We start from the raw sequence: 56,902 nt of genomic DNA on the forward strand, positions 1-56,902 counted from the left end.
TTTACACTACGTTCTCAACCGTCAAAAATCAGAAATTTGATGGGATGATTATTACCGGTGCTCCAATTGAGCTCCTTGATTTTGATCAAGTGAAATATTGGACCGAATTAACGGAAATTATGGAATGGACCAATAAAAATGTAACCTCAACATTACATATTTGCTGGGGAGCACAGGCTTCGCTTTACTACCATTACGAAATAGGTAAATATGAGCTGCAGCGAAAATGTTCCGGTATATATGCGCATCAAATTTTCGAACAAAATGATATTTTACTTCGCGGTTTTGACGATCATTTTTTCGCTCCCCATTCACGCTATACGGATGTATCAATTGAAGCGATCTTGAATAACCCGGAATTAAAATTATTGGCCGCTTCAGAGGATGCTGGTGCGTTATTAATTGCTTCTCGAAATCGGAAACATGTAATGATAACGGGGCATTTGGAATATGAATCAGATTCACTTGCACAGGAATATGAAAGAGATTTGAATAAAGGCTTGGAGATTCATATGCCGCAAAATTACTTTCCAAATAACGATCCTGCACAAAAGCCAATTAATCGCTGGCGATCCCACGGCCACCTGTTCTTTTCCAACTGGCTCAATTATTATGTATATCAGGAAACACCCTATTCTTGGGTGGAAAAATAAGGATCGGAACCTCTCCGATGCTTTTTTTTGTTTTCCTTCCCTTTTTGTTTATTCCTCATCCAATAAAGGAATAATAAAAGAGAAAAGGGGGATTTCAAATGGAAACTATCGAAGGTGTTCATCGAAACCATTTTGGGGGAATCATTAGCTTTGTCACTTCTGATGGTCGGATCATTTCTTATCGAAAGGCATTACTAGAGGCAGAAAATGGCTGTATCCAAGGTGTTCAGTCTATTGAGGATTCAGACGGGAATCTTTCGTTATCGCCAGAAACCGACCAATCCTTTGACCATTATCCAAATTTATTTTAAAAACACCTAGCATTCCGCTAGGTGCTTCTTTTTATTTCTATACTTGTTCCTGTTCGTTTTGTTTTTGAATTTCTTTCAATTCTTCAATCCGGCTCTCGTCTTCTTCAAAAAACTGAACAAGGTCACCAATACGATCAATGGAATCCCAGCTTAAATGATGCTCAATGCCTTCTACATCATGATAAATATTCTCATCTTTTACACCGATAATTTTTAAAAACTGCTCTAACAAATCATGTCTAAAGACTAGGCGCTTGCCAATCTTTTTACCTTTAGATGTTAACACAAGACCGCGATATTTCTCATATACTAAATATTCATCTTTATCCAGTTTTTGAACCATTTTCGTTACTGAGGAGGGATGTACTGACAGGGCTTCGGCAATATCTGACACCCGTGCGTATCCTTTTTCTTCAATCAAAATATATATTTGTTCGATATAATCTTCCATACTTGGTGTTGGCATCCCGTACCCTCCATTGTCCTTCATCACTTAAAACCAATTTTGCGGCGCTCCGCCCCATATCCCTACAAAGTTTACTATAGAAAAAATGGAGTGACAAGGCTGTTTATCACTGTGAACATATCTTACCTGGAATTATTTCGCTGCTCATCCGCAAATAAAAATCTGATTCTCAGTTCCTGTTCATCAAGAAAAAGCCTTGCATTAAAGGTTTTGTCCTTGTTTGTAAATCCTTCAATTACCTCTGTTTTTCCTTCTGTGAGGAGCAGTTTTAAATTTTTCTGGGTAATATTTTTTCCAAGAATTTTTTTTGAAATCGTGAAATTACATTGATTCTTTTGGTAATTGGAACAACCATAGAAGCTTCCTTTGTCGACGATTGACCCGTCGCATTTTTTACATGGTCCCAGTTTTGTATAAGACTGTCTCTTTGTTTTTTGCCTGCTGGGCGCAAAATTTTCGCGGACATCCTCCGAAAAAGACCAATTAGCAGCTTGACCAATACTTGAAGAAATTAAATGGATGACCATCTTTTGGGTTTGCTCCATGAATTGCTTTGGTGCCGCAGACCCCTCAGATATTTCTTTCAATTTCTGCTCCCACTTCGCGGTCATTTCTGGTGAAGCAAGAATTTCTTGACCAATTGCCCCAATCAATATCTTTGCCTTTGCTGTCGCATACACTAAATTTTTACTGACATCAATGTATAAACGGTCCTTCAGCATCGTGATAATACCTGCCCTTGTTGCCTCCGTTCCCAGTCCTTCAGTCCTTGTCAATATTTTCTCGAGCTCTTTATCATCAATATGCTTGCCTGCTGTTTTCATTAACGTTATCAGCTGACCCTCGGTATAGCGCTTTGGCGGCTGTGTCTGACTTTCTTTGACCTCTACCTTTTCCGTCTGCCCTTGCTCCCCTTTTGTAAGCAAAGGGAGCGCCGGTTCATCTTCCCGGTCCTTTGAAATCAGTACCTTTCTCCAGCCTTCTTCGATTTGCACCTTACCTTTTGAGATAAATGCAGCTCGTCCATCAACTAATGTAGTAACAGTTGTATATTCGGCAATCGCCTTATTGTAATGAGCGGCTATTAAACTAGTTACCACCAAATCATAAATGATTCGCTCGTCAGGGCTTAGTCTTTCAACATTCGGAATTTGTTCAGTTGGGATAATCGCATAGTGGTCGGTCACTTTTTTTTCATTTACATATCGTTTGTTATCCGCAACCTGATCAAATGGCAACGGAAAGAAGTTTTGATAATCTTTAATCTGACTTAATTTGTTTAAAATCTCCGGGAATGTATTCGCTTCTTCCTTTGTTACATAGCGTGAGTCCGAACGCGGGTAGGAGACGTTTCCTTTTTGATATAGCTTCTGCAAAACATCCAGCGTTTTTTTCGGCGAGAATTTAAAGCGTTTATTTGCTTCTGCTTGTAAGGCTGATAGATTATATAAAAGCGGCGGAAAAAATTCCTTTCTCTCTGAAAGAACCTCGCTGACCTCAGCAGGCTTTTCCCGGCAAAATGCAGCTATTTTCACTGCTAACTCTTTTGTTTTTACACGAGTTTCCCCGTCATTCTGCCATTTCCCGCTATATTTTTTACCATTGATTAAAAAATTAGCAACGACCTCCCAAAACGGCTCTGCCTTAAAATTCTCAATTTCTAGTTCTCTTTTTACAATAAGCGCTAATGTAGGTGTCTGTACCCTTCCAACTGAAAAAACATCTGAAAATCCTTGTTTTTGCAGCAATAAACTATACAAGCGTGACGCATTCATACCAACTACCCAGTCCGCACATGCACGGGTATAGGCTTCAAAATACAAGCTCCTCGTCTCTTGCTCGTCTAACAGCTTTTTAAATCCTTCCCGGATGGCATTGGCTGTTAATGAGGAGATCCATAGTCTTTTCATCGGCTTTCGGCATTTTGTTAACCTAAGGATATTTCGGATAATTAGCTCACCTTCACGGCCGGCGTCCCCCGCATGAATAATTTCTGTTACTTCAGGGTTGGAAACCAATTTTTTGATGACCGCAAATTGTTTCGCTTTATCTCTTGTTACTTCGTACTCGAAGTGTGCCGGGATGATGGGCAAATTATCTAATGTCCATTTCTTCCAGCCCGATTGGTATTTTTCCGGTGAGACTAATTGACAGATATGACCAATGGCCCAGGTTACATATGCCCCCTTAAGAAAAACGTCATTTGGAAAAATTTCAATGAAACCATTTTGTTTTTTATGTTTAAAGATTGAAGCTAGCGTCGAACCCTGGTCCGGCTTTTCGGCAATAATTAATTTCATACCAATTGCTCCTCTTTTATATACTTCCCCAAATCCATTTTCCCATTTTGTCTTATATCCGTAAAGTGAATAAACTATTACAAGAAAATTGATAATTTAGAAAAATCCGTTTTCCCTTCTTGACTGCCCAAATCCATTATTGTATATTTAAAGCATCATGTAAGCGAATAATTAATTTATTTATTACATGATAATATTTATCTTTGGGACTAACATTAGTGTCTTGAAAGGCTTAGGAGGAAGAAGTACATGCAAAACGGTAAAGTAAAATGGTTTAACAATGAAAAAGGTTTTGGTTTTATCGAAGTTGAGGGCGGCGGCGATGTATTCGTACATTTCAGTGCAATCCAAGGCGACGGCTTCAAATCATTAGAAGAAGGCCAAGAAGTTTCTTTCGAAATCGTTGAAGGAAACCGCGGACCACAAGCTGCTAACGTAGTAAAACTATAATCCTATATGATCCTAACCACTCAAAGGCTGACAGAAATTATCAGCCTTTTTATGTCAGCTTTTCACCATATTCTTGGAGCTTTTCCCCGACAGTGCATTGAGAAATACAAAACCGGTGTGCCAATCTGCGCCCGCCTTCTTTTTTTAACTGTTGATGGAGAAAGCACCCATCACAATATTGATTCATCAAGCTTTCAACTTGACTAAGCAGCTCTTTTCTGACTGAATTCTTCACTATTTCCGAACACCCCATATTTCATAGAATTAATGTTTTGGCAAAGATTTCTTTCCCTTCTAAGGCCTGGGTAGCCAGTTTATCTGCTTCTTTATTTTCTTTTCTTGAAATAACAGTATATTTAGCAACAAGACCAAGCGTTTTCATTTTTTCCTCAATGCGGTCAAGCCAGCGATTAAGCGCTTCTTCATAACACGGCCAATCCCCTTCAAGCTGCTTTAGAACTACCTGTGAGTCGCCCTTAAATTCACATGATAAGTGATGGACACCCAAATCTTCTAAAATATTTAGTGCATAATAAAAAGCAGCATATTCAGCTTCATTGTTCGTATCCATTTCATCTAAGCGTTCATTCGCACGGATGCGGTATTTCTTCTTTCCTTGCTTATAAAACAGGACAACGCCAAGCCCTGCCTGATTCGATTCTTTTAAAAATCCCCCGTCAAAGTAAACGGTAATTTCATGAGGGTCATCCTCGATTTCGGTTAACAGCTTTTTCATTTCCTTTAAAATCCAAGACGTCCCTTTTTCATCATAAAAATATAAATCGGCTGCTTTTCCGGATCCCTCCAGTTCTTCTCCTATTTGAATAGCTGTTTCACCGGATACCCAATCAGATGAAAATTGAACCTTTTGATTATTTTTTAATTTATGATTCCACTCAAGCCTATATTTCATTGGTTTCAGCCTTTCATGTATGATTTCTATATGCTTAAATATATTCTTTTATATCATGCCCACTTAGGCAATAGAAAAAATATTTTCCTGCATTCCTTTCTTTATCTATGATAAACTTAATTATTACAAAAATGGAGGAACTACAATTGATTGAGGTGTATATTGACGGAGCAAGTGCTGGTAATCCCGGACGAAGTGGTGCGGGGATCTTTATTAAGGCAAACGGCACTGTTGAAAAGTATTCGATTCCGCTTGGAATTATGTCAAACCACGAAGCGGAATTTCATGCGTTTATTAACGGATTGAAAATTTGCCTTGAAAAGGGCTATGTCAATTCGGTCGTTTCATTTCGAACTGATTCGGAATTAGTGAATAATGCTATAGAAAAGCAATTTGTCAAAAACAAATTATACGCACCACTACTTGATGAAGCCATATATTTAGCAGCCAAGTTTGAGTTGTTTTTTATGAAATGGATCCCAAGTGTGGAAAACAAGCTCGCCGATGAATTAGCAAGACTAGCCATTCAAAAAAATTCAGGTGAGGAGCCTAATAAGTCATCATGAAAAGACCTTTATTCGCTGATATAAGTTTACTTCTAGTTACATTAATCTGGGGAACCACTTTTGTGTTGGTCCAAAATGCAATTGATTTTCTCCCGCCTTTTGCTTTTAATGGCATCCGCTTTTTAATTGCCGCTGTTTTACTTATTCTTTGCCTGCTCATTTTTGAAAAGAAACAGCTAAAACAATTGAATCTCAAATTAATGGCCTCAGGTGTGTTTCTAGGGTTTTGGCTTTTTCTAGGCTATGTGACCCAAACCATTGGCCTTTTGTATACAACCAGTTCAAAAGCTGGATTTATCACCGGCTTAAGTGTCGTCTTAGTCCCTTTATTTTCACTGCTTTTGCTAAAACAGTACCCAAGTAAGAATGCGCTATTTGGCGTACTAATCGCAACAGCAGGTCTTTTTTTTCTGACCATGACAGACGTAACGTCCTTAAATACCGGCGATGGGTTTGTGTTTATTTGCGCGATTAGTTTTGCACTGCACATCATACTAACTGGGAAATTTAGCAGTAAGTACCCAACGCTTTTATTAACAGCCATCCAAATTTCAACCGTTGCCCTATTATCGATTCTTTCCTCTTTTCTTTTTGAGAATTGGAAAACAGCTTTTAAAGCAGAAATTTTACTTTCACAAGATGTAATTGTTGCTTTATTTATTACTAGTATCTTTGCTACAGCAATCGCATTTTTTATCCAAACCAATTTCCAAAAATATACCTCTGCTACTAGGGTAGCGTTAATTTTTGCGATGGAACCGGTTTTCGCCGCGATTACGGGTTATTTTTGGGCCCAGGATCGTTTATCTTACAGTGCCCTGTTTGGCTGTATCCTTATTTTTATGGGGATGATATGCGCGGAGCTACCTCCAAATAAACTCACTTTATTTAGAAAAAATAAGGGTTTTGAAAGCTAATAAAGAAAACTCCCTTTATCACGAAGGGAGTTTTTTGTTTGGTTAAATCGCGAGTAATTCCTTTTCCGTTACAAACTTTATGGCATCTTTCCTTGTGCTGATCTTGTTCGAAATTAGCGTTTCGAGTAATGCGACATAAAAACTGCCATCAAAGCGTTTTTGCGCCTTTAATGTCAGTTCAATCGCTGTATTGATCATTTCATCGGAAGCATTTGTGTAGTGTTTCCCAAAGTAAATAAAACCGATTGCATCCTCATCTAATTGAAAGCCCTTTCCTTCCAAAAAGTGCAAATAATCCTCTACTGACCTCACTTACTTTACCATCCCTCTCCCATCATACTTGAAACATCCCTTTAAAATCTTAACTTAAAATCCGCAAATTTCCTATCCTTTTTTGTACATAGATGACCAATAACACCAATCAATGCTCCAAATAAGGCTCCCCCTGCCACTTCTTCGGGTTGATGCCCTAACATTTCTTTTAACTTTTTCGCGTCTTTCTGTTTAAATTCTAGGCTTTCTTCCTTTTGGACTTTTTCAATTAAATCGTTCATCGAGTTGACCTTTAATGTGAGTTCTCCTGTTTGCCTGCGGATGCCCTGAGCGTCATACATGACAATAAGTCCGTAGATAAGCGAGAGAGCAAAGTCAACAGTTGACAGTCCTCTTTTTAAGGCAATATAAGTGGTAAGAGTAGAAACACCTGCTGAATGTGAGCTAGGCATACCGCCTGTTCCAAAAAACAATTCCGGGCGCCATTCTTTCTTCTTTAGATAATGGATGGGGATTTTTAATCCTTGAGCAAGCCCAATGCTGATCAGCGCTAAATAAACACCTTTGTTCATCATATCACCTCTACCATTATTGTTAGAAATCCCGAGTTTTATTATTCCTAATGGAAATGCTAGTTGTTAAGGGGGAGGTGACACGTTTATGACCAACAAAAGCCAAAGAAACCGCGGTGTGAAAGCACCAGGGGTAACACCACAAGGGTATGGGCAAGACGCTGAATTTGCTGAGGAACCAAAAAGTAAGCTCGAGAATGCAGCGAAGAAGAAAAACACAAAGTAATTAACCGATAGTAAAAGGTTGTCCCGAACCCGAGACAACCTTTACCTTAGGATATAATGGCTTCATCAAACGGCAGCAGCCGCTGCAGGCCACGAAGCTCAATTTCCATTAATTTATTGACCGCTTTTTCTTTTTCAATGCGAAGTCCGGCCTGTTCTAAAGCACAGCTAACGGGTACGTCGCATTTTATTTCGGCGAGCATTCTCGATAAATGAAGCATTTCCAAATCCTGCTCAATTTTTGACTTATGTGACTTTGACAATCGGTCTAAGTTGGAGATAATTCCCTCAACATGTTCATATTCCTGTAAAAGTTTTAGCGCCGTCTTTTCACCAATCCCCTTTACTCCAGGATAATTATCACTTGGATCCCCCATTAAGGCTTTTAAATCAATCATCTGCCTTGGAGTAATCCCCTTTTCTTCAAAGAAGGTTTGCGGTGTATGAACAAGGTAATTTCCATAGCCTTTTTTCAATAAAATAACGGAGATGTTATCGTCAAGGAGCTGAAGGATATCTTGGTCTCCAGTTAAAATCGAAACATGTGCATAATCCTTTGTTTGCTTGGCGATTGTGCCAATGCAATCATCTGCTTCAAATCCAACCAGGCCAATATTCGGGATATCAAATGATTCAACTACCTCTTTTACTAAATCAAATTGCGGGATAAGCTCGACTGGTGCCTCACCCCGATTGCCTTTATAATCGGCGAATAACTCGGTTCGGAACGTTTTGCTACCCATATCCCAGCAAACAGCGAGATGTGTCGGTTTAAATGAAGATACCGCTGTAAATAAATGCTTAACGAAGCCATGAATTCCATTAGTTGGAATTCCTTTTGAATTTATCATAAATTGTCCTGACACTGCCGTGGCGTAAAATGCACGGAATAACAGGGCCATTCCATCAACAAGCATAAGTGAAGGTTTTTGATTTTCCAATTTTCAGCCCCCTATTTTTAATATCCTAAAAAACTACACGAGTACTATTATAACATAAGCGGGACCAAAAAATTATTCGATTTTATTTTCGGCGTAGGAAATCCAATCGCTAAAGCTGCCAACATAAAGTTTTACCTTTTCAAATCCCGCTTCCTTTAAGGCGAGGAAATTGGGTGTGGCTGTTACTCCCGAGCCGCAGTAAACAATTATTTCCTTATCTGGATCTACATCTGCAAATCTTTGTTTTTGTTCCGCAGCTGGAATATATTGTCCCTCTTCTAAACCTTCCATCCATGGTTTATTAATCGCACCAGGGATATGCCCTGCTTTCTTATCAATTGGTTCTTCCAATCCAAGATATCGTTTCTCTTCTCGTGAATCGATTAAAATTATGTCATCTAGCTGATTTTTGACGAATGCCTTCACTTCTTCAGTAGCGGCGATTAATTCAGCATTCAAGCTTGGCTGGAATTCAGTCTTTTCAAAGGCAGGAATGTCTGTTGACAGTGGATAATTTCCTTCTAGCCAGCCATTAAACCCTCCATCAAGCACATACACATCCTCATGCCCAAGATACTGGAGGAGCCACCAAAAACGGGCGGCAAAAGCACCGTCTCCGTCATCATAGGCGATGACTGTTGTGTGATTACTAATGCCTGCATTCTCTAGCTTCGTTACTAATTCAGCTAAATCCGGCAACGGGTGTCGGCCGCCGTGGTCACGAACAGAACCTGACAAATCTTGTTCTAAATCGAAATAGGAAGCCCCAGGAATATGGCCTTCTCGATATTCTTCATGCTTTTTTTGAGGAGCAGCTAAGGAAAATCGGCAATCGACAATTCTTACATTCGTATCATTCAAATTTTTCAATAACCATTCCTTGTTTTTAACATATTTCATCTAAATTCCCCCCATTTATTTGATTTCTACCGTAAGCTTTTGTTGTATATCAGTTAAGAGTTCGAGAGAAACCCCGCCATCTAAGGCAGAAAGCAAACTTAAATAAAAATCATCTGACTGCTCATTCATTTGCTTTACTAAACGATTGAATTCGTTTAACAATTCGTTAGCGTAATGACGATTCAAGCGTCCTGCTTCATGCTGTAAATAGTCTTCAGCAAGTGGCTGCAGGACATTTGTAAGTTCATCACTCATGTTTTGTTTGTCATTTTTTTCAAAAAAAGACTTTGGATTTTTAAAATATGATAAGGATTTCGCGAACAGCTGTTGATTGGCATCTTTAAAGGCAATTGGGAAATCAATCTCTTCTCCCTTCCTTTTTTCAAATGCAGAAAAAGAAAGATCCCGGTTGATTTCAAGAAGTTTGCGCATAAGAACTGATTGATAATCAGCCAACTGCTTTTCAACAAACCGGTCGATTCTAACGGTTGTTGCCCGCATCTCCTGCGCAAAATCAAAGCCAAAACTTTCTAAGAATTCGTCTAGTGCAGTTTGGAGAGCCTTTTTTAAATTACGCCCGTCATCCCTTAGGGCTGATGGATTAAACGCCTCTTTAAAGAAATCGCCAAACCGTAAGAATACTCTTTGCTTAATGTAATAGATTAGTTCTTCTGCCTCCTGGTTCATTCGCCCAAGGAGGGCATCAGCGGTTTGCTTTTCAAAAACGTAAAAAAGTTCTGCCTTTTGCTCTTCAATCTCTGTTCGTTTTTGCTCTTTGACGGCCTTATCTTCACTAGAGCTTTGAATGAGTTTGGTTACTAATTCCCGAACACGTGTCATTTCCTTTTCTGCTGCTAAAATGGCCATTTCCGTTAAGTCATTGGAAATAAACTGATAAAAGGCCTGCTCAAACGTATCTATGCCAGAATCGGCATTCAGATTTGGAGTCGTCTTTTCTTTTAGGGCAAGCAGGCTTGACAACGAATAAAGATGCGGGTTTCGGATCCCATATTTCAGCAGCTGCTCTTCGACATATTCCGCTACCGTTTCCTTCTCAGCCTCATTTTCAGCAAGGTCAATCGCATTGATCAGGAAGAACATTTTATCCATTTGAAAGGAATCCTTCACACGGCCGAGCTGAATTAAAAATTCACGGTCTGCTTTTGAAAAGGCATGATTGTAATAGGTGACAAACAGAATCGCATCTGAGTTTTTAATATAATCAAAGGCAACGCCGGTATGACGGGCGTTAATGGAATCAGCCCCCGGGGTGTCAACAAGCGTGATTCCTTTTCTTGTTAACTCACAATCATAATAAAGCTCAATCCATTCAACGAAGCATGATTTTTCCTCGATTGCAACAAACTCGTGAAATTCGCTTAAATTTGTTTCCTTGACTGTTCCTAATGATGGAACAAAGGAGGCAGAGCCTTTGCTAAATGCCTGCAAAAAGGCATAATGTGTTTTCTCTAAAACACCTTCCTGCCCCTTCTCAAGCAGAATCTGGCCGCTGATCTTTGCAGCCTCTGCGAAGTTGCTGGCCTGTAATTCAAAAACCTTTAAGGAACGATTGACATCCTCAAGCATGGTAGTTGATTCCTTAAACTTCACTAGAACAGTTCCATGCGGATGTTTGGCAGAAACCGGCTTAATTTTATTGATAGCAGCTGTAGTTGGATTGGGTGATACAGGCAGCACCTTTTCTCCCATCAGTGCATTCGCAAACGAAGATTTTCCGGCACTAAAGGCCCCAAATAACGCGACAGTAAACCCTTTGTCTTCCAATCTTTCTGCTTTATCCACTATTTCTATTGCAAGCTTTTGAAAACCTGGGAGGTCTTTTATTAATTTTGAAGCATAATGAAGCTTCTCCGTTGTGTGTTTCAAATGATTCTTTTCAGGCAGGATTTGATGTCTCGAATTTTCAACAAGAACAGCTGCTTTAAGCGGTTTATCGATATTGTCTGTTTTCTTCTCTGAAGAGTTAGCTTCCCCTTGATATTGGATGACCTCAAATTCCTCTTCCTCTTGCGCAAAAAGCTGATACACATCTTCCTCGAAGCTTACTGATTGCATAAGCAGGTCATCAATTGTCTTTTCTCTTAAAAATATCGTTTGTTCATGCTTTTGTAACGCTGCAAATGCCTTTACATATCTCTCGATTTTGTTAAATTCCTTTTCGTACTTTTCCTTTACGATTGTCGACTGGTCTTTTAAGGCAGCGATAAAATGGTCTTTAAATTCGGAAAGTTGATTCCTTGCGATCCTTTTAATTTCATTGGCTACATCCTCTGTGTAATGAAGAACATAGTCACCAGTGACACGTGCACCCGGCTTCACTGTTTTTGTTAAGACATCAACCGGAACGCTGATGGAAAAGGATTGTGCTATGCTAATTAGCTCAGCTTGATCCAGTTCCGATTCCTTTATGGTTCGAAGGAGATATTCACGCAAATGCCACTCCAGCTGTGACCTTGTTTTTTCAAGCAGATCTTGATAAAAACTATCTAAGCGTTTTTCCTTTTCCTCTTGGGTTTTTTGTTTAGAAAACAGGAAGCCTCTTTTAAATTCGGGCTGGCAGCTTTCCAAAAAACTTTCTGCTAATGCCCTTGTCTGAAACGGCAGGAGATACGCATTTTTCATAATTTGAGCAATTTCAGCGTCAAATTCCTTTTCTTTCACTAAGGTTCCTTCGTTTATAACTTTAAGATTGGCCGTGATATTTTGATAGTTGATGGATAATCCTTGTTTTTCTTGCTCAGATAATTCATTTAGAAGTTCAAGGATTGGGCCTAGCTTTTCTTCTTCCTGCCTATTTTCCTCGTTAAGATGGTCTTGGGTAATTTTTCTTAATGAATGATAAATTGACGGAATTAACAATTGGTCTTTTGCAGCCAATTTTTCCGCAATAAATCCTTGAAGCTCGTTAAGTTCATTGGATGGATGGTCTGAATCCTTTAATGAAGTATAAAAAATCCTTGCCGGCTTTACACCCCATGAGGCAAACGAATCAACAACACTGGTTTGAAACTCAGAAAAACTTAATTCCTCATCCTTATGTTTATCAATTTGGTTGATAACCAAATAAACTTCTTTCCCCGCCTCCGTCAATTCCTTTGTAAATAAAAAGTTCAACTCTGCTTGAACGTGGTTATAGTCCATTACATAAAAAATCAAATCAGCAAGATGGATGGCTGATTCCGTTGCGACCCGGTGGGCATCATCGGCAGAATCAATACCTGGTGTATCCATAATGACTGTATTAGCCGGTAAATGGGAATCGCTATGGCTAATCTCTACTTCTTCAATTTGGTCCCCGTCTTTGCAATAATTTTTAACTAATTCATAATCATAGGGCGCTAAATATAGCCTCGGTTTTTCATGTTTAAAAAACACTTTGGCGTAATCCTCACCGGATTTTACTTTCACTAGATTTGCACTAGTCGGAATCGGGCTTGATGGCAGTAAATTTTCACCAACTACTTGATTAATCATTGTTGATTTTCCCGCGGAAAAATGACCGCAGAATGCAATCAGGAATTCTTTATTGTCTAACTTTCTTGCGAGCTGCTTTACCTTTTCGGCCTGCACTGTATCTTGATGCTCGATTAAATAGTCATATATCGAAACAATTTTATGTTTTAGTGTTTGTATCGTTTCATTCTGATTGGCTGTTTGCACCATTTTTATTTATTCCCCTTAACAATGTAGTAATAATTTTTATTTTATACGATAATTCAAACTTTTCCTATCTTGACAGAGCTTTTATTTTTAACAGCAAAAAGGCCAAGGTATGGATCCTTGGCCAATTAATTAGTTATTCATTATTGGGTAACATTCTTTAAGACGTGCTTCATGACAAATGCATAGATTATAATCGTTCCACCAACAAACGCAAACGCCATATGTAACACCTTCCTTATCAGTCTACCTGAGAATGATTTTCATCGTTGCCTTCATTTTAGCATGACTGATAATCATTTTCAATATTCGCATTGCATCTGTCACATTTATTTAACAATCCTTGGGATAAACCGATGGCAGTCTTGAAAGACTTCGTCATATTCCGTTAACATTCTAAGCGCTTTTTCTTCCTGAGGTATCCGGATTGATAGGATTATGAAGTTTAAAATCGTAAACAGCATCGCCGTATAGAAGGCATTAAACAGCAATGGTAAGACAAGCAGCTCCGTCGTTACCACAAAATAATTAGGATGCTTTAAAAAGCGGTATGGCCCTTTTCTGATTACCAGCCCATGCTTTAAGACAAGTATTTTCGTATTCCAATTCTTTCCGAGTGAGGAAATAGCCCAGCCTCTTATGAACTGCGCAAGGATAAAAATAGCTAGAAATATTGGCCATATCGGTGATAGTCCGCGATTTAATAAAATTTTTTCGGAACAAAGTGTGACGAAAAAGAGCAGGTGCATGAAGACCATATACTTATAGTGCTTGTTACCAAATTCTACGGCTCCCTGCCGTTTCATCCATATTTCATTATTTTTGGCGATAAAAAGTTCCACAATACGCTGAATGGCGATGAAACCAATTAATAAAACAAATGGAAGAAAATTATCCATTTACATCCACCTCAATAGAAGTAATTCTGAACTAAATCCCGGACCAAGAGCGGTTCCAAGTCCAATTGCGCCCTTAGGAATGTCCATCTCCATATATCTCCGCAGCACATAAAGAATAGTTGCCGAAGACATGTTTCCAAACTGCTTTAAAACTTCAAGCGATACCTCAGTCATGGAAGCTGGGATATCTAACGCCTTCACGTAAGAATCGATGACTTTTTTTCCACCGGGATGGGCAATAAAGCAGTCGATTTGTTCCAGCTCGATTTCATATTCGTCTAAAAATCCCTTAACATTCGGCCTAAGCCAGTCCTCGACAATATGGGGAATATCACGAGAGAAAAGGACAAATAAGCCTGTATTTCTTATTTCCCAGCCCATCACGTCCAAAGAATCAGGCATGAGGGTTGATTGGGTGGCGATGATGAATGGTGACAATCCCTTCTTGCAAATATCCTTATGGTTTACATCATCACCACAAACCAATGCACAGGCAACCCCATCAGCAAAAAGAGAAGTTCCAATCAAATTACTTTTCGAAAGGTCATTCTTCTGAAACGTCAAGCTGCAAAGCTCGACAGACAGAACAAGGACTTTTGCCATAGGGTAAGCCAAACAATATTCATAAGCCCTTGATAACCCGGCAGCCCCTCCTGCACAGCCCAGCCCCCAAATCGGTATCCTTTTCGTATGCGGATTAAAAGGCAATTGATTCATAATTCTCGCTTCAATACTAGGTGTTGAGATGCCGCTAGATGAAATGAAAAAAATGGCCTCGACCTCTTCGTAAGCAATCGGCATCTTAAGAAAGTCTTGATTGTGTAAGCATTTGACAATCGCTTCTGCTCCTAGTTTAACCGCAGACTCTATATAAGCATGGTTCTTCTCTTCAAAAGAATGGTTCTCTTTAAACCATTCTAGACCTTTCACAAAATGTCTTTTTTCGATTTGTCCATTTTGGAAGGCCTTCAATAGTCTCTCAATATCTTTAAATGATTCAGCAAAAAGCTCTCTGGCAAATTGCGACGCTTGATCTTGGTTAATTTCATATGGAGGAATAACCTCTGCAACTGAAATAATCGTAGGCATCATCATACTCCTTCAATAGTCGTAAGGGTATTTTTACCAATTTACCATATATTATTCATAAGGCTCAATAGACAAAAAAAAGCTCCCCGAGTAGGGAAGCAAACGTTTTGAAGGTTGTTGTTGTTGTGCACTTCAATTATAGCGCGGATTTTACAACACATCATTACACAATCTTTTCCAGTGTTTTTTTAAGACCCTAACTGATTATTTTTCTGATTGTTTTTGCACTTCGATTTTTATTTTATTTCCCGCAACTAACCCGCAAATTTTACAGATTGCTGCTTCATTATATAGGAGCCGGCATTTTTCACAATAATACTTCTCCACAAAAACACACTCATTTCTGAAGGAAAATAGGACATTTATTTTTATTATATTTTAACTATTTTGAAATGTGACTACCGTTCCTAAAAACATAGACATCTTTGTACATAAAGAAATCTACATGTTCTAAACAAATAATTATTCGTTTAGCACGCAAAACGAACAGTGTTTTTTGCGAATTGCGTTAGGGAATCACGCCCTAATTCCAGAATGGGAACATCCGTCCAAAAAAGTCTGTCAACTTCTATAAACTTTATCGTTCCCGTCGCAATGCCATTTACACGGCACAGGATTCTTTTGATACTCTAGAAAGGCTGTTAGCCACGCTGGTAAAACATGTAATACAACACAAATTGGAGTACGTGGTCCTTTTCTTCCTTGCAGGTAAAAAGGAAGCGTTGCTCCAATTTTCATACCTAAATATCTGCTTTAAACAGTTCAATTTTATCGTGAAAAAAATATGCCTTTTTCAAGTGGTTAGTAATGGTTCTCCAATTACTAAAGTTGGATTGATGTTTATCAAAGTTCTTCGGAAAGGATAGAATCGTATCATATTTTGGCTTTTCCGTCTTGAAATGATAACCGCGCCTTGCAATCATGCAGGCTGCTGCTTGGTGAGAACTGAGGCCATACCGTGCCATAAATTTCATTTGCCCGATTTGGCTGGTATAGGCTGGGTTGACTCGTTTGATTTTTACTCCTGCCTTCCCCGCCTTTGACTCCACCAATTGTTGAAACGTGGAGTAAGCAAAGCCGGAAAGCATCCGGGCATAGGAAGGGCCCATTTCTCGAAGCTGTGTCTTTTTCTTTGAAAAATCCAGCTTTTCAATCACGACATCTTTATGAACCAACACTGCGTAATCTAGAACCGTTTTTACGGCATCACTCATGGAAGCGAGTACTTGCTCTTTTCTTCTGCTATACATAGGGGCTTTTATTGTCCAGCTATGAATCGGATTACCGAATCTGTCAATTTCACTAATCGCAAGAAATCCAGCATTTAGATCAACACCAATTAATCCATTGACATTAGAAGTTCCAACACGTGGGGTTTCTCTTTCAACGGTTGCGTTGACATACCAGCCTTTTTCCCGATTCAAAAAACGATAGGTAATGGAAGAATAGTATTTTTGCGGGCGTCCGCTTCGCGTAAAGCCCATACTAGGAACCTTCGCCTTGTCAATCCACTCCTGGCCGTAGGGGAAGGTGACAGAAGGAAATTCAATATACTTTCCAAATGTGTCTGTGAAATGATTGGCAACACGTAATCTTAGTGTATTTTTAAGATCATAAGTGGCGGTTTGGTTTCCATAAGTTTCATCTTTTGATCCAATCACTAAAAATTGTCCGCTTCGAGCTTCGAGCCAGTCATTTCGCCATTCTTGATGGCGCTTATATTGATTTTCTTCTAAATGAAATTGTTTATGGAACAGCTTTTTTGAACCAAAGCAGATACGGATCGTTTTATTTTTAACGTCCAACTCTAGTTTTTCTAATTTTTGACTAAGATTTCTCAGCCTTCGCTTCTTTTGATGAAGATAGAACTTAATGTTGCGGTATCTTTTCACCATTTTTATAAAGGATGGATTGTTTTGCGGAATCATTTGAAGTTTTTGATGTATATGTTCTTTTTGCGAGGTTTTCTTGTCAATTACCTTTTGCAAGTACTTTGTTTTAGACCTTAGCTCTTGAATATCCAGCTTTCTTTTTTCAATAAAAGAAGAGACCTTTCCATCCAGCTGCATTCTAATAGAGTTAAATTGCCTGGCAGTAATTCCGAATTGTATCATGAAAGTCTTTTTGAGGCTGGAAGAGGCAGCCCCTTTGACATGAGATTGCACAAACAGCTTTCGCTCCAGTCTGCCAAAATACGCCGCATATTCTTGGAGATAACCATCCGACGAGAGACCATTATGTAGTGGAATGGTCGGCAGTTTCGTTTGGTAGGTTTGCAACATCTTCCAAAACCTCCTTTACCTTTTCTTCTACCATCTTATTTTTGTGGCTTCGAATCCCATAAAGTTTCCCTGAAAAGCTGGTAATAATGGCAATTAAATCATCCACAAGCTCTTCTTGAGGCGGTTTTTCATCTGTTTGGTCATCTAAAATATGTAATGTAACCTGGTAGCTTTCAAAATAAGTTTCCAAGTAATCAAACCCAAATCGGGTAAGTCGGTCACGGTATCGTATAGCAAGGTCTGTTATTAATCCAGCTTCTGCGAGTTTCATGATTTTGACAAGTCCCTTTCGTTTGTCATTTAGTCCTGAACCCACATCCTCGATTACCGTTACCTGCCTATAGGAGTTCAAATCTATATTACGTTTGATAAAGTCAATCTGTCGTTGTAAATCTCCTTTCGTTTTTTGTTCATGTGATGAAACACGGGCATAAATGACTAAGTTCTTTTCACTTTCTTTGTCAGCATCGTTTCCAATTAATCTATTAATCTCGCTTTCTGGCAATCTTCTTTGCCCTTTGGGAGTGCGAACAAAGGTAACTTTGCCGGAATGATCCCAACGTTGCAGTGTTTTGACTGTTACACCTAAAATTTTTGCAGCCTCATTCATCCTAAATAACTTTTCCATAATATTACTTTAACATCAAAAACAGTGTATGTCCATTAATGTCTATATTTTTGAAAACTGCTGATAACCCTTAAAAAATTAGGATTTTAATGTATGTGAAGTTTTTATCAATTACTTTTATCACAGGTAAGGTGTGATTGTTCACATTTTATTCACATTTACGCCCTGCTAATTGTGATATAAATCACTGTTACATCAAGTTTTTACCATTACCATAGTACATATCTAAGGAATGAACAATTTGTGAACTTACAAATTTAGTATTTTACTTTCACGATTGTTTTGTATGATGAAAGAGAACTAATTTAATTAATTTTTAATTTTCGGAAGGGAGTCTTGGGGATGGCAAAAACGGTTCTGAAAACAAATCAAAAAACAGAGATGGAAGATCGCTCTTCTCTCAAAGGGACATTAGCATCCGTTTTCTTTTTGGGAATCTTTATCATTGTCACATGGGTAAGTGTTTATTACCTATTCGTAGATCGTTTTTAACTTTTTAGGGGGGAAAATTATGCACATGCATAAATTAGAAAAAATTTGGCTGATTTTCGGGATTAGCTGCCTGGTCATTTTTTTGACAGTCGTTGGGGTTAGTGCCTTCTATCTTGGCAATAAGCCGCCAAGCTGTTTAACCACCGTTAATCCGGAAACGGTCGGTCAAGAAAAACCATTTAATGAACCAGGCCTACATAAAGTGGATGGGAAAGCATGGGATTATGAATTAGTCTATGTCGCATCAGCTTTCTCTTATACTCCAGCACAAGTAGAAGTCCCGCTTGGGGCGAAGGTTAAAGTTATTGCTACGACAAAGGATGTTATACACGGCTTTGAAGTAGCCGGAACAAATATTAATATGATGCTTGAACCTGGCTATATCAGTGAATATACAACAACATTTGACAAAGCAGGCGAATTTTTAATTGTTTGTAACGAATACTGTGGTGCTGGACACCATTTAATGTTCTCAAAGATTGAGGTGGTAAAATAATGATTACTTCTACAGCTGCAAAAGTAAAAGTTGACCCGCGTGATGCAAAGCTTTCCATGGCACACTTTTTTGTTGCCTTTTCGGCGCTTGCTCTTGGCGGATTAATGGGGCTCCTGCAAACTCTTGTCCGTTCCGGCAAATGGGAGCTTCCATGGGGAATTGATTATTATCAAATCTTAACAGTCCATGGTGTATTAATGGGTCTGGTTTTAACTACTTTCTTTATTATGGGATTTCAATATGCGGCGGTGAGCCGAACAACCGGTGGACATTCGAGCGCCGCTAGACGGGCGGGCTGGATTGGCTTTTGGGTCATGCTAGTCGGTACATTAATGGCCGCTACGATGGTCTTACTTAAAGAAGCATCCGTACTTTATACATTTTATGCACCGCTTAAGGCTCATTGGATTTTCTATTTAGGTTTAACCTTTGTGATTGTCGGCAGCTGGATTGACGGTGCAGCACAAATCATGACATATGCTAGATGGCGTAAAAATAATCCTGGTCAACCAAGTCCATTACTAAGTTTTATGGCAGTAATCAATACGGTTATGTGGATTGTAGCGACACTGGGTGTTGCTGCTACGGTTTTATTCCAATTACTTCCTTGGTCACTTGGTTTAGTTGATACTGTTGATGTCCTAGTCAGCCGTACATTGTTCTGGTATTTTGGCCACCCATTAGTGTATTTCTGGTTACTGCCAGCGTACATGTGTTGGTATGCGATTATTCCTAAAATTATTGGCGGAAAAATTTTCTCAGATTCACTGGCACGTTTATCGTTTATCCTGTTCCTGCTCTTCTCGATTCCGGTTGGTTTCCACCACCAATTAACAGAGCCGGGAATTGATCCAGCTTGGAAGTTCTTCCAGGTAATCCTTACTTTCATGGTTGTGATCCCATCATTAATGACGGCGTTCTCTCTATTCGCAACATTTGAGAGATATGGACGCAGCAAGGGCGCAACAGGTTTGTTTGGCTGGTTTAGAGTACTTCCATGGGGCGATGCCCGTTTTATCGTTCCTTTCATTGGCATGGCTGCATTTATTCCTGCCGGTGCAGGTGGTATTATCAATGCTTCCAACCAAATGGACCAAGTCGTGCATAACACGATTTGGATTACTGGTCACTTCCATTTAACAGCAGCAACATCGGTTGTGTTAACGTTCTTTGGAATTTCATACTGGTTAGTTCCGCATTTAACAGGACGTAGATTAACAAAAGCAATGAATAAATTAGCGATTATTCAGGCATGGGTTTGGTTCATTGGGATGGTCTTCATGTCCGGGTCAATGCATATCCAAGGGCTGCTTGGCGGACCAAGACGTTCTGCTTTCTCCACTTACGGCGGTTCCGAGCAAGCGGCAGAATGGATTCCTTACCAAATTGCCCAAGCTGTTGGCGGGACGATTTTATTCCTTGGTATTATTCTCGTCTTAATCATTTTTGTAAATCTAGCTTTCTTTGCTCCTAAAGGGGAAGAGGAATTCCCGGTTGCTGAAGCAGAGAACCCTGAAGAAAAAGCACCAATGGTGTTTGAAAACTGGAAATTATGGCTTGGCATTACTGCAGCGCTCATTCTTTTCGCTTACACGATACCGTTTATCGATATCATCCAAAATGCACCACCAGGCTCTAAGGGATTCCAGACATGGAGTAAGTGGTAATTTGAAAAGGGAAAGGCTTCAATCTAAGTCGATTGAAGCCTTTTCCTTTTGTATTTTACTAAAAGACCCTTTAGGAAGATTAATCAATAATACAGATAATAGGATGATAGATGATCCGATAGCTTGGATTATCCCAAAACCCTCTCCATAGAGTAAAACACTTAATAGCGTTGCGATGACAGGTTCGACCGTAGCAATGATAGCCGCTTTACTGCTTTCTACCTTCTCAAGCCCTTTTGTATAGCATAAGTAAGCAATGACGGTAGGAAACAGCCCGAGACCAATTCCATATAGGAGAACGTCTCCGGAGACAAGCACACTCCCCTTCCTCCACAGTCCGGTTATCGGAAGCAAGGTAACCGCCGCAACAATAAAAGTGTAAAGTGTAACGGTAAATGGTGAATATTTTTTCAAGGCAAATTTACCAAATATACTGTAAAGTGCGTAGCCGAAACCAGCACCAAGCCCTGTTAGCAGGCCTGCGGCACTGATTGTGGCAGTATCGGTCACACTAATTCCGGCAATCAAAACGCAGCCTAAGATTGTTCCTGTGACCGAAATAAGTTTTACGGAATCCATTTTTTCCTTTAGAAAAAAATAGGATAAGACGGTGACAAACGCTGGAGCAGTATATAATAATATCACGGCAATCGATAAATTCATTTGATTAATGGCCGAAAAATAGCACCAGTTAAATAAAACAATACTGCATATCCCCGTACCAATAAATAACGGAACATCAGTGAGGCTTATTTTCAAATGACCCCGGTATTTTACGATTCCAATTAACGTTAGTAAAACAGCTGCTGTCACTACTCTGACAGCAACAATTTCCATCGGAGTAAGACCAAGGCTCGTTAATTTTCTAACAAAAATAGCGATGATTCCCCATAATGCTGCACTAAAGGCGATTAGAACAATGGGAATGGTTTTCTTCACTTCAACTGATAAACCTTTCCGTATTTCTCATAAAGGTAATCAATTAAATATTTAGCATTTAAACCTTCACCTGTTACATCGTTTAATATTTCCAGCGGCTTTTTCATTTTTCCAAAGCGATGGATTTTTTCTGTCAGCCAATCCTTAATTGGAAGTAAATCACCTTCCGCTACTAATTGATCAAAATTTGGAAGCTCCTCGAGCATTTTATGCTTAAATTGAGCTGCATACATATAACCTAGGGCGTATGAAGGGAAATAGCCAAAACTGCCTCCGGCCCAATGGACATCCTGAAGAACACCCTGTGCATTATTTTCAGGACGAATTCCTAAGTACTCTTCATACATATCATTCCAAATTCTAGGAAGATCGTTGACCTCGATTTCATCATTAAATAACCCTTTTTCAATTTCATAGCGAATAATGACATGGAGCGGATAGGTTAATTCATCTGCTTCAATTCGAATGAAGGATGGCTTGGATTCATTAACCGCCCGGTAAAAGTCTTCCATTTCCACTTGATCAAACTGACCGCTTGCATATGTTTTTAACAGTTCATAGTTGTTTTGCCAAAATGAAAAACTTCTTCCTACGATATTTTCATAGAAAAGGGATTGTGATTCATGAATCCCCGTTGACGTTCCTGAGCAAAGCGGTGTCCCAATCAAGTCCTTGGAAACATTTTGTTCGTATAGGGCATGACCGCCTTCATGAATCGTACCAAAAACGGCTGTTCGGAAATCAGTTTCATCATAATTCGTTGTTACGCGGACATCACCAGGATTTAAGCCGGTGGCAAATGGATGAACCGTTTCATCCAGTCTGCCTGCATTGAAGTTATACCCCATTTTCTCTAGGATTTTTAAACTGAATTCGCGTTGATTTTCCTTTGGAAATTCTTCAAATAGAAAATCCGTTTTAGGTTTTTGAGCAGATTCTGCAATCTGTTTGACCAAAGGGACAATTTTTTCTCTTAGTTCACCAAAAACTTGATCCAAAACGTCCATTGTCATTCCAGGTTCGTACATATCTAATAACACATCATACTTATTTTTTTCATGGCCCCAATAGCTGACGAACTGTTTTGTCATGGCTACCAGCTTCTCTAAGTAGGGGCTAAACAAAGCAAAATCAGCTTTTTCCTTTGCTTCCTCCCAAACAGTTTCTGCCCTAGATTGGAGGATAACAAACTCTTTGTATTCTTCGGCAGGAATTTTCTTATTTCGATCATATTCTTTTTTGCATTCTTCAAGAATTTTCCTGGTCGTTTCGGACATTTGCTGTTTGGATAAATTAGCTATGTATGCTGCCATTTCTTCAGAAGTAGACATTTTAAAGACTTCTGATGATAACATTCCAATTACTTCGGACCTTTGCGCCGCCCCCTGCTTAGGTGCTCCTGTTCTTAAGTCCCAATAAATTAGTCCTAATGCTTCATTATAGGCAGACATTTTTTTCACATATTCCAAGAACTCTTTTTCAAACTGAGTGACATTCATCGAAGTTCCCCCTTTTTATAACCAAATTTTATCATACTTTTCAGAAAAGTAGAAAGGCGGAGAAATAAAAAAGACAACAGAAATAAATTTCTGTTGTAAAATATATTTATAGGGAAAAGAGGATGTTTCTTGGAAAAATAATATTCATGTAAATATTAGAGAGAGTTAAGTGTTTAAGAGTTTTTACATATCTTAGATGACTAATTACTTTTTGCTGATTGCCACTTTCCAGGTTTCCGGACCTTCTTCTAGGTATTCCCAAGAAAATTGTTCAGGTCTTTCCATCATGAACTGATATAAAAGCGGTCTTGGATCATGGTCATTGACAATCATCATTGTCTCGCCAGAGGCTAATTCGTCAAAACCGTTAAAGATGGTTGGATGTTTTTCACGTGGCGGGAAATCTGGTACATTGATAACCTTTGCATAAGTTTGCATTATTATCACTCCTTTTGGTTTGTTAACTTCCCCTTCATTATAAGGAAACATTGTCTTACACTTAGTGCGTGGTATCACACTTTAAAGATGATTTTGTTAATACAGGGGGTATGAATATGCGGGAACTAATTGGAACTTGTAAGAGCTGCGATAAAGAGATTTATTGTTTGGATGGCTTCTTTAATGGTGTCATTACCGAAGAAAAAGAGAATTATTGCTTTGAATGCTATGAGAAATTGGCCAAAAAAGATGAAAACCCGCAAAGCTGAACTTTGCGGGTTTTCTTGTGAGCTGCAATACGGTAAATCGCTGACCAAATCATATAGCAAATCACGTAAACTTCACACCCTAATTCACAGTATATTTCACAGTCAAAAAGGCTTAGAGATGCAAATATCTCTAAGCCTTTTTTAAAATTTTCTTTTTTTCACAAAACCACTCGTAAGTTCATTAGATGCTAAAGCGAGTTTGATAAATAAGCGGAGAAATTTCTCTTAATTAGAAAATTGCTCTGAAAATAGCAAAATAGACGGAAGGATTCCGACTATTGACTTGAAAAACGTGAAAATGAGTAGTTTTGCTTTGCTTAATCGGAAAATCTCCGCTTATATCTCCCGAACTGAGCTCTATTCTGCAGTCTATCCGGAAAATCTCCGCTTATTTTAAATATTCTTTATGTATTGGTTTACACATAGATGAATGTTTTTTCACAAAGTTGTCACATTGAGAATTATTTTCAATAAAAATGAATGACCTATGATGGAGGTCACATTATCAGTGTGAAATCATTGCTACAATGAAGCTAAATTGAATTACTAATATGAAGGTGATGTTAATGAAGCAAGAGGACATTATTAAAAGGTTGTCCGATGTACCAATCTTCAAGGAATTGTCTGCGGAAGAACTTACACCGTTCGTAAGAATTGCTCAAACGCGTTTTTATAAACAGAAGATGTATGTGTTTATGCAGGATGACCTTCTCGACCGAGTATTCTTTATTCATAGTGGAAAAATCAAAATTTATAAAACGGATCAATCAGGCAAAGAACAATTGATCTCCGTCCTTGAACCTGGAGAAATGTTCCCACATGCTGGATTTTTTCGAAAAGGGAATTTCCCGGCACATGCGGAAGTGATGGAAGATGCCAATCTCATCGTCATTCCAATTGATAAATTTGAAGAAATCCTTATTTCCTACCCCGAACTTTGCATAAAGCTATTTAAAGTGTTGGGCGAAAAGATCGTTGACCTCCAAGGAAGGCTGGAAGCGCAAGTTCTCCATAATACGTATGAACAAATTATTTTACTGCTTATCAGACTTTGTAAATCGAACGGTGAAAAGACGGGAGCAAAATATAAGTTGACAACCCAGTTCACCAATCGAGAATTAGCCAATATGATTGGCACTTCCAGGGAAACGGTCAGCAGGGCAATCAATCATGTTAAGAAAAAAGAGTATATTACACAGGACCAAGCAGGGTTTTACCTAATCAACCGTGAGGCGTTGCAACAAGAGCTTTTCTATTAAAGCGATAATAAATAAGAGGAGATGTTAGCAGATGGAACAGAGAATCATTGAACTTGACGTACGTGAGGATTTGAAAAATAAAATCGAACCCTTTCAAAAAATTATGGAGGCTATTAAGGAGCTTGGGGCAAATGATATCTTTATCCTCCATGCACCATTTAAACCTGTCCCGCTTTTCGCTGTGCTAAAAGCAAAAGGATTTACCCATGAAGAAGAAGAACTGGATAAAAAGCATTGGAAGGTAACGTTTACGAAAAAAGCGTAGAAGAAAGGTGATTTCGAATGATTTTAGATAATCGCGGATTAGAGCCGCCACAGCCGATGATGAGAACGTTAGCTGCCTTGGAAACGCTTGGTGAAAACGAGGTTTTGACGATTATTAATAACCGAAGGCCCATGTTTCTTTACGAGCAGCTTGAAGAACTGGGCTATCAGCAGCGAACAGGACCCCAAGAAGATGGAAGTTTTAAGATTGAAATTTTTCGCTAAGAAGGTGAACAGCCATGCTTCCTCAAAACATGGGAAATGAAACAAATATGAAGCTTCCTTTCTCATTTATCATATTTAGTATTATCGCTCTAGTTTTTTCCCAAATACTTCTTTTAGTAAATGGACAGATGATGGTGGACGGAAGTTTTAGAATTCCGGCTATCTGGTCCTCAGCACATTTATTAATCCTTGGCTGGGCGTTAATGGTGGCAATGGGAGCGATGTACCAGCTTGTTCCTGTTGCTTTTCTTACAAACATATGGAATGAAAAATTTGGCTTTATCCAATTTTTCGTAACTGCAGTAGGAATTGCGTCGTTTTCAGGTATGCTTTATTGGTCACCGCAAAAGGCCATCATTCCAGGGGTCCTTACCTTACTTGGTATATTAATGTTCTTATTTCAAATGGTGATGACATTAAAAAGGCAGGCAAAACCAACTATTCTTACCGCTTTTGTTGGTTCAGCATTGGTTTGCTTGTTTATAACTATTTTCATAGGAATAACTTTAATTTATTGTTTAAAAACAGGGATTGGAATCGAATACTATCAAACAATTTTTAAGATTCATCTATTAATGGGAATAACAGGCTGGTTTACGTTATTAATCTTCGGATTCTCCTATAAGATGGTGCCAATGTTTTCCCTATCTCATGGGTTTCCGATGGTTCAGGCGCGATATGTGTATGGAGTATACATATCAGGCCTAGTGATGACGATTATATCTTTCATTGCTGATAATAGTGTTCTTTTAAAAATTGGCTTCTTTTTACTATTAGCTGGATTTTCAATTTTCAGCTGGCATATAAGCATCATCATTAAAAAAAGATTAAAGAAAAAACTGGATAAACCGTTTACCTTCGCGTTAATAGCGATTGGCTTTGGAAATCTCATACATTTAGCAGCCTTTATCGTCCTATGGACAAAGTCATTTTCAGTGCTTGCAGGTCCATTGATTTATGGCTATTTATTACTGTGGATTGTCCTAAGTATTGTTGGTTATTTATATAAGATTGTTCCATTCCTTTGGTGGACGTATAAATATAGTAAGGAAATCGGTAAAAATAAGGTTCCTTCCTTAAAAGAGATGATGAATGAAAAGGTGGTTGTTCCTTTATTTTCGTTATTCATCGCCGCTGTTTTAATTGTCTTTATTGCATTAGTTTCAAAAGCAGCAATCCTTTTTAACATCGGTCAGTTTGTGCTATCCATTGTGTTTATTCTTATTTCTTACAGTATTCTTAGCGTTCTAAAAAAATAGTGAGGTGTTTACCATGAATTTACAAGAAAAAGTCCTTAATGAGTTAAAAACTGTTTATGATCCGGAGTTAAATATTAACGTTGTTGATTTAGGCCTAATCTATAATGTTGAAATTGCTAATGATGCTGATGTTACCATTACGATGACGCTGACAACTCCCGGATGCCCGCTTCATGACAGCATTACAAGCGGGGTTCGCTATTGTGTGGAAGGAATCGAGGGAACAAGAAAGGTGGAGGTCAATCTAGTCTGGGAACCTGCTTGGTCGCCTGATAAAATGACCGCCGAAGGTAAAAGTTATTTGGGTAGATAAAGAAAACTCGCCGATTGGCAAGCCGTTAGGCGAAGACAGTGGCGTAGTTGCACTTATGCCTGAAAGGAAAGTTATACTTTCCTTTCGGCTAAAAATAAAGAGGAAGCGCCTGCTAATGTGGCGCTTCCTCTTTATTCTATTGCCTCGGTTGGCATAACTTCTTTGATTTTTTCTAACACACCAGGAGCAATATCTTCGTCCAATAAAATATGAACCGTTCCCTGATCCTGTTCACTTCGAATCAATCGCCCTACTCCCTGACGCAGACGGAGGAGCATATAAGGTAAATCCACCTCTAAGAACGGATTGTCTGCCCCATCTCTCTTTGCCGTAAAAACTGGGTCCTTTGGAGGAAATGGCAGCGAAAAAATCAAGACATTTTCTAGCGATCTGCCTGGGATATCAAGACCTTCCCAAAGGTGAATCGAACAAAGAACCGCATGCTCTTCATTTTGAAACTTCGATACGAGCGTGCTGATTTCTTCATCCCCTTCGAAATAGACCGGGTATGGGACTGTTTTAGAAAGCCTTTCCTTAACATGTGCCAGCTCATCTTTATTATTTAACAGAATGAGCGCCCGGCCTTCTGATTGGCGTACTTGATCAAGCAGATAGTCTGTCTTTTGGTTAATATCATTGTTCGAAAACCTTGGCAGGAACAGCTTCATTTTATCTTCGTAGTCAAAAGGAGATGCGACCGAGAAGGATAAGTATTCCTTCACACCAAGACTACTTGTAATATAATCGAACGATTTTTGATTTGCCAGTGTCGCAGACGAAAAAACAAACGGCTTTTTCTGTGAGAACACCTCATCGCGCATTACCTCTTCAACCATTTTCGGCATGATCACAAGCGTCCGTTCACCCTTGTCCTCTTCAAACCAAGTGATTCCGTTTAATTCCTGCAGGAAAAGGGATAATGAGTAGGTGATTTGTTCCACATACTCCTCCACAATTTTCAGGTCATACTCATTAATAACATATAACTCACTTTCAAAGACCAACTCTTCCTCCAATGTTTGCAAGGTTGAAAGTAGTTTTCGGCACGATTTCATTACTAATGGATGTTTGGTAATGACTTGTTTTTCTGAGCCTTGTGATAGCGCAGAGTACTGGGAAATCGCATCGAAAAATGCTTCATTTTCTAATAAAGCCTCTTCAATCGTATACAACGTCTTATCTCGCACTTCATTTTCCATTAACCTTGTTAAGAGGGTATCTAATGTATAATCGGTAAAGCGGTAGCTTAACGCTTTCTGGGCGGCATATTCCAGCAGGTGTCCTTCATCAAAAACAACAGAAGAATGCTCCGGTAATAGCGGCAGCTGACCTTCCCGCTTTCGCGATTCCTTCGTCCAAATATGTTCCATATAAAAATCATGTGAACAGATGATTAAATCGGTAGAATGGCGATAAAAATCCCGATGTAAAGTCAGCCCGCAGCGATGGCGCTTTTCACAGGCAAAGCAATCCTGAAGAGGATCCCAATTAACAGCAGACCATCGTTCATCTGACAAAGTGGGATAATCTCTTCTGTCCCCATATTTTTCAAACGACTGCATCGAGCCTGCCGTGTGGACGAAATCAGGGAGCTTGAGATAAATTTCAGAAATTTCATCTGAAAAATCATCATTTCTAACCTGATCCAGCTTTTTTAAACATAAGTACTGATCACGCGATTTTGCCAGCCGAACATCAATATTCAGCTTCAATACTTTCTCTAATTTGGCAATATCGCCTTCTTTTTTGACGAGCTGCTCAATTAAAGTTTCATCTGCACATGCAATGACAGCTGGCCGATTCGTGTATCTAGCGTACATAATCGCGTAAAGTAAATAAACAATCGTTTTCCCGGTTCCCACACCCGCTTCAGCAAAGATTACTTTTTTATCTTTAAACGCCTTTTCAAGTTGAAAAGCCATAAAAATTTGCTCATCCCTAAGTTCGAAACCAGCTTCTGGCAAAATATCATAAAATAAGTCGCCAATCCATTCGCTTAATTTATCATAAAACGATTCAGTCTTTGAAACCTCAAATGGCATTCGATTCTGCATCTTATTCCCCCCATAAAAACCGTCTATTCCACAATTGTATTTTGACGCGGGGGCTTTTTACCCCAGTATTGATAAAGGTCCGTCCGAATAAAGCCATTAAATAGCTTCCTCTTTTTCGTTGCCGGCTTCCCATAAAATTGCTCGAAGTCTTCATTTGATGTCAGAATATATTTGGACCATGTATCGAGTTTGTTGAAGGCCTGGCCCATTTCCTTATACATCTGCTCGACAGCCTTTTTCTCCCCGAGTCTTTCGCCATATGGTGGATTCCCAATAATAACCCCGTATTCCTTGCTGGTCGTAATATCTCTAACCTGCATTTGTTTAAAATGGAGGATATCTGCAAAACCAGCCTCGACCGCATTTTCTTGAGCCATTTTCACCATTCTGTGGTCAATATCTGTCCCGGTTATGTCTAGCGGCTGGTCATATTTTGCCAAATCTTCTGCTTCTATCCGGGCATCATCCCATACTTTCGGCGAAATCCACTTCCAGCCCTCTGATGCAAATTCTCGGTTAAAGCCCGGAGCGATATTTTGTCCTATCATTGCCGCCTCAATCGGAATGGTGCCGGAGCCGCAGAAAGGATCCATAAAAGGACGGTCAGCCTTCCAGTTGGTTAACAAAACAAGCGCAGCAGCCAGTGTTTCTTTTAATGGTGCCTCCCCTTGATCGAGTCGGTAGCCGCGTTTATGCAGGCCCTGACCGCTGGCATCAATCGTAATTGTAGCCACATCTTTTAACAAAGCTACTTCAATGCGGTAAAGAGCACCCGTTTCTTCAAACCAGCTGTCACGCTTATACTGTTTCTTCATCCGTTCAACCACTGCTTTTTTGACGATTGCCTGACAATCGGAAACACTGAACAGCTTTGATTTGACTGACTTCCCAATGACCGGAAATTCCGCATCTTCTGGGAGATATTTTTCCCATGGCAGTGCCTTCGTCTTCTCAAACAATTCATCAAACGTGAAGGCCTTAAATTCGCCAACTTTTATCTTGATTCTGTCTGCCGTGCGCAGCCATAAATTACTGCGGGCAATCGCAGATTCATCCCCAGAGTAGATAATTTTCCCATTTTCCACTTCACAGTCGTATCCTAACGACCGTACCTCTTTGGCAACCAGAGCTTCGAGCCCCATCGCCGCAGTAGCGATTAATTGATAGTTTCCCATATTTTCACCCTTAATCCATTTCAAGTGTATGTATGTATTTTCTTCTTATGAACTTAGTTTATCAGATTCATTATTGACAAAAAGAAACAAAGGGATGCAGTTTTCGCCAATAAAAAAGCTCCCCATATGAGGAGAGCCGATTATGATCCAGCAAAATTCCCATTAATAACGTTCTGTAAGCCATGTTCTGTACCATAGTACTGCAAACGGCAGTGATGCCTCGTACTTAGGTGGTAATCATCTATCTACAGATTCACATTGGAACCTGTCCTTCTCCTCGTTGAATTCCTCAGAGAAAGTGCCCCTACCATTATTTGGGTTTCTCGCTCGTGGGGTTTACCCGTTCCACCCTTTCCATTTCTAGAAAGGCTCCGTCACTGTGGCACTTTTATAGGTATTCATACCATATCCAAAGGACTTAGGTATTTTCCCGGCCGTCAACTGAGTCTTGACTCAGCTGCCCTAGCTTATGATTTCGCTAGGCACGAACACTACGAGCATCTCAGCTTGTGCGAGCATGGACTTTCCTCTGCAAGAACGCAAATGCTTCTTACAGCGATTACCCGAACGTAATTAATGAATACATTTATTATTATATGTATTTCTTGCTGTAAATTCAATAGTTTTTATTAGGAAAACCCGGCATAATCTGTTAATCGTAAAGTTTATTGCCAAAAACATGTTTTTCTAAATTGGATAAACGCTTTAAAATATCAAAGTTTGTTGTTCCAGCAGGCTGCGCCACTGGCTGCCTTTTTGAAGAATCCTCGAGCTGTTTACGCAGTCGAAGATTATCTTGCTGCAGATCCTCGACCTCCTGATGAAAGGTTTCATAATCCTTAATAATTAAATCCAAAAATTTATCCACATCTTCTTGCTTATAACCACGTACACCTGTTTTAAACTCTTTTTCCAAAATATCCTTAGCAGTTAATTTTACTTTATCGGATAGCATCTAAATCACCTCAAGTTTAGCCAATCATTCCCTATATTTTTTCAAAAATAACCTCTTTTGTCAATTTTCTTTTGTTTCAAAGATTACAATCAGTTTAATATATGAACAAATTGCTTAATCATTCCTTAAAAATCAGTCCGTTTATATTGTTCTTCCTCAACAATCATTTGTAAGTCGTAAAAAGTAATAAGCTCAAGAGGATAAGCATTTTCCTTTTGATATTGGATTGCCATTTCATATAGATATTTTGGGCTTCCTTCCTTTTCCTGATCATAAAGAAGCAGAATTCCATCGCTTTTTTCAATAAAAAATTGATTTTTCAAGCGAAATTGCCACGGTTTCTCATAGCCTTTTTTTGTCACTGAATCAATAAAATCTGCTCGTGCAAGCACAGACTCATACCATTCCTTGTTATTTTCCTTCCATGATGCCTCTTGATCTAGAAAAGGAGTAATTACCGCCAGCTTAATATCAGGAAAATCTGTTTGTAAATCAAAAATAACTTCAGCCGCCCACAGTTCCACACCTAATTGACCACTGATCAGCACCCATTCTAATCCTTCTTCAACCAGTGGTATTAAAGATTTCTTAATCGCTGCCTTGATAAAGAGGACAGAAGGATGGTCATTCTTAAATATACCTAATTCAAAGGGTTTATAACCCGAAATAGCCAGCACTTTAATCAAAAACGTCCCCCTCTGCAAAAAAAATTTAAAATGGACAAACATTTTTATACAAAGAGCATATCATATTAATAAGTAATCGTTAAAAAACAAGGGCTAAGAAGCCCTTGCAATCGACATCACTTGCACTTAAGGTCTAGGACCCATGAATGGTCCTGGTCCGAAGCCTGGGCCTCCTGGTCCGAAGCCTGGGCCTCCCATTCCAAAACCTGGGCCTCCTGCTCCAAAGCCTGGGCCTCCTGCTCCAAAGCCTGGGACTCCTGCTCCAAAGCCTGGCATTCCGCCTGGTGCACATGGGTTACAGCAGTTAATTTGTTGACTACACACATCTTCGCAGCATGAAGCTGTTTCACAACAGTAATGTTTATGTTGGTACATATGGTGATTGACTGTTGTAACATGTGTTGGATGAACGTGTGGCACCACCGTTGTTGAGAACGTATGGTTGACAATTTGATTAGTCGGATGAATGACTGGCGGCATAAAATTGGTTCCAAGATACATATAATACTCTCCCTTCAATTATTCTGTTTACATTAACAGCCTATGTTGAAGGAGTTACTCTTGTACTAATGAAAATACCTATTTTTCACTAATCAGGATGAATATTTCCAACTTCCACCCTGCCTAGTTTTCTTATAATAAGGAATAAAAGCCATCTTTTAAGTTTGTAAACACAAAAGCAGTCAAACATACGACAATAAAAAACAAGAATAATATTGCTTTGTACATAATACCAGCTCCATAAGCTTTTTCGTCGTTTATTGCTCAATCCAACTTCACATTTTACCTGATTTAGCTTTGATAAACAATATCGAAATGCTGATTTTTTGCAGGATTTATTACAGATTTGTGGCAAATAATCGAACTTTGCTGAAAATAAAATTCTCATCGGTATTTTTGCCGAATTTTGCGCTTACCCAGGAAATTTTGCATATTTTCGTTCTAAGCGATTTAGCCTGACTTGAAGCTGTTCCGTAGTCAATTGGCCAGATAATTTGACTGTTTTTTTCGATTGCGTTCTGAACAAAATGGCCTTTTGACAGTAATCAATGGCTAGTTGGTAATCTTTTAATCTATGCTCATAGATTTTTGCAAGTTCTATACAAGCTTCCAAACTCATTCGGTTATCACCACAGTTGACAACATCCACGAACAATCTTCTTGCGACTTCCCAGTTACGTTCTTTTTTTCTCTGAAAGGCCAGGGTAAGCTTTGCCTGGAAGGAAGTCATATCACTGCCAGTCGTCAGTTTACCCAAAACTTGTTCCGCCTCACTCTTTTCTCCTAATGAGGCAAACCAGCGCCCCACTTCATAGGACTCAGGTCTTGACTGTAACGCATCGATCCCACATAGTTGAAAGGTGAGATGAGTATACAGCGTTACAAGTGATAAAATGTCCACTTCATTATGTTTTAAAATCCCAAGCATGCCATCAGGTGTCTTACTTTCAATAAAATCAAAATAAATCATCGGCGCCAAATATCCGGGAATATCATCAATTCTCTCTACTCCTAAAACTTCTTTTTCTACAACAGCTAATTTCAAACGTTCTAATTTATGCTTCCATAACCTTCTTGCACCATGGAATAAATCAAAATGGCCAAATGCTGGGAGCTTTGGGACATGTTCCCTCACGAGGGTATGCCTTGTTTTGACTTGCGGCCAGTCAAACGATTTTCCATTATAGGTGACTAGCGTTTTATAATTCACCTTTTCTAAAAAACTTTGATATAAAGGAACTTCGGCACCCGGGTGCGGCAGGATGTGCTGTCTTAATACAAGCTGTTCTCCAGAAACGCTGGCATAACCAAGGAGAAAGATGGTGTTACCTACCCCGCCGCCAAGTCCCGTCGTTTCTGTATCAAAGAAGAATAGTTCCTCTGCGAGATGCCCTCGTGCAGATAATGGGTGATTGATCGGACGCTTGTTCCAGATGTCCACCGCAGTAAGAAAATCCCGGAAACAATATTGTCCATGCTGCTGTGAAAGCGGGTATTTCACTTCCCTGATTAAGCAGTAATCTTGACCGAGGAAATAAGGGAACACCCCTTCTTGTTCCCAGCGCTCGAGGTATGGTACGTCAATCTTACCAGGATCAGACTGGTTATCGACTTTTACAGACTGGCTCGCCACGGATAAATGAGGCTTTAAGCGATTCAATTTACTTTTTAACGACATTACTGCACTTCCTTGTCCGATTCAGAAGGTTCTAAAAATGAATTAATAATTTTTAGTGTATCCTTTTTGGCTGTTTCACTTACCGTATCTGCTCCAATACATGATGGACAGCCGGATTCGCATGGACAGCGGTCAATCATTTTTTTTGTTTCGGCAAATACTTCTGACATCCCGCTGTGGATTTTTTCACTTAAGCCAATTCCTCCCGGATAACGATCATAAAAGAAAATCGTTGGCTTCTCATTATGGTCAGCCTTTACTTGCGGAATGACATGAATATCCTGCGGGTCGGCCATTACAAATAGCGGAGCAATATGATTTAACGCATGTGCGGCTCCTACCAGTCCTTGTTCAAGTCGTTCATGCCCGATATCAGCGAACGGCTTATTTAAAGAAATCCAAGCCGCATTCGTGTGAAGCTCTTCTTCAGGGAGATGGATTGGCCCTGACCCAATGTTTTCATGGGTCTCAAATTTAATTTTCTTAAAAATCGTTGCCATTGCCCGGACACTGACATCCCCAAAGCCAATTTCGGTATCATCAAAGGTTTGGAGCTTGTCCTCCTCTAATACCTTTAATTGGACAGCGAGGTTGGCATCGGTAAAATAGTCGACATCTACTTCCCTGACAAATGCCTTCTTTTCGTCCCAATCAAGCTTCTCAACTTGGAATTGTGTCCCTTGATGTAAATAAATGGCTTCATCATGGAGAAGCGTCATCGCAGAAAAGCGATCCATTTCCCCGATGACTTTTACATTTGCCACATCGGATTGGTCAACAATAATCACATTTTCCTGTGAAGCCGATCGTAAACTAATGTTATGTGCCGGAAAAGAATCGTTCATCCAATGCCATTTATTCCCGTTACGATAAAGGACTCGTTCCTCGGTTAAATACTCCAGCAATTCTTCCGTTTCGACCTTACCAAACTGCTCCCCAACTTTAAACGGAAGTTCATAGGCGGCACATTTCATATGATCAATTAAGATGATTAGATTATCCGGATTAATTCGGGCTGTTTCCGGGCTTTTATTAAAAAAGTAATCAGGGTTCTGGATGATATACTGATCGAGCGGACTTGAGCTGGCGACCATGATGACAAGGGCCTCCCCATGCCTTCTTCCTGCTCTTCCTGCCTGCTGCCATGCACTTGATATCGTACCTGGATAGCCCGTCATAATGCAGACCTGAAGCGCACCAATATCAACGCCTAACTCGAGTGCGTTCGTGCTGACGACCCCGTATATTTCACCAGACCGGAGTCCCTTCTCAATTTTTCTTCGTTCTGTTGGCAGATAGCCGCCCCGATAGCCCATAATGGATTTAGCCCCTAGTTGGTTTTTTACCAATTCCTGTAAGTAGGTCAAGATAATTTCGACCCTGACTCTGCTTCTGGCGAAAACAATCGTTTGAATTTTATTTTTTAATAGTTCACCGGCAATCTTCCGAACCTCTAAGGTGGCACTTCTTCTAATATTTAACGGCTTATTCACAATCGGCGGGTTATAAAAGAGAAAATGCTTCGTCCCGCTCGGCGAACCGTTGTTATCAATTAAGCTCATTGTCTCTTCCGTCAAGTTTTGTGCAAGCTCTAATGGATTGGCAATCGTCGCCGATGTACAAATAAACACAGGATTACTCCCATAATAATGGCAAATGCGTTTTAATCTTCTAATAACATTGGCAACATGGCTTCCAAATACGCCCCGATAGGTATGAAGCTCATCAATAACGACAAATTTAAGATTTTCAAACAATGATACCCATTTCGTATGATGCGGTAAAATGGCTGAATGGAGCATATCAGGGTTGGTAATGACCACATGCCCTGCCTTCCTTACCTTTTGGCGGATATTGGCTGGTGTATCTCCATCATACGTGTAGCTGTTAATATCGGCACCGGCCGCTTGAATAATTTCATTGATTTCACTCTTCTGATCCTGTGCCAGCGCTTTTGTCGGGAACATATAAAGAGCTCTCGCACTCGGATTCGCTAGAATCGTTTGTAGAACAGGAAGATTGTAGCAGAGTGTTTTTCCCGAAGCCGTCGGTGTTACCGCAACAATACTTCTACCTTCTAGAATCTGATCATATGCAGACCTTTGATGGGAATAAAGCTGTTCAATTCCCCGGCTCTCAAGCGCTTTTCTTAAAAGCGGATCTAAGTCTTCAGGCATTGGAACGGATTGTGCCGGTTTCTCTTCGATTGTTTGCCAGGTAACGATATTTTCTTTAAAGTCATCATTTATTTGTAATTCTGCCAGTATTTCCGGCAGGCTTTTTTTTATCTTCATCATCCTCACCCCAATACCTCTATTCTAGCGAATGAACGTTCGTGATAAAAGCAAAATACAAAATTTTTTCTTCCAAACAACTGGTATTATTTTCCATGAACAAAAGAAAACAACTTCGGCTCCTACTACATTAAATTAAAAATAAACTATTGGATGAATATTTGTTACAATAGATAGTAATTGAAAATAATTTGAGGGTGATAGAATGAGGATAGAAGAAATTAAAAAGGTACTTTCTGATTTCACTCTTTTTCGCGAATTAAATGAGTTTGAATTATCGAAGATTACCGATATTGCGATTGCAAGGGATTGGAAAAAGCAAAGCCATGTTTTCCTCCAAGGGGACCCGCTTGAAAACGTCTATTTTATTTATGATGGAAAAATCAAAATTTACAAAAGTGATATCAATGGCAAAGAGCAGATTGTCGCCATCATGAAAAAGGGTGAGATGTTTCCCCATGTCGGCTTTTTCAGAAAAGGGGATTACCCTGCCTATGCAGAGGTGCTTGAACCATCTAAGCTGATTGCCGTGCCGATTTCCCAATTCGAAACGGTTCTGATTGAAAATCCTGAGTTATGTATTAAGGTGTTTAAGGTGCTTGGCGAGAAAATTGTTGATCTGCAAAACCGGCTTGAGGAACAAATTCTTAATAATACTTATGAACAAATTATCAAATTACTTATCCGGATTGCGCAGAAACACGGTGAGGAACAAGACGATGGGACCATTCTTCTAAAGTCCGAATTTACCAACAAGGATTTAGCCAATATGATTGGAACGACGAGAGAAACGATTAGCCGGACATTAACAAAAATGAAAAAAGAAGAATTAATTGAAGTAGATGATGAAGGAAACATGATTGTCGATGTTGAGATTCTTATGGAAGAAATCAATCTTATCTAAAAAACTACCGCAGCCACTAGGCTGCGGTTCTTTACATTATTTTATAGACAGCTGAAGCATTTCTTCGATATCTTCTTTTGCTGTACCAATCAATTTTAAATTAAAGGTATCTTGGAGGACTTGCAATACTCCTTCCGAGATAAATTCAGGCGGTTTTGGCCCAATACGGATATCCTTGATTCCTAAGCTGAACAGCCCGAGCAGAATCGCTACTGCTTTTTGCTCAAACCAAGATAGAACAATACTAACTGGAAGTTCATTTACTTCACAACCAAACGCATCCGCTAACGCCATTGCAATTTTCACAGTTGAGCCTGAATTGTTGCACTGGCCTAAATCGATGTAACGAGGAATCTCTGTTCCTGGAACAACACCGTAGTCAACGTCATTGAAACGGAATTTACCGCAGGACGTTGTCAAAATTACCGTTTCCGGCGGTAATGATGTTGCCAGTTCACGATAGTAATCACCGCCATGTCCAGGTGCATCACAGCCGGCTATGACAAAGAACCGTTTAATTTTCCCAGCCTTGACGGCGTCAATGACTTCAGGTGCAATCCCTAGGACCGTTTCATGATGGAAGCCTGTGAGCAATGTTTCATCTGAATCGATTGCCGCTTCAGGAAGCTCTAATGCCCTGTCAATTAACGGGGCAAAATCATCGTTAATAATTTTTTCAACATTTTCAAGTCCTGCCACTTCATATGTAAACATTCTGTCCGCATAGGTTCCTTTGATTGGCATTACGCAATTGGTTGTTGCTAGAATCGCGCCTGGGAATTGTTCGAAAAGACGGCGTTGGTCATACCAAGCTTTGCCGATATTGCCTTTCAAGTGAGAATATTTTTTTAACGCCGGATAGCCATGGGCAGGAAGCATTTCAGAGTGAGTATAAATATTGATTCCTTTACCTTCTGTTTGCTTCAATAATTCCTCTAAGGCAAACAGATTATGCCCTGTAACGACGATACATTTGCCCTCAATTTTGTTTTGACTAACACGAATAGGCTCAGGGATCCCTAATCGCTTTGTGTGCGCCTCATCGAGCATTTCCATTACCCGGACAGCTGCCTCCCCTACTTTCATCGCCATGTCGATATGTTCTTGAACATTGAAGTTGGAGTTCGTTAATGTTAAATAGAGTGCTTCATGTGTTGTCGTATCAACAAAGCTGTCTGTAATCCCTAGTTGATTTGCATGTGTACGATAGGCCGCAATCCCTTTTAATCCAAAAATAATTGTGTCTTGTAAGCTTGCAATTGTTTCATCTTTACCACAAACGCCCATGATTGTACATCCACCTGATGGAGTTTGTTCACATTGATAACAGAACATATAGTTTCCTCGCTTTCCATTAAATTACCGCTAAAGCATATAAATTTTAGCAACTAATTAATGTGATGTTTATCACAAAGAAACAAGTTGTAATAAATCGTTCAAAAAGTTATTGCAATAATATGACGGCACCTACCTAGTTCTTACAGCATATGATAAGGAGTGAAATAATGGAAAGAGAGGGAATGTTAATGTCATCCATGCCTCCAAATGAAAAAAACAACCCTAAAAAGCCGTTGCCTGAACCTTTTCGTGATTTGGTGAAATCAATGAACGATTTCTTCACAGATAAACCAGTCCGTGGGTTTTTACAATCGATTGATGATTTTTTCAATACACCATTTCCCGCTGCAGCTGGTTTTCCTGTAAATTCAGTTGAAACTGGGAAGGAACATATTATTACTGCTGAGCTTCCCGGTGTTAAAAGAGAACAAATTCATTTAAATATTACCGGGAACTATTTAACCATTTCTGTTGAAAATAATGAATTAGAAACCGAAGAAGACGACCACAACCAAGTTTATCGCCGCAAGTTTATGCGGCAGCAATCATCAAGAACGATTTCCCTTCCACATGCGATTAATGAAAAAAAGGTAAAGGCTTCTTACCGAGATGGTTTATTACAAATTCGCATCCCACAAGAAAAAGGCAAGATTATTGAAATTGAGGAATAGGAAAAGACGGCTATTTCGATAGCCGTCTTTTTCGAGAGATAAGAATGTACAAATTTCGACTTCGAGAATTGTCCAGCTCCAGCACCCTAACGGCTAGTGTCCTTCCGCTCTCCGCCCTACGATAAGTCAACATCGGGTAGCGAAGCTCACCGTGTTTCCTTTATCTCAGTTGGAGTGCTCCAGGCCATACGCCGCTGAACAGGGCGCTTGTGCTTTTCTTATTATACTTTGAAGATTCCCCCAAATCCTTTGACAAGGGATGAGACCTGGGTTACTGCATTCATCATTGTGCCCGCGGTATTGACCATTTTATTCACATCCACTTTCCCATCCTGTGACTTGAAGGAATTCATAAATGATTGCACGCCGCCGGGGTTTTTTGGCATATTAATTTGTTTGGGGTAAGGGTTCATCATTGGATAACCATTCATTGGCATGTATGGTTGATGGTTAACTTTGTCTTCCTTTGGTACAAGTGGATTGTGGAATAAAAATTGTGAATCCTTTTGCATGTATGGCTGGTTAGGGTTGATCATATTTTGGGGGTTAAATCCCGGTTTAAAGGTTTGACCATGGTGCTGGTATTGCGGGTAGTAGGAATTTTGTTGTTGGTAAGCCATCCACTCGTAATTTTGCGGCTGCGTTTGATAATGATGCGGCTGATTACGATTTACATTTAAAGGCTGCTGACTCCCATGGTAACCAATTGGAACTTGGTGCATCATTTGCCCCGATAATCCATAATTTAAATAGTTATTTGGTCTTTTATTACCAAGCATGGGCAAACATCTCCTCTTTATATTCTCTATTACACATTATGAAGGGAAGAAATGAAAGGTGCTTATTTTGAAACTTAGTACAATGTCTAATTAAGGGGAATCCTGTCTAAAGTTTAAATATTTGAAAAACTAAGCTTTTCCATTATTTCGTGTTACGATGGAAAAAATGATGAAGGAGGAGCTATATAATGGATATTCGTGAATTAAAAAGCAAATTTATTCAAAGTCGGGATTACAATACAGATGATGTTAACGCACTAATGGATTTTGCTAAGAAAGCTTATATTCAAAACGAAATTAGCATTAAAGAATATCGCCAGCTTGTTCGTGAACTTGAAAACCAAGGCGCAGTAATACCTGAAATCGATATTGAAAACTCCCTCATCGAAAATACTTGAACAAGATAAAAGAGATGCTGTTAGGCATCTCTTTTATCTTTCCCAACCTCTTTTAGAATTTCCTGGAGGAAGAATTCTACGGTTCGATTGGTATCTAAGAATCTCTTTTTACTAGTGTTCGAAAAAAAACACTGTATGGAAAGCAGTTCAATATGTTCTGTTGTCGTGTCAATTTGCTTTAAATGTATATGCTTGGGTGAAGTTTCTGCGAGCCACTTTATCATAATTCCTTTCCACTGCTCAGTTAATGCCTTAACTTCATCGGCAAACGGTTTAATGACCTCATGAAAATCTTTAGTTATTCCTGTTTCCCGTGCCTCCTGATAATACTCTAAAAATAAACGATTATGCTGGAGAAGAGTTTCTGTAATGTGGATGATTTCTTCAGACATCATATCTTTATCCCCTCCTATAAAAGAAAAAAGCAGCAATAATAACTTGTGCTGCTTTCATTCAATACCACTATTTTGCCGCAATTAATATCCTAATTCAAGCTTTAATGTTTTTGAAAGCTGATTTGGATTGAAATCTGGAATTTCTTCATTATATATTGGGTCGATCTTTTTTAATGCCTTTTCCATAAAAGCTAGTTTTTGTATCGGGACAATTAATTTACCTTGTTCTTCCATGTTCAAATGAACGCGTTGCTCGGAGAAAGATGCCTCGAGAACGGACTCCAATTCTTCTAATTGATCGTATATTCCTGTCAGCATGGTCAGCAGTTTTTCCTTATTAGCCAATGGCTTATTCATTTTAAAAAAACCCTCCTCGCACTATTTTATTAGGTAGTATTCTCCTTCTTTAATCCGCTTCCTTCTTGCTTGACAAAACTAGAAGCAATTCGTCAAAGATAGTGTTAATACTGCCTCTACAAGATGACAGTTCGACATAATCCCTAATTCGCATGAAAAAACACAAAATCGTACAAGCTATAATCGGAGGTGTTATTATGTCCAACAAGAAAAAACAAACCAATAAACAAACACAATCAGAAGCAGAAAAAAGAGTTGGCTACGGTGATAAAAAAATGGAAGGGCCAGATCGTCCTTCAACATAACAAGAATAAAAAAAGCAAGGGATGCCTTGCTTTTTTTATTCCCATTTTTTCAACTGTAATACTTTTTGGATTGAGAGTAGTAATTGAAGCTGGTTCGACTTAGCGAAGTACCAGTCAGTAAGATGGATGGGGTGCTGATGCCTTACAGGGAAATATAGCCATACTGGGGAAACCTTTCTTCGCAAACTCCAATCATCAAAAACATGCTGATGATGAGCAATAACCGGGAAGCTCGTTCGCAGCATCGGTGTGTTCCGAACGGTCATTGTTTTGAAATATTGTTCATAATCATACCTTGAACCGGTATGCGGTGTTTTTTCCGCGAATTCAAAAAAATAAGGAAAAAGCCGGGGATGGAAAAGAATCTCGGCAAGTCTTTTTCCTAAGTTTATTCTCTTCGAAAGAGATTTGAAGCCATTGACACTAGCCCCATAGACTTCGCCACCACAGGTTGGAAACAAGACACAGCTAAAATGGAGCCAGTCCTGTAAGGAAAAAATCAGTGAACGGAATACCTTTTTCTTATAAACAGGATGATCGATTACTGGTGTTTGAATCACATTTTGCTCATTAATGATTAAAGCGGTTGTAAGCCTATCCTTGTCGTTTTCTTTCCAATATCTTTGCCATTCTTTTTGAATAAATGATGAAACATTGAAATATGGAAGTAAATGAAACATTGGCCGATTTATTTTCGTCGAATATTGATAGACCAATAATTGCGGGTATACATCGTGAAAAATGAGCCAATTAGCTCGCTCATACGTTAAGAAAAGCTGCTTTCTTGTTTTAGCTGCGATCAAATGGGGAAATATTGAACCTGCAAGGTCACACATATTCCAGCCCCCATTTCTTGAGACCATACTTGCAAGGAAAGACCAAATTATATCCGGATTATTCTTAAAATAGGCTAGATAGGCAGCGGTTCTAGAAATATTATCGATATTCTTTTTATCCGTTTCACTTTGAATTTGACGAATGATTGTCTGTTCCTGTATCGTAAAATGATTCATAGTATCTTCCCTTACGATTTTTTTAATAGAATATAAGTCAGATGGCTTTATCCTTTTACGAAAATTGAATCATGCTTAACTTTGACAAACACGGTACAATTTATATTAGGGTGTGCCTGCAAAGGTTTTTTATACACGCCAATCTCGCAAAGATTTGATATGATAGGGAATAGTTTGAGAGGTGCAAAACATGGACTTTAACTATCCAAACGGAAAAAGGTACACACCAAATGAAATTGGGACTGCTAGAACTGGGGGAAATAGAAAAAACAGCTCATATAGTAACCGCGGTATGACACTTGAGGATGATTTAAACGAAACGAATGAATTTTACCGAGAAAGAAAAATTGCCGTCATTCATAAAAAACCGACACCAGTGCAAATCGTCCAGGTTGATTATCCTAATCGCAGTGCAGCAGTCATTAAAGAAGCCTATTTTAAACTTGCTTCAACTACCGACTATAACGGCGTCTATAAAGGAAAATATATTGATTTTGAAGCAAAGGAAACACAGAACCCAACCTCTTTTCCATTAAAAAATTTTCATCAGCATCAAATCCAGCATATGGAGGAAGTCGTTAATCAAGGAGGCATTTGTTTTGTTATTCTGCGCTTTTCAAGGTTCGAGCAGGTTTATTTGCTTGAAGCCAAACACTTGTTAACCTTTTGGGAAAGAATGGCCAATGGGGGAAGAAAATCAATCACAAAAGAAGAAATTGAACAACAGGGTCATCACATTCCACTTGGATATCAACCAAGAATTGACTATATTAAAATCATAGATAGATTTTAACCATTTTACATAATGGTTAGAGGTTAGAAAGGAAGGAAATTAAATGGCTGAACAATATAAATCAAGAGAGGAGCGCCGAAAGAAACTCCAATCCAATGGAAAGCCAAAAGCCAAGAAAAAAAAGGGCGGGATTTTTAAGAAAATTTTTCTGAGCCTTGTTGTTCTTGGAATCGTTGGTATTTTGACTGGAGTTGGTGCTTTCGCCTATTTAGTAAAGGATGCTCCCAAACTTGACCCAAAATTATTAAAAGACCCCATCCCTTCGAAGATTTTAGATAAAGATCAAAAACTGTTGGTAGAAGTGGGTGCCGTTAATCGCGAATATGTAAACTATAAGGATATACCTAAGGTACTTGAAAATGCCGTTATCGCAACTGAAGATTATCGTTTTTACAAACACCACGGGATTGACCCGATCCGCCTCGGCGGTGCTGTTTTGGCCAATTTCCAGCGTGGATTTGGTGCAGAAGGCGGCAGTACGATTACACAACAGGTTGTTAAAAATGTATTTTTAACGCAGGATAAAACCGTAAAACGAAAAGTTCAGGAGGCCTGGCTTTCTTATAAACTTGAGCAACAATATACAAAGACTCAAATTTTCGAAATGTATGTGAATAAAGTCTACGTATCTCGAAACAGCAATGGACTGGCTACGGCAGCAAAAATCTATTATGGCAAAACATTAAATGAGTTAACGTTAGCAGAGGCTGCGCAAATTGCCGGGATGCCGCAAAGCCCAAACAATTACAATCCATTTGACCATCCAGATTTAGCTGAGAAAAGACGAAATATCGTTTTAACATTAATGGAGCAGCATGGATTTATTTCAAAACAAGAAATGGAAGAAGCAAAAAAAGTTTCCGTTGCAGCCACTGTATTGAAACCAGATCAGCGTACTGTGGACGAAAAGCCTTTCGATTCTTTTGTCGATGCGGTTATTGATGAAGTGAAGGAAAATACTGATCTTGATATTTTTACAGATGGGTTAACGATTTATACGACATTAGATCAAAATGCCCAAAAATATGTTTATAATATGCTTAACACAAATGAGATTATTAATTACCCTGATGAGGAATTCCAGGCTGGCATTTCCCTTCTTGATACGAAGACGGGGGAAATCCGCGCCATTGGCGGCGGCAGGAACCAACAGGTAAAGCGCGGCTTTAACTATGCGACTGACACTAGGCGTCAGCCGGGATCTACTATCAAACCCGTGCTTGATTATGGCCCAGCAATTGAACACTTAAATTGGGGAACCTTTGAAATGATTGAGGATAAACCAATGACCTATTCCAACGGGAAGAAGTTTGGAAACTGGAACCAAACATATATGGGGCCAATGACAATTAGAACGGCTCTGCAATTATCTCGAAATACCCCCGCAGTCCAGGCATTACAACAGGTTGGTTTGGATAAAGCGAAGGATTTTGCAAACAATCTTGGGATTCCTTTAAAAGAAATTTCTGAAGCATATGCCATAGGCGGCTTTGAAACGGGTGTTTCGCCGCTTCAAATGGCCGGTGCTTACAGTGCTTTTGGTAATAAGGGCATATACACAACGCCGCATGCAGTCACGAAAATAAAATTGCGCGATGGAACGGAAATAAGCACTGCACCGGAACCAAAGGTGGTCATGAAGGATTCAACCGCCTTCATGGTTAGCGATATGCTAAAAAGCGTTCTCGTCTCCCCTGGGACAGGAACAAAGGCAAAAGTCCCAGGCCTTCCGATTGCCGGTAAAACCGGGACAACGAACTATACCGCTGAAGATATGGAAAAATATAATATCAAGTCCAGCTCTGTCCCTGACGCATGGTTTGCTGGCTATACGACCAATTACACTGCTGCTGTTTGGACGGGATATAAGGACATGAAAACACCCATTTCAACAGTTGAAGGCCGAAGCATTGCCCAGTTACTTTTTAAAAATGTAATGTCCTATGTCTCAAAGGATATCGACACTCCTGATTTCACAATGCCCAATAGTGTAGAAAAGGTCAGAATTGAAAAAGGCTCGATGCCGCCAGTCCTTGCAGGGGAATTCACACCGGCTAGTGAAGTAATAACCGAATATGCTGTCAAAGGACATTCACCAAAAAAAGTATCAGAGAAATATAACAAACTTGAGTCTCCGGTTAATGCTGCAGCGAAATATGACGAAGGCAAAAAGGAAATTACCTTATCTTGGGATTACAAAACGGGTAATGATAATGTAACCTTCGATGTAACCGTTGATAACGGGGCTGGTCCAAAACACTTCCCAGTAACAGGTAATACTTTAACCGTCCCTGATATAGTTCCAGGAACTAAGTATACCTTTACAATTGTCGCGATTCGCGGCGATAAAAAGAGCGACCCGGCCACAGCTGCGATTGACATACCAAAACCAGTTGATGAAGATAATCAAGAGAATGACAATGGTAATGATAATGGCAATGGCAATGGCAATGGTCAGGGCAATGACCAAGGGAATGATAATGGAAATGATAATGGAAATGATAAAGGCAACGGGAATGGAAATGATAACGGAAAAGGGAATGGCGGGAACCAGGGTAATCCCGGCGATACCATCCCTCCCGTTACTCCCCCCCCTGGAAACCCAACAGGAGGCCAAGGTTCAGGATCCCGTGAATCTTAAAGTAAAAAAAATCGTCTAGGCCTTTGGCCTGGACGATTTTTTCATAATCCTATTCTTTACAAACAATTTTTCTTGTTCAACCATCAATTCCGACAACTGTCGAAATGAATGATATAGGCTTGGACGAGACTTAATAAACGCTAATCTCTCCTCAATATTAACCGGCTTTAAATCAAATTGATTTAAAGGAATACTTGCACCTAAGGACACTGGGTGTCCGTTTGAAAGAAATAATAATCGCACATATAAATTAATTCCCTGCTCCATCAATTCCTGAGTGCTTCCGAGATGACGTTCACGGAATAATGCCTCCAGCTGTTCTCTCGTAGTGCGCCATTCCACTAGTAACTCTGATACTTCCCGTTCTTGATTACCCATTAACGGCAGCCTTCGCTTTCATCCGTTTCTTCCCTTCTCTGCACAGCTCTAACAATGGGCAGCTTGGGCATTGAGGGTTTTGCGCCTTACAATGATACCTGCCAAAGAAAATTAACCGGTGATGGGTCACAGACCACTCCTCAGCCGGAATTTTTCTCATCAGTGTCTTTTCTACTTCCAGCACTGAATCCTTCCAGCGGCAAATCCCCAGCCGCTTACTCACCCTTTCAACATGGGTATCGACCGCAATCGCCGGGATGTTAAAAGCCACCGACACGACCACATTGGCTGTTTTCCTGCCCACACCAGGCAGCTTGGTCAATTCATCACGATCTATCGGGATTTCGCCGCCATATTCATCTAGAACCATCCGGCAAAGGCTTTGAATATTTTTCGCCTTATTTCGATAAAGACCGATCGAACGAATATCATTTTGCAATTCTTCAATTGAAACCTGTAAATAGTCTTCAGGTGTTTTATATTTTTCAAACAAATCTTTCGTGACCTTATTGACTAAGACATCCGTGCATTGTGCCGATAAAGACACTGCAATGATAAGTTCAAATGGATTAGCATGATTTAATTCACAATGGGCTTCCGGAAACATTTCACCCATTTGATCCATACAATAACGGATTTCAGTATTATTAAGCATATGATCACCCCTTCAACAAAATAAAAACGAGGGGGTCTTCCCTCGTCATGATGATTATTGTTCGAGCCAATTATAAAAAGGGACAGAAGACTTCTGGGATTCAACTTTTGGATTCATCTTTTGTGTTTGCTTTTGACGGAATTTTTGTCCGTGGCTTTTCGCCTGCTCAATCGTTCTAATTCCACTTTTCTTCCATTCAAAAAGAATTCTATCAATATAGCGGAAATTTAATTTTCCCGACATTACGGCTTCCCTTAGCGCAGCTTTAATAATGATAGGATCATGATGATCGTCATCCATCCACATCCCAAGGGACTCACATTCAAAGGGAGATAACGGGCGGCCAAATTCCTTTTCAAAACAAGTATATAGATCGGTCTCTTCAGCCTTCTTATCCATTTCTTTATTTGTTTTGTTGTTTATTAGGAACTGGTCTACGAGTTTTTCCCACAAAGGTTTCACCGAATATTTTTCAAAACGAATGCCTTCATTCGAATATTCATCAGTGATTTCAATAAAGCCTCTTTGAATCAGCCTTCTAAGCATTTCGTTACAGTCTGACACGGAAATCGTCATCCGTGCTGAAAGTTCTTCTGGAGTAGGAAATTCATGTCCCTTTTCTAAAAAGGTTAGAATATTTAATAAAAGAACAAGTTCAATTTCATTTAAATTAAGTTTACGATACTCAGAAAATAATAAAGCAGGAACGATAATATTACCTTCCTGGAGCCATGATAATATGTTTGATTTCATCTTTAGGACACCTCCTGATAAGTATACCATGAACAAACAATTCGAGTAAGAAGATTGGGTATCCATCTTTGGAAAGCAAAAAGCCTGCCATGTGCAGACTTTTTGCCAAACCTCTTAAGAAGATTATATCTTAACTTTCGCTGCAACAAACTGGTGTATTCTGGAAACTGCATTTTCTAATTGCTCTAATGAAGTCGCATAGGATATGCGTATATTATCAGGTGTGCCAAAACCTGACCCAGGAATGACGGCTACTTTCGCTTCTACTAGTAATGCCTCGGCAAAATCATCGACATGAGAAAAACCAGTCATCTCGGCGGCTGCCCTAACATTTGGATAAAGATAAAAAGCCCCTTGCGGCTTAACACAAGTAAAGCCAGGTATAGCTACTAATTTATCATAAATAATCGCTAATCTTTTTTCAAATGCCAGACGCATTTCCCGAACAGCCTCTTGCGGACCATTGTAGGCAGCGATTGCCGCATATTGAGCGGTCGTTGTAGGATTTGAAGTACTATGACTCGCTAAGTTAGTCATCGCTTCAATCACCTGTTTATTGCCGGCAGCATAGCCAATTCTCCAGCCAGTCATGGAATGTGACTTGGATACACCGTTAATGATAATCGTTTGCTCTTTAAGCTCTGATGAAAGTTCGGCAATCGAAACATGCCGAGCCTCTCCGTAAATAAGCTTTTCATAAATTTCATCAGAAACGATTAAAATGTTTTCCTCAAGACAAATTTTTCCTAGTTCCAGCAGCTCTTCCGCTGTATACAAAACACCTGTTGGATTGCTGGGAGAATTGATAATAACAGCTTTTGTTTTGGTTGTAATTGCACTAACTAGTTGTTCCGGTGTAATCTTAAACTGATTTTGTTCGAGTCCGTCAATGTAAACAGGAACTCCGCCCGCTAGTTTGACTTGTTCAGGATAACTGACCCAATAAGGAGCAGGAATAATAACCTCATCACCATCGTTTATCAGCACCTGAAACAAGGTATAAAGTGCGTGCTTTGCCCCGTTACCGACAATGATTTCATTCGGTTTATAGCTAAGCCCTTGATCGGTTTCAAACTTCTTGATGATCGCCTTTTTAAGGGCAGGTAATCCTGCTGAAGGAGTGTACTTTGTATGCCCCTCATTCATTGAACGATAGGCTGCCTCCAAAATATGGTTAGGTGTATTAAAGTCCGGCTCCCCGGCACCTAACCCAATGACATCTACTCCCTGTTCCTTTAATTCCTTTGCTTTAGCCGTAATGGCTAATGTTGAAGAAGGGGTTAATGCCAGTACCCTATCTGCTAATTCTATTTCCATTCCTCTTCCTCCCGTCTCCAGTGATGCTATAGGTTCTCAATCTTTTTCAGCCACTCACCAGTTTCAAAGTCAATATAATAATAATTTATTAAATTATTTTCAGAACGGTAATAAATTTCCCATAATGGGATATTTTTTTCCATTCCCAACCGGACTGAGATGATTTTTTGGGGGTTTTTTTCTTCTAATAATTTTTGAATGGCTTCCTCTTTAGATAGACCATCACTTGCTTTTTTTACAATCAGATTCTTACTCTTTTCGGGAATCCAAATGATAATTTCTTCGCCCTTTTTATCTTTCCCTTCAATTACATCAACTGTTTCTAAGCCGCTATAAATATGAAAATCTACCACTTTGCTTAATGCAGTCTTTTCATTTGCCAGCGCGACAGCCTTTATTTCAGCGGCTTTTACAGGTTCCACTGATGAAAAATATACTTTTATCGAAATTCCCAAAACAACTACAATGAATAACACGAGAAATAAAATCCATTTTTTCATTTAATCACTTCTTTATGTACGATATATGGTAAAAATCGCTTTATTTTGATCTTCTTTATCAAGGGCTAGTCCAAACATGAGGTCCTTATCTTTTAAGCTTCGATTAAGGGCATCAACAACCTTATACAAATCCGGACTATACTGGATTTTAACTGTTGAAATAATATCAATTTTACTTTCCATCCATATTCTCCTCTTTTTCTAGAATCTTCTCAATTATTATAACAGGAATATACCTTTAACGGATGGTGATTCACGGCTAATATAGATGATTTTTTTTATGAAAGCCTGCACTTATTCTTCCGGCATGATTGGGATGGTAATGACTTCATAATTTGTTTTAGTTAATTTAATCGTTGTCGCAGCCTGTTTTTTTGTTAAATAAATCTCAGACCATGTATCATGCAAATCATCAAGGATGTCACGATCGAGCTTTTGCTTTTCTTCTGCAAAAAGGATGGATATTTGCGGATTAAGATATTCAATCAATTTTCCGGATAAAGAGTCTTCCCTAGTATAATGCGGAAGCTTGAAAATATTGACATCCTTGAGATTTTTCTTAAGGAGGATTTGCTCTGATTGATGGCTAAATGAACTCATCAAAAAAATTGTATGTTTAAAAAATTGCAGAGTCAAATCCATGCCTTCATCTTGTTCATGGCCACTGAACTGGACTTCAGCCGTCATCTGCGGGAGAATTTCCTTCTTTGCCCCTGACCCCCAAGGTAAGATTGAAATTTGTTTTATTTGCTCTAAATTTCCTGTCAGTTGGTTGGAAATCTCTCGCGTAGTAATTATTTCTTTAATGTTATATTTAGCTATCAGCTGATTGAGTTTATCGAAAGATAGTTCCTGTCCGTTGTTTGTCAGAAATAAGGCTGAGATTTCTTTTACACCATAAAGACTTAACCAAGCTTCCAATTCTGCTTTTGTCCCTTTACCCCCGGCATTAACTAATATATTTTTATCATTTGGGCCTTGGAGCAATATTGCTTCCCCTTTAGTAAAACCCAAAAAAGACACAGCTGCCTCATCTTCCTTTAACTTTAAATCAATATTTTCCACTTTTTCGGAAATAAATGGTTCTGCCTGTACGGAAAAAGTGCCTGTAACAAATATGGTCATTAACAATAACAATATTCTCATTCACAACCCTCCCATTTATTTACTTATAGGATGTGATGAATTTCCAATATTATCATAACCAAGAATGAATCAACTCAACCAATTCATTAATCGTTCCATTTTTAACAGGGATAGACGGGATTGATTTCAAAAAAGCTTTCCCGTATTTGGTCGTAACAATGCGACGATCAAATACAATCATAATTCCACGGTCTTTTTCGGTACGAATCAAGCGCCCAAATCCTTGCTTAAAGCGAAGAATCGCTTCTGGCAGGGAGTATTCTGAAAAGGCATTTCCGCCCTGCTCACTAATTAATTGGCATTTCGCCTCAGTAAGCGGCTCCTCCGGTGAACTAAACGGGAGCCTGACGATAATAAGGCAAGATAAATCTTCACCTGGGATGTCAACACCTTCCCAAAAACTACTTGTCCCCAGTAATATCGCCTTATCATAGCGCTGAAAATTCCGTGTTAGCCGTGTACGGCTGCCACTGGTAATTCCTTGGGCTATCAGAACATAATCATTTAGAAAGCCGCTTTCTTTAATGAGCTCATATGTTTTCTTCAGCATGTCATAAGCCGTAAACAGGAGCAGCATTCTTCCTTTTGTCGCTTCAGCAATCGTGATAATATGCTCAGTTATCGCAATGACATATTCATCCAACGTAACCGAATTTATGGCAGGCAAATCTTCAGGAATAAATAGTTGAACCTGATTTTTATATTCAAATGGTGAAGGAATCGATTGTTGAACAGTTACATCACCATTAAGACCTAATTCTTTCATGATATAGCTAAAAGAATGATTAACAGTTAGAGTGGCAGAAGTAATGACAACGGCCTTTTTTACTTGAAAAAATTTTTCTCTAAGCTGATCTGCCACAAAAGCAGGCTGCGCCAAAAAGGTGGTGATATTTTGTGGTGATCGGGTATCCATTTCAATCCATTTTACTTCCTTGGATTCTTTTAAGAAGCACTTCATCACTGTATTCCTTAACTCCGCCAGTTCCTGGCCGAATAAATAGAGTTCTTCCAATTTATTCTTTTCTGCCGCTGATAAGGTACCCTTCGCTCCCTTAATTGATTCGAGGCGGTCCATTATAGCTGAATGTAAATCTTTCAGTAAAAAAGCAGCCCTTTCCGCACTATGAACAAGTGCATTTCTTTCTTTCTCGCTGTCAAAATGAGTAAATCGAACTTTTATTCGATTAAAGCCTTTTTTATTTGTCAGCTTCGCTTTTGCATAAATGGCAATTAGCTTAAAAAATTCATCCATTTCATAGGTAAGGTCGATGACCATTTGGTTCAACTCAAAGGTATGAGGCAGTTTTGCCTTTTGTCTAGGGATGGCCGAAAGTAACCCTTCCATTTCATAAAAGAGTTGTTTTTGTTCATAAAGTCCAAATTGACCGATCATCAGCCTCGCAGATAGGTAGTCCAGAGAATGGCCAAAAAACTGGCTTGCCACTTTCTCTAGGTGATGGCCTTCATCAATGATGACATATTCAAAGGCAGGTAAGATGGAGCCTTCTCCTTTAATATCACTTAATAACAAAGAATGGTTGGTAATTATTATATCTGCCGCTTTTGCATCCCTTTTTGCTTTTAGATAAAAATCCTTTTCCTTCCATTCTTCTTTCTGTGAAAAAATAGGCGCTTCATTTTTGATTTTATTCCAGTAAATAAACCCACCGCTTGAAAGATTTAATTCATCTTTATCACCGGTTTCTGTTTCAGTCAGCCAGACGAGAATTTGCATTTTTGTTAAGATGGTATCATAATTATCGTTTTCATCCATCAATGTCTGCGAAAACTTTTCTAAACTTAAATAATGGTTTCTTCCCTTAAGAAGTACCGAGTTTATTTTAAAGGGAAGGATTTTTTCCAAAAGTGGAATTTCCTTTTTTAGAAGTTGTTCTTGCAGTTGAATCGTATGTGTACTGACGACAATTGGAACTTTTGATTGTTTTGAAAACCAGGCAGCCGGGAGCAGGTAGCCAAGCGATTTTCCTACCCCGGTTCCTGCTTCGATTAGGGTATGATTTTTATTATGAAATGCTTGATAAACAGTGTCCATCATCCTAAATTGGCCAGTCCTTTTCTCAAAGAACTCGAGGCCTTGCTTGACAACCCCAATTTTTTCTTTATCAGTTGATGGGTACAGAAAATCTATCTTGTATGCTTCGTCATTTTCCCCTAATGGAGTCCGTTTCTTTAATGCTAAATTTCGATACATTTCAATAGAATTGAGGAATTCCTCTGCGTCCATATTCTTATTAGTTGTTATTTCATCGAGCATCTGCTGCAAATCGCTTTTTAGCCCGCCTGATAACTGTGTAAGCTGCTTAAGCGTTATGAGCGGCAGCGATGATAATCGTTTTAGCAGAATAAGAAATAATTCGGCGGTAACCTGGGCATCGCTATCAGCCTGATGCGGGCGGTCATGCTGCAGGTTTTCTTTCTCCGCTAAATCTGTAAGCTTATAACCATCAGCTGTAGGAAACAGAATTCTTGCCATTTCCACCGTATCAAGAACAGAACCATAAAATCCTTCAAATCCGGCTTGGATTAATTCTTCTTGAAGAAATGATAAATCAAAAAGCACATTATGCGCCACAAAATAAGCCCCGTCAAGCATAGACATGACCTTCTCTGATATTTCAGCAAACAACGGGGCATTCTTGACCATTTCATCATTAATCCCGGTCAATTCTTCGATAAAAGCCGGAATCGATTTTTGCGGATTAATTAGTGACGAATATCTATCCGTGATGATTCCATTTTCAATGACTACAGCACCAAATTGAATGATTTTATCGCCCTTTTTCGGCAAGTTCCCCGTTGTTTCCAAATCAATTACAACAAATTTATCTGACATTCCATTAACACCCCGGACTTTCGTTCATTAAACGGTATCATAAAAAAACAAAAAAGAAAACAAACATACCCGGCAAGTATAAAGAAAACTCGCCGATTGGCGAGCCCGTTAGGGCGAAGACAGAAGCGTAGTTGCACTTATGCGACATAGGAAAGTGTAAATTTGAAAAAAATTTATACTTTCCTATTAGCAAAAAAATCCCCGGAAATCGGGGACTTACATAACTGTGAGTGCGGGTTCTTTATGGATAAGTTCTTTAATGCGATTGTTTTCATCCATGATCGCGACTCGAGGATTGTGAGCGGCTACCTTTTCTTCCGCTACAATCGCATATGAAATAATGATAACGATATCCCCTTCTTGGACAAGGCGGGCTGCCGCGCCATTTAGGCAAACAACACCGCTTCCTCTTTCACCGGGAATAATATAGGTTTCAAGCCGGGCACCATTGTTGTTATTGACAATTTGGACTTTTTCATTCGCTATCATGCCTACAGCGTCTAAAATATCCTCATCTATGGTAATACTGCCAACGTAATTTAAATTAGCTTCTGTCACGATTGCTCGATGGATCTTTCCGTTCATCATAGTACGAAACAAACGTATTCCTCCCCTGTTGTCACTTTTTCAAGTCTAGTCTAGCTGAATAATGAAATTATCGATTAAGCGAACCTTAGTAAATTTTACAGCGAGTGCAATGATTATGGAACCCTCTATTTTTTCCAATGGTTTTAACCTTGGATAAGAGAAAATTTCAACATAATCAATTTTTCCGTTTGATTCACTTGTAATCATTCCACTGATTAATTCCATTAATCGAGAAGGACTTTGTTCCCCTTGGTCAATTGCTTCTTTTGCCACTACTAAGCTTTTATAAAGCACTGCTGCCTGAATTCGTTCCTCAGGTAAGAGATTGACATTACGGGAGCTTTTTGCCAGCCCATCCTGTTCGCGAACAATGTCGACGGCAATAAGCTCGACTGGAAAATTAAAATCAGAAATTAAACCGTCAATGACCGCCACCTGCTGTGCATCCTTTTTACCGAAATAGGCTCTATCCGGCATCACAATGTTAAATAATTTTGTGATGACAGTTGCAACACCGTCAAAATGACCGGGACGGGATTTCCCGCATAAAACATCGGTCCGTTCTTGAACCGTCACTCTTACAGATAAGTCATTGGGATACATTTCTTCCACTGACGGGTAAAAAAGGTAATCAACCTGCTCACTTTCGGCTAAGGCCTGGTCACGCTTAAAATCGCGGGGATATTCCGCATAATCCTCTGTTGGGCCGAACTGTAAAGGATTGACAAAAATACTAATGACGACAATATCATTTTCCTGCCTTGCTTCCTTTATCAGGGTTAAATGACCTTCATGGAGAAATCCCATTGTTGGGACAAAGCCAATCGATTTTCCTAACCCCTTTTGTTTCACGATTTCTTCCTTTATTTCCTTAATGGTGGTAATAACCTTCATTCTTTGCCTCCATATAATACCTTTAGTTCCTCTTCCTTCATCGTAAAGGTATGTTTATCTTCCGGAAACTGATTATTTTTCACATCTGCTGCATAAGCTTGAATCGATTCAATCATAAACGGATTTACGGAATGGTATTGTTTGACAAACTTCGGCACTCGTTCCACACCATAGCCTAAAATATCATGATAGACAAGCACCTGGCCATCCACACTGATTCCCGCTCCAATCCCAATCACAGGAATGGAAATGGACTTTGCCACTTCCTCTGCCAGCTGCTTCGGTACACATTCCAAGACAACAGCAAAGGCACCTGCTTCTTCACACCCTTTTGCATCTTCGAGTAACTTTTTCGCTGCATGCGCATCCTTGCCTTGAACCTTATAGCCACCCAAAACACCGACTGATTGCGGTGTTAAACCAAGGTGGGCACAAACTGGAATCCCGGCTTTTGTAAGGGCCGAGATTTTTTCAATAACCTCGTCAGCTCCTTCAAGTTTTACAGCGTGAGCGCCTGTCTCCTGAATGAGTCTTCCTGCGTTTATTAATGTATCTCTAACTGATAGATGGTAGGTCAAGAACGGCATATCTACGACAATAAATGTATCTTTTGCTCCGCGTTTAACGGCTTTCGTGTGATGAATCATATCCTCAACTGTTACTGGGATAGTAGAATCGTAACCTAGAACCACCATTCCAAGTGAGTCGCCAACTAAAATAACGTCAACTCCCCCCTGTTCTGCTTGTTTAGCAGATGGATAATCGTAGGCTGTTAACATGACAATCTTTTCGTTCTTTTCCTTCATTTTCAAAAAATCTGTTGTCTGCTTCATCTTTTTCCCTCCTTTTATAATGGGAGAGGCGATAAAACGAATTCGAAGAGCAAATAAAAAGATCCTTCTGAAGGCAGAGGATCTTTGTTACTCTTTTGCGTGTTCCATCCCTCTGTCCCGGTCCGTAAAAACGGATCTAGGCAGAAACCTTTTTAATTGTTATCACAAGACGGTGCAGTTCCCAGGGATACTGCCCATTGAAATTATCATACAAAATGTACATACTACATGCAAGGAATATTAATCTTACTGATACGATTCATAGTTCGATATCTGCTGAATAAACATGGTGAATGACACCAGATTGGTCCTTTATTTTTAAAACACCTTCATCGGTGATTCCCAGTGCTGTTCCTTCAATTACATTTGTTAACGTTCTCGCTTTCAGTTCCTTGCCGATACTGACTGCATAGCTTTCCCAGAGAAGCTTAATCGGAAAAAAGCCTTGCTTTAAATAGAGTAGATACAGTTTTTCAAAATGTTTAAAAACACTTCTAATTAACGCAGCCCGGGAAATTGTCTCCCCTTTTTCAATCGAAAGTGAACTGGCTATTTCCTGGAGCTCATCTGGAAATTCCTCTTTCCGCTGGTTGACGTTAATGCCAATGCCAATAATAATGGAATGAATTCTGTCTGCTTCTGCCTGCAGTTCTGTTAAGATTCCCGTTACCTTTTTTCCATGCAGTAAGATATCATTGGGCCACTTTATTTCAGGCTGCAGCCCTGTTATTTCTTCCATCGCTTGAACAACAGCTACAGCCGTTAATAGTGTCAACTGCGGGGCATTGGTCAGCGGGATATTCGGCCTAAGAATTAAACTCATCCAAATGCCTGTATATTTTGGCGAATGCCAAATTC

The 56,902-nt window shown here is 39.4% G+C and carries 61 protein-coding genes and 1 other RNA gene (2 of these 62 running past the window's edge); 21 read left to right on the forward strand and 41 right to left on the reverse strand.

Going from position 1 to position 56,902, the window contains the following annotated elements; translation table 11 throughout:
* Positions 1-653 carry the 3' portion of a homoserine O-acetyltransferase MetA gene (gene metA, locus BANVL01_RS10855; RefSeq protein ID WP_066089081.1) on the forward strand. It extends 262 nt beyond the left edge of the window, so only the last 653 of its 915 coding nucleotides appear in the window; the start codon falls outside the window, past its left edge; it ends in the stop codon at positions 651-653.
* A gap of 98 nt (positions 654-751) precedes the next feature.
* Entirely contained in the window at positions 752-964 is a 213-nt protein-coding gene (locus tag BANVL01_RS10860; RefSeq protein WP_066089084.1) for a hypothetical protein, read from the forward strand.
* 37 nt (positions 965-1,001) lie between these two features.
* On the opposite strand, the gene mntR is transcribed toward BANVL01_RS10860, so the two are convergent.
* The gene (gene mntR / locus BANVL01_RS10865; RefSeq protein WP_066089087.1) at positions 1,002-1,430 is read right to left on the reverse strand and encodes a transcriptional regulator MntR; all 429 of its coding nucleotides are present in this window, start codon (positions 1,428-1,430) and stop codon (positions 1,002-1,004) included.
* A 122-nt stretch (positions 1,431-1,552) separates the two neighbouring features.
* Positions 1,553-3,730: a DNA topoisomerase III gene (locus tag BANVL01_RS10870; RefSeq protein ID WP_066089090.1), complete on the reverse strand. Its 2,178-nt coding sequence runs from the start codon at positions 3,728-3,730 to the stop codon at positions 1,553-1,555.
* Positions 3,731-3,979: 249 nt separating this feature from the next.
* Between BANVL01_RS10870 and cspD the strand changes: the two genes are divergently transcribed.
* The gene (gene cspD, locus BANVL01_RS10875; protein WP_066089093.1) at positions 3,980-4,180 is read left to right on the forward strand and encodes a cold-shock protein CspD; all 201 of its coding nucleotides are present in this window, start codon (positions 3,980-3,982) and stop codon (positions 4,178-4,180) included.
* A gap of 49 nt (positions 4,181-4,229) precedes the next feature.
* On the opposite strand, the gene BANVL01_RS10880 is transcribed toward cspD, so the two are convergent.
* Together BANVL01_RS10880 and BANVL01_RS10885 are read right to left on the reverse strand one after the other, a co-directional pair.
* The gene (locus BANVL01_RS10880) at positions 4,230-4,415 is read right to left on the reverse strand and encodes a zinc-finger domain-containing protein (RefSeq protein WP_172800871.1); all 186 of its coding nucleotides are present in this window, start codon (positions 4,413-4,415) and stop codon (positions 4,230-4,232) included.
* A gap of 21 nt (positions 4,416-4,436) precedes the next feature.
* Entirely contained in the window at positions 4,437-5,093 is a 657-nt protein-coding gene (locus BANVL01_RS10885) for a reverse transcriptase-like protein (RefSeq protein ID WP_066089097.1), read from the reverse strand.
* Between the two features lie 146 nt (positions 5,094-5,239).
* Between BANVL01_RS10885 and BANVL01_RS10890 the strand changes: the two genes are divergently transcribed.
* The gene (locus BANVL01_RS10890; protein ID WP_066089099.1) at positions 5,240-5,659 is read left to right on the forward strand and encodes a reverse transcriptase-like protein; all 420 of its coding nucleotides are present in this window, start codon (positions 5,240-5,242) and stop codon (positions 5,657-5,659) included.
* On the forward strand, positions 5,656-6,576 hold the full coding sequence (locus BANVL01_RS10895; protein ID WP_066089102.1) for a DMT family transporter: 921 nt from the start codon (positions 5,656-5,658) through the stop codon (positions 6,574-6,576). Before BANVL01_RS10890 ends, BANVL01_RS10895 begins: the two co-directional genes overlap by 4 nt.
* Before the next feature lie 42 nt (positions 6,577-6,618).
* Here the strand turns inward: BANVL01_RS10895 and BANVL01_RS10900 are convergent, their stop codons facing one another.
* Positions 6,619-6,888 (reverse strand): DUF6123 family protein, encoded by a 270-nt coding sequence (locus tag BANVL01_RS10900; protein WP_066089105.1) that lies wholly within the window; start codon positions 6,886-6,888, stop codon positions 6,619-6,621.
* A 41-nt stretch (positions 6,889-6,929) separates the two neighbouring features.
* A complete protein-coding gene (locus BANVL01_RS10905; RefSeq protein ID WP_066089108.1) occupies positions 6,930-7,421 on the reverse strand; it encodes a divergent PAP2 family protein in 492 nt (163 codons plus the stop codon).
* 88 nt (positions 7,422-7,509) lie between these two features.
* Between BANVL01_RS10905 and sspL the strand changes: the two genes are divergently transcribed.
* Positions 7,510-7,647, forward strand: a complete 138-nt coding sequence (sspL, locus tag BANVL01_RS10910; RefSeq protein WP_024027109.1) for a small, acid-soluble spore protein L — start codon at positions 7,510-7,512, stop codon at positions 7,645-7,647.
* A 46-nt stretch (positions 7,648-7,693) separates the two neighbouring features.
* On the opposite strand, the gene BANVL01_RS10915 is transcribed toward sspL, so the two are convergent.
* The 7 genes from BANVL01_RS10915 to BANVL01_RS10945 form a co-directional block, all read right to left on the reverse strand.
* Complete coding sequence (locus tag BANVL01_RS10915; RefSeq protein ID WP_066096702.1) at positions 7,694-8,563, reverse strand: 5'-3' exonuclease; 870 nt, start codon at positions 8,561-8,563, stop codon at positions 7,694-7,696.
* Positions 8,564-8,659: 96 nt separating this feature from the next.
* On the reverse strand, positions 8,660-9,487 hold the full coding sequence (locus tag BANVL01_RS10920) for a sulfurtransferase (protein ID WP_066089111.1): 828 nt from the start codon (positions 9,485-9,487) through the stop codon (positions 8,660-8,662).
* A 15-nt stretch (positions 9,488-9,502) separates the two neighbouring features.
* Positions 9,503-13,171 (reverse strand): dynamin family protein, encoded by a 3,669-nt coding sequence (locus tag BANVL01_RS10925; RefSeq protein WP_066089114.1) that lies wholly within the window; start codon positions 13,169-13,171, stop codon positions 9,503-9,505.
* Positions 13,172-13,497: 326 nt separating this feature from the next.
* On the reverse strand, positions 13,498-14,067 hold the full coding sequence (locus tag BANVL01_RS10930; RefSeq protein WP_066089117.1) for an isoprenylcysteine carboxyl methyltransferase family protein: 570 nt from the start codon (positions 14,065-14,067) through the stop codon (positions 13,498-13,500).
* The gene (locus BANVL01_RS10935; protein WP_066089120.1) at positions 14,068-15,156 is read right to left on the reverse strand and encodes a type III polyketide synthase; all 1,089 of its coding nucleotides are present in this window, start codon (positions 15,154-15,156) and stop codon (positions 14,068-14,070) included.
* A 740-nt stretch (positions 15,157-15,896) separates the two neighbouring features.
* Positions 15,897-17,438, reverse strand: coding sequence for an IS200/IS605 family accessory protein TnpB-related protein (locus tag BANVL01_RS10940; RefSeq protein ID WP_066089124.1), 1,542 nt, complete (start codon positions 17,436-17,438; stop codon positions 15,897-15,899).
* Positions 17,392-18,066: an IS607 family transposase gene (locus BANVL01_RS10945; RefSeq protein WP_066089128.1), complete on the reverse strand. Its 675-nt coding sequence runs from the start codon at positions 18,064-18,066 to the stop codon at positions 17,392-17,394. The genes BANVL01_RS10940 and BANVL01_RS10945 overlap by 47 nt, the downstream gene beginning before the upstream one ends.
* 342 nt (positions 18,067-18,408) lie before the next feature.
* Here BANVL01_RS10945 and BANVL01_RS10950 point away from each other — a divergent pair, with 342 nt between their 5' ends.
* From BANVL01_RS10950 to BANVL01_RS10960, 3 genes are read left to right on the forward strand one after another with little or no spacing between them, the layout of a single operon-like run.
* A complete protein-coding gene (locus tag BANVL01_RS10950; protein WP_066089129.1) occupies positions 18,409-18,558 on the forward strand; it encodes a cytochrome c oxidase subunit 2A in 150 nt (49 codons plus the stop codon).
* A 19-nt stretch (positions 18,559-18,577) separates the two neighbouring features.
* Complete coding sequence (locus tag BANVL01_RS10955) at positions 18,578-19,054, forward strand: cytochrome c oxidase subunit II (protein WP_066089132.1); 477 nt, start codon at positions 18,578-18,580, stop codon at positions 19,052-19,054.
* Positions 19,054-20,721, forward strand: coding sequence for a b(o/a)3-type cytochrome-c oxidase subunit 1 (locus tag BANVL01_RS10960; RefSeq protein ID WP_066089135.1), 1,668 nt, complete (start codon positions 19,054-19,056; stop codon positions 20,719-20,721). The genes BANVL01_RS10955 and BANVL01_RS10960 overlap by 1 nt, the downstream gene beginning before the upstream one ends.
* 18 nt (positions 20,722-20,739) lie before the next feature.
* Here the strand turns inward: BANVL01_RS10960 and BANVL01_RS10965 are convergent, their stop codons facing one another.
* From BANVL01_RS10965 to BANVL01_RS10975, 3 genes are all read right to left on the reverse strand, one after another.
* Positions 20,740-21,660: a DMT family transporter gene (locus BANVL01_RS10965; protein WP_066089138.1), complete on the reverse strand. Its 921-nt coding sequence runs from the start codon at positions 21,658-21,660 to the stop codon at positions 20,740-20,742.
* Positions 21,657-23,159, reverse strand: a complete 1,503-nt coding sequence (locus tag BANVL01_RS10970; protein WP_066089141.1) for a carboxypeptidase M32 — start codon at positions 23,157-23,159, stop codon at positions 21,657-21,659. The genes BANVL01_RS10965 and BANVL01_RS10970 overlap by 4 nt, the downstream gene beginning before the upstream one ends.
* A 204-nt stretch (positions 23,160-23,363) precedes the next feature.
* On the reverse strand, positions 23,364-23,597 hold the full coding sequence (locus tag BANVL01_RS10975; protein WP_066089144.1) for a DUF2249 domain-containing protein: 234 nt from the start codon (positions 23,595-23,597) through the stop codon (positions 23,364-23,366).
* A 116-nt stretch (positions 23,598-23,713) separates the two neighbouring features.
* On the opposite strand from BANVL01_RS10975, the gene BANVL01_RS27760 reads away from it, so the two are divergent.
* The 6 genes from BANVL01_RS27760 to BANVL01_RS11000 all read left to right on the forward strand — a co-directional run bounded on the left by BANVL01_RS27760 (position 23,714) and on the right by BANVL01_RS11000 (position 27,186).
* Complete coding sequence (locus tag BANVL01_RS27760) at positions 23,714-23,866, forward strand: hypothetical protein (RefSeq protein WP_169803168.1); 153 nt, start codon at positions 23,714-23,716, stop codon at positions 23,864-23,866.
* 566 nt (positions 23,867-24,432) lie between these two features.
* Positions 24,433-25,125: a Crp/Fnr family transcriptional regulator gene (locus BANVL01_RS10980; protein ID WP_066089147.1), complete on the forward strand. Its 693-nt coding sequence runs from the start codon at positions 24,433-24,435 to the stop codon at positions 25,123-25,125.
* Positions 25,126-25,156: 31 nt separating this feature from the next.
* Positions 25,157-25,390, forward strand: a complete 234-nt coding sequence (locus BANVL01_RS10985) for a DUF2249 domain-containing protein (RefSeq protein ID WP_066089150.1) — start codon at positions 25,157-25,159, stop codon at positions 25,388-25,390.
* A gap of 17 nt (positions 25,391-25,407) precedes the next feature.
* Complete coding sequence (locus BANVL01_RS10990) at positions 25,408-25,614, forward strand: DUF2249 domain-containing protein (protein ID WP_066089153.1); 207 nt, start codon at positions 25,408-25,410, stop codon at positions 25,612-25,614.
* 14 nt (positions 25,615-25,628) lie between these two features.
* Positions 25,629-26,873, forward strand: a complete 1,245-nt coding sequence (locus BANVL01_RS10995; RefSeq protein ID WP_066089154.1) for a hypothetical protein — start codon at positions 25,629-25,631, stop codon at positions 26,871-26,873.
* Positions 26,874-26,886: 13 nt separating this feature from the next.
* On the forward strand, positions 26,887-27,186 hold the full coding sequence (locus tag BANVL01_RS11000; RefSeq protein ID WP_066089157.1) for a metal-sulfur cluster assembly factor: 300 nt from the start codon (positions 26,887-26,889) through the stop codon (positions 27,184-27,186).
* Between the two features lie 131 nt (positions 27,187-27,317).
* Here BANVL01_RS11000 and BANVL01_RS11005 read toward each other — a convergent pair whose 3' ends face one another.
* The 8 genes from BANVL01_RS11005 to BANVL01_RS11040 all read right to left on the reverse strand — a co-directional run bounded on the left by BANVL01_RS11005 (position 27,318) and on the right by BANVL01_RS11040 (position 36,529).
* Positions 27,318-29,240 carry an ATP-dependent DNA helicase gene (locus BANVL01_RS11005; protein WP_066089160.1) on the reverse strand — a complete coding sequence of 641 codons (1,923 nt, stop codon included), beginning with the start codon at positions 29,238-29,240 and terminating at the stop codon, positions 27,318-27,320.
* Between the two features lie 23 nt (positions 29,241-29,263).
* Positions 29,264-30,415 (reverse strand): THUMP domain-containing class I SAM-dependent RNA methyltransferase, encoded by a 1,152-nt coding sequence (locus BANVL01_RS11010; protein WP_066089163.1) that lies wholly within the window; start codon positions 30,413-30,415, stop codon positions 29,264-29,266.
* Positions 30,416-30,586: 171 nt separating this feature from the next.
* Positions 30,587-30,986: RNase P RNA component class B (rnpB, locus tag BANVL01_RS11015), an RNA gene on the reverse strand.
* Positions 30,987-31,067: 81 nt separating this feature from the next.
* Positions 31,068-31,370 (reverse strand): cell division regulator GpsB, encoded by a 303-nt coding sequence (gpsB, locus tag BANVL01_RS11020; protein ID WP_066089166.1) that lies wholly within the window; start codon positions 31,368-31,370, stop codon positions 31,068-31,070.
* A gap of 125 nt (positions 31,371-31,495) precedes the next feature.
* Positions 31,496-32,053, reverse strand: coding sequence for an SLOG family protein (locus tag BANVL01_RS11025; protein WP_305781543.1), 558 nt, complete (start codon positions 32,051-32,053; stop codon positions 31,496-31,498).
* Positions 32,054-32,182: 129 nt separating this feature from the next.
* Positions 32,183-32,557: a CotD family spore coat protein gene (locus tag BANVL01_RS11030; protein ID WP_066089173.1), complete on the reverse strand. Its 375-nt coding sequence runs from the start codon at positions 32,555-32,557 to the stop codon at positions 32,183-32,185.
* 412 nt (positions 32,558-32,969) lie between these two features.
* On the reverse strand, positions 32,970-34,235 hold the full coding sequence (locus tag BANVL01_RS11035) for a ribonuclease H-like domain-containing protein (protein WP_066089176.1): 1,266 nt from the start codon (positions 34,233-34,235) through the stop codon (positions 32,970-32,972).
* Positions 34,235-36,529 (reverse strand): DEAD/DEAH box helicase, encoded by a 2,295-nt coding sequence (locus tag BANVL01_RS11040; protein ID WP_066089179.1) that lies wholly within the window; start codon positions 36,527-36,529, stop codon positions 34,235-34,237. Before BANVL01_RS11040 ends, BANVL01_RS11035 begins: the two co-directional genes overlap by 1 nt.
* A 205-nt stretch (positions 36,530-36,734) precedes the next feature.
* On the opposite strand from BANVL01_RS11040, the gene BANVL01_RS11045 reads away from it, so the two are divergent.
* A complete protein-coding gene (locus BANVL01_RS11045) occupies positions 36,735-37,433 on the forward strand; it encodes a Crp/Fnr family transcriptional regulator (protein ID WP_066089181.1) in 699 nt (232 codons plus the stop codon).
* 36 nt (positions 37,434-37,469) lie between these two features.
* Here BANVL01_RS11045 and hcp read toward each other — a convergent pair whose 3' ends face one another.
* The gene (hcp, locus tag BANVL01_RS11050; RefSeq protein WP_066089184.1) at positions 37,470-38,768 is read right to left on the reverse strand and encodes a hydroxylamine reductase; all 1,299 of its coding nucleotides are present in this window, start codon (positions 38,766-38,768) and stop codon (positions 37,470-37,472) included.
* A 170-nt stretch (positions 38,769-38,938) separates the two neighbouring features.
* Between hcp and BANVL01_RS11055 the strand changes: the two genes are divergently transcribed.
* Positions 38,939-39,442, forward strand: a complete 504-nt coding sequence (locus BANVL01_RS11055; RefSeq protein ID WP_235845534.1) for an Hsp20/alpha crystallin family protein — start codon at positions 38,939-38,941, stop codon at positions 39,440-39,442.
* 221 nt (positions 39,443-39,663) lie between these two features.
* Here BANVL01_RS11055 and BANVL01_RS26720 read toward each other — a convergent pair whose 3' ends face one another.
* The gene (locus tag BANVL01_RS26720) at positions 39,664-40,221 is read right to left on the reverse strand and encodes a YppG family protein (protein WP_082804953.1); all 558 of its coding nucleotides are present in this window, start codon (positions 40,219-40,221) and stop codon (positions 39,664-39,666) included.
* A 188-nt stretch (positions 40,222-40,409) separates the two neighbouring features.
* Between BANVL01_RS26720 and yppF the strand changes: the two genes are divergently transcribed.
* Positions 40,410-40,619 carry a YppF family protein gene (gene yppF / locus BANVL01_RS11065; protein ID WP_066089185.1) on the forward strand — a complete coding sequence of 70 codons (210 nt, stop codon included), beginning with the start codon at positions 40,410-40,412 and terminating at the stop codon, positions 40,617-40,619.
* A 20-nt stretch (positions 40,620-40,639) separates the two neighbouring features.
* Here yppF and BANVL01_RS11070 read toward each other — a convergent pair whose 3' ends face one another.
* Positions 40,640-41,014 carry a YppE family protein gene (locus tag BANVL01_RS11070; RefSeq protein WP_066089188.1) on the reverse strand — a complete coding sequence of 125 codons (375 nt, stop codon included), beginning with the start codon at positions 41,012-41,014 and terminating at the stop codon, positions 40,640-40,642.
* An 81-nt stretch (positions 41,015-41,095) separates the two neighbouring features.
* Positions 41,096-41,371 (reverse strand): hypothetical protein, encoded by a 276-nt coding sequence (locus BANVL01_RS11075; protein WP_066089191.1) that lies wholly within the window; start codon positions 41,369-41,371, stop codon positions 41,096-41,098.
* A 152-nt stretch (positions 41,372-41,523) separates the two neighbouring features.
* On the opposite strand from BANVL01_RS11075, the gene BANVL01_RS27765 reads away from it, so the two are divergent.
* Positions 41,524-41,676, forward strand: a complete 153-nt coding sequence (locus BANVL01_RS27765; protein WP_156487447.1) for a hypothetical protein — start codon at positions 41,524-41,526, stop codon at positions 41,674-41,676.
* A gap of 35 nt (positions 41,677-41,711) precedes the next feature.
* Here the strand turns inward: BANVL01_RS27765 and BANVL01_RS11080 are convergent, their stop codons facing one another.
* On the reverse strand, positions 41,712-42,689 hold the full coding sequence (locus BANVL01_RS11080; RefSeq protein WP_066089194.1) for a DUF2515 domain-containing protein: 978 nt from the start codon (positions 42,687-42,689) through the stop codon (positions 41,712-41,714).
* Positions 42,690-42,879: 190 nt separating this feature from the next.
* On the opposite strand from BANVL01_RS11080, the gene recU reads away from it, so the two are divergent.
* Positions 42,880-43,482 carry a Holliday junction resolvase RecU gene (recU, locus tag BANVL01_RS11085; RefSeq protein ID WP_066089197.1) on the forward strand — a complete coding sequence of 201 codons (603 nt, stop codon included), beginning with the start codon at positions 42,880-42,882 and terminating at the stop codon, positions 43,480-43,482.
* Between the two features lie 43 nt (positions 43,483-43,525).
* Positions 43,526-46,123 carry a PBP1A family penicillin-binding protein gene (locus BANVL01_RS11090; RefSeq protein WP_066089200.1) on the forward strand — a complete coding sequence of 866 codons (2,598 nt, stop codon included), beginning with the start codon at positions 43,526-43,528 and terminating at the stop codon, positions 46,121-46,123.
* A 15-nt stretch (positions 46,124-46,138) separates the two neighbouring features.
* Here BANVL01_RS11090 and BANVL01_RS11095 read toward each other — a convergent pair whose 3' ends face one another.
* The 12 genes from BANVL01_RS11095 to BANVL01_RS11145 all read right to left on the reverse strand — a co-directional run.
* Positions 46,139-46,501, reverse strand: a complete 363-nt coding sequence (locus BANVL01_RS11095; RefSeq protein WP_066089203.1) for a YpoC family protein — start codon at positions 46,499-46,501, stop codon at positions 46,139-46,141.
* Positions 46,494-47,156 (reverse strand): endonuclease III, encoded by a 663-nt coding sequence (gene nth, locus BANVL01_RS11100; RefSeq protein WP_066089208.1) that lies wholly within the window; start codon positions 47,154-47,156, stop codon positions 46,494-46,496. Before nth ends, BANVL01_RS11095 begins: the two co-directional genes overlap by 8 nt.
* A 54-nt stretch (positions 47,157-47,210) precedes the next feature.
* Positions 47,211-47,909 (reverse strand): DnaD domain-containing protein, encoded by a 699-nt coding sequence (locus BANVL01_RS11105; RefSeq protein WP_066089212.1) that lies wholly within the window; start codon positions 47,907-47,909, stop codon positions 47,211-47,213.
* A gap of 123 nt (positions 47,910-48,032) precedes the next feature.
* Positions 48,033-49,220, reverse strand: coding sequence for a pyridoxal phosphate-dependent aminotransferase (locus BANVL01_RS11110; protein ID WP_066096708.1), 1,188 nt, complete (start codon positions 49,218-49,220; stop codon positions 48,033-48,035).
* A gap of 32 nt (positions 49,221-49,252) precedes the next feature.
* Complete coding sequence (locus tag BANVL01_RS11115; RefSeq protein WP_066089215.1) at positions 49,253-49,726, reverse strand: cell wall elongation regulator TseB-like domain-containing protein; 474 nt, start codon at positions 49,724-49,726, stop codon at positions 49,253-49,255.
* Positions 49,727-49,738: 12 nt separating this feature from the next.
* Positions 49,739-49,909, reverse strand: a complete 171-nt coding sequence (locus BANVL01_RS26725) for a YpmA family protein (protein WP_066089216.1) — start codon at positions 49,907-49,909, stop codon at positions 49,739-49,741.
* 111 nt (positions 49,910-50,020) lie between these two features.
* Positions 50,021-50,872 carry a ComEC/Rec2 family competence protein gene (locus BANVL01_RS11120; RefSeq protein ID WP_066089220.1) on the reverse strand — a complete coding sequence of 284 codons (852 nt, stop codon included), beginning with the start codon at positions 50,870-50,872 and terminating at the stop codon, positions 50,021-50,023.
* A gap of 52 nt (positions 50,873-50,924) precedes the next feature.
* Positions 50,925-53,729: an ATP-dependent DNA helicase DinG gene (gene dinG, locus BANVL01_RS11125; protein WP_066089223.1), complete on the reverse strand. Its 2,805-nt coding sequence runs from the start codon at positions 53,727-53,729 to the stop codon at positions 50,925-50,927.
* Positions 53,730-53,945: 216 nt separating this feature from the next.
* Positions 53,946-54,329, reverse strand: a complete 384-nt coding sequence (gene panD, locus BANVL01_RS11130) for an aspartate 1-decarboxylase (protein ID WP_066089226.1) — start codon at positions 54,327-54,329, stop codon at positions 53,946-53,948.
* Between the two features lie 33 nt (positions 54,330-54,362).
* Entirely contained in the window at positions 54,363-55,211 is an 849-nt protein-coding gene (gene panC, locus BANVL01_RS11135; protein WP_066089229.1) for a pantoate--beta-alanine ligase, read from the reverse strand.
* Complete coding sequence (gene panB, locus BANVL01_RS11140) at positions 55,208-56,044, reverse strand: 3-methyl-2-oxobutanoate hydroxymethyltransferase (protein WP_066089231.1); 837 nt, start codon at positions 56,042-56,044, stop codon at positions 55,208-55,210. The genes panC and panB overlap by 4 nt, the downstream gene beginning before the upstream one ends.
* Positions 56,045-56,303: 259 nt before the next feature.
* Positions 56,304-56,902, reverse strand: the 3' portion of a protein-coding gene (locus BANVL01_RS11145; RefSeq protein ID WP_066089234.1) for a biotin--[acetyl-CoA-carboxylase] ligase. The gene runs 379 nt beyond the window's last position; the window shows 599 of its 978 coding nt (coding positions 380-978); its start codon lies off the right edge, out of view; the stop codon is at positions 56,304-56,306.

It is taken from the genome of Neobacillus novalis NBRC 102450 (assembly GCF_001591805.1).
Taxonomy (GTDB): domain Bacteria; phylum Bacillota; class Bacilli; order Bacillales; family Cytobacillaceae; genus Neobacillus; species Neobacillus novalis.

Excerpts from the sequence above, each read along its gene's own strand:
- BANVL01_RS10860 (WP_066089084.1), top strand. The coding sequence starts at position 752 with ATGGAAACTATCGAAGGTGTTCATCGAAACCATTTTGGGGGAATCATT.
- mntR (WP_066089087.1), bottom strand. The coding sequence starts at position 1,430 with ATGCCAACACCAAGTATGGAAGATTATATCGAACAAATATATATTTTG.
- BANVL01_RS10870 (WP_066089090.1), bottom strand. The coding sequence starts at position 3,730 with ATGAAATTAATTATTGCCGAAAAGCCGGACCAGGGTTCGACGCTAGCT.
- cspD (WP_066089093.1), top strand. The coding sequence starts at position 3,980 with ATGCAAAACGGTAAAGTAAAATGGTTTAACAATGAAAAAGGTTTTGGT.
- BANVL01_RS10885 (WP_066089097.1), bottom strand. The coding sequence starts at position 5,093 with ATGAAATATAGGCTTGAGTGGAATCATAAATTAAAAAATAATCAAAAG.
- BANVL01_RS10895 (WP_066089102.1), top strand. The coding sequence starts at position 5,656 with ATGAAAAGACCTTTATTCGCTGATATAAGTTTACTTCTAGTTACATTA.
- BANVL01_RS10905 (WP_066089108.1), bottom strand. The coding sequence starts at position 7,421 with ATGAACAAAGGTGTTTATTTAGCGCTGATCAGCATTGGGCTTGCTCAA.
- sspL (WP_024027109.1), top strand. The coding sequence starts at position 7,510 with ATGACCAACAAAAGCCAAAGAAACCGCGGTGTGAAAGCACCAGGGGTA.
- BANVL01_RS10915 (WP_066096702.1), bottom strand. The coding sequence starts at position 8,563 with ATGCTTGTTGATGGAATGGCCCTGTTATTCCGTGCATTTTACGCCACG.
- BANVL01_RS10920 (WP_066089111.1), bottom strand. The coding sequence starts at position 9,487 with ATGAAATATGTTAAAAACAAGGAATGGTTATTGAAAAATTTGAATGAT.
- BANVL01_RS10925 (WP_066089114.1), bottom strand. The coding sequence starts at position 13,171 with ATGGTGCAAACAGCCAATCAGAATGAAACGATACAAACACTAAAACAT.
- BANVL01_RS10930 (WP_066089117.1), bottom strand. The coding sequence starts at position 14,067 with ATGGATAATTTTCTTCCATTTGTTTTATTAATTGGTTTCATCGCCATT.
- BANVL01_RS10935 (WP_066089120.1), bottom strand. The coding sequence starts at position 15,156 with ATGCCTACGATTATTTCAGTTGCAGAGGTTATTCCTCCATATGAAATT.
- BANVL01_RS10940 (WP_066089124.1), bottom strand. The coding sequence starts at position 17,438 with ATGTTGCAAACCTACCAAACGAAACTGCCGACCATTCCACTACATAAT.
- BANVL01_RS10945 (WP_066089128.1), bottom strand. The coding sequence starts at position 18,066 with ATGGAAAAGTTATTTAGGATGAATGAGGCTGCAAAAATTTTAGGTGTA.
- BANVL01_RS10950 (WP_066089129.1), top strand. The coding sequence starts at position 18,409 with ATGGCAAAAACGGTTCTGAAAACAAATCAAAAAACAGAGATGGAAGAT.
- BANVL01_RS10955 (WP_066089132.1), top strand. The coding sequence starts at position 18,578 with ATGCACATGCATAAATTAGAAAAAATTTGGCTGATTTTCGGGATTAGC.
- BANVL01_RS10960 (WP_066089135.1), top strand. The coding sequence starts at position 19,054 with ATGATTACTTCTACAGCTGCAAAAGTAAAAGTTGACCCGCGTGATGCA.
- BANVL01_RS10970 (WP_066089141.1), bottom strand. The coding sequence starts at position 23,159 with ATGAATGTCACTCAGTTTGAAAAAGAGTTCTTGGAATATGTGAAAAAA.
- BANVL01_RS10975 (WP_066089144.1), bottom strand. The coding sequence starts at position 23,597 with ATGCAAACTTATGCAAAGGTTATCAATGTACCAGATTTCCCGCCACGT.
- BANVL01_RS27760 (WP_169803168.1), top strand. The coding sequence starts at position 23,714 with ATGCGGGAACTAATTGGAACTTGTAAGAGCTGCGATAAAGAGATTTAT.
- BANVL01_RS10980 (WP_066089147.1), top strand. The coding sequence starts at position 24,433 with ATGAAGCAAGAGGACATTATTAAAAGGTTGTCCGATGTACCAATCTTC.
- BANVL01_RS10985 (WP_066089150.1), top strand. The coding sequence starts at position 25,157 with ATGGAACAGAGAATCATTGAACTTGACGTACGTGAGGATTTGAAAAAT.
- BANVL01_RS10990 (WP_066089153.1), top strand. The coding sequence starts at position 25,408 with ATGATTTTAGATAATCGCGGATTAGAGCCGCCACAGCCGATGATGAGA.
- BANVL01_RS10995 (WP_066089154.1), top strand. The coding sequence starts at position 25,629 with ATGCTTCCTCAAAACATGGGAAATGAAACAAATATGAAGCTTCCTTTC.
- BANVL01_RS11000 (WP_066089157.1), top strand. The coding sequence starts at position 26,887 with ATGAATTTACAAGAAAAAGTCCTTAATGAGTTAAAAACTGTTTATGAT.
- BANVL01_RS11005 (WP_066089160.1), bottom strand. The coding sequence starts at position 29,240 with ATGCAGAATCGAATGCCATTTGAGGTTTCAAAGACTGAATCGTTTTAT.
- BANVL01_RS11010 (WP_066089163.1), bottom strand. The coding sequence starts at position 30,415 with ATGGGAAACTATCAATTAATCGCTACTGCGGCGATGGGGCTCGAAGCT.
- gpsB (WP_066089166.1), bottom strand. The coding sequence starts at position 31,370 with ATGCTATCCGATAAAGTAAAATTAACTGCTAAGGATATTTTGGAAAAA.
- BANVL01_RS11030 (WP_066089173.1), bottom strand. The coding sequence starts at position 32,557 with ATGTATCTTGGAACCAATTTTATGCCGCCAGTCATTCATCCGACTAAT.
- BANVL01_RS11035 (WP_066089176.1), bottom strand. The coding sequence starts at position 34,235 with ATGTCGTTAAAAAGTAAATTGAATCGCTTAAAGCCTCATTTATCCGTG.
- BANVL01_RS11040 (WP_066089179.1), bottom strand. The coding sequence starts at position 36,529 with ATGAAGATAAAAAAAAGCCTGCCGGAAATACTGGCAGAATTACAAATA.
- BANVL01_RS11045 (WP_066089181.1), top strand. The coding sequence starts at position 36,735 with ATGAGGATAGAAGAAATTAAAAAGGTACTTTCTGATTTCACTCTTTTT.
- hcp (WP_066089184.1), bottom strand. The coding sequence starts at position 38,768 with ATGTTCTGTTATCAATGTGAACAAACTCCATCAGGTGGATGTACAATC.
- BANVL01_RS11055 (WP_235845534.1), top strand. The coding sequence starts at position 38,939 with ATGGAAAGAGAGGGAATGTTAATGTCATCCATGCCTCCAAATGAAAAA.
- BANVL01_RS26720 (WP_082804953.1), bottom strand. The coding sequence starts at position 40,221 with ATGCTTGGTAATAAAAGACCAAATAACTATTTAAATTATGGATTATCG.
- yppF (WP_066089185.1), top strand. The coding sequence starts at position 40,410 with ATGGATATTCGTGAATTAAAAAGCAAATTTATTCAAAGTCGGGATTAC.
- BANVL01_RS11070 (WP_066089188.1), bottom strand. The coding sequence starts at position 41,014 with ATGATGTCTGAAGAAATCATCCACATTACAGAAACTCTTCTCCAGCAT.
- BANVL01_RS11075 (WP_066089191.1), bottom strand. The coding sequence starts at position 41,371 with ATGAATAAGCCATTGGCTAATAAGGAAAAACTGCTGACCATGCTGACA.
- BANVL01_RS27765 (WP_156487447.1), top strand. The coding sequence starts at position 41,524 with ATGAAAAAACACAAAATCGTACAAGCTATAATCGGAGGTGTTATTATG.
- BANVL01_RS11080 (WP_066089194.1), bottom strand. The coding sequence starts at position 42,689 with ATGAATCATTTTACGATACAGGAACAGACAATCATTCGTCAAATTCAA.
- recU (WP_066089197.1), top strand. The coding sequence starts at position 42,880 with ATGGACTTTAACTATCCAAACGGAAAAAGGTACACACCAAATGAAATT.
- BANVL01_RS11090 (WP_066089200.1), top strand. The coding sequence starts at position 43,526 with ATGGCTGAACAATATAAATCAAGAGAGGAGCGCCGAAAGAAACTCCAA.
- BANVL01_RS11095 (WP_066089203.1), bottom strand. The coding sequence starts at position 46,501 with ATGGGTAATCAAGAACGGGAAGTATCAGAGTTACTAGTGGAATGGCGC.
- nth (WP_066089208.1), bottom strand. The coding sequence starts at position 47,156 with ATGCTTAATAATACTGAAATCCGTTATTGTATGGATCAAATGGGTGAA.
- BANVL01_RS11105 (WP_066089212.1), bottom strand. The coding sequence starts at position 47,909 with ATGAAATCAAACATATTATCATGGCTCCAGGAAGGTAATATTATCGTT.
- BANVL01_RS11115 (WP_066089215.1), bottom strand. The coding sequence starts at position 49,726 with ATGAAAAAATGGATTTTATTTCTCGTGTTATTCATTGTAGTTGTTTTG.
- BANVL01_RS26725 (WP_066089216.1), bottom strand. The coding sequence starts at position 49,909 with ATGGAAAGTAAAATTGATATTATTTCAACAGTTAAAATCCAGTATAGT.
- BANVL01_RS11120 (WP_066089220.1), bottom strand. The coding sequence starts at position 50,872 with ATGAGAATATTGTTATTGTTAATGACCATATTTGTTACAGGCACTTTT.
- dinG (WP_066089223.1), bottom strand. The coding sequence starts at position 53,729 with ATGTCAGATAAATTTGTTGTAATTGATTTGGAAACAACGGGGAACTTG.
- panC (WP_066089229.1), bottom strand. The coding sequence starts at position 55,211 with ATGAAGGTTATTACCACCATTAAGGAAATAAAGGAAGAAATCGTGAAA.
- panB (WP_066089231.1), bottom strand. The coding sequence starts at position 56,044 with ATGAAGCAGACAACAGATTTTTTGAAAATGAAGGAAAAGAACGAAAAG.